Source organism: Actinomadura sp. NEAU-AAG7 (genome assembly GCF_018603865.1).
In the GTDB taxonomy this organism is placed as follows: domain Bacteria; phylum Actinomycetota; class Actinomycetes; order Streptosporangiales; family Streptosporangiaceae; genus Spirillospora; species Spirillospora litoris.
This window is the reverse complement of record NZ_JAHFZY010000001.1, coordinates 1,592,656-1,649,464: the sequence shown is the minus strand read 5'-3', so window position 1 is coordinate 1,649,464 and position 56,809 is coordinate 1,592,656. Positions and strand designations below refer to the sequence as shown.

The window sequence follows — 56,809 nt, the reverse complement described above, 5'->3', positions numbered from 1 at the left end:
CCTTCAAGGCCAGTGCCTCACGTACCGCCGGATCGCCCTGCGTGGACAACGCCTGCCCCCTTGGGTTAGCGATTCATATCCCTGCCCTTTACGGTGACGTAATTATGACCCACGAACAAGGGTCGTACACGGAACCTGAAAGGTTTTGTTCCAAGGGTATGCCGATGGTATTGAGCGGGCGCTCAGCACGGAGACGATCAGCAGGACCACGCCAATTCGGCCTGCGTTCGGCGCCGGTCACACACTGTCACAGGCGAGCGTTCACACCCGTCACTCAGGACGACTCCGTGCACGGGACCCACCAATGGCGCAACGCGTGCAAGTCGGGCGGCGACAATACGAGGTATTGGCATGGACTTGAAGAGTCCCCTCACGCCCGCCGCCATTGCGATTGCGGACCCGCCCGTAGCGTGGGGCGCATGTGTACTGCGGTGTCCACGCCCGATCTCCAGGGGCGCCGATGGCCGAGGTGACCCGGTACGCCACCGGGGCGCCCTGCTGGGTCGACCTGGCCAGCCCCGACGTCCAGGCGTCCAAGGAGTTCTACCGCGGGCTGTTCGGATGGTCCTCCTACACGCTGGCCGTCGAGGCGTTCGGCGACTACGAGGTGTTCACGCTCGGCGGCGTCCAGGGGCCCGAGGTGGCGGCCATGCAGACGCTCCTCGACAGCACCGAGGAGCCGAGTTGGACGTGCTACTTCTCCTCCCGCGACGCCGAGGCGGCCGTGCGCGCCGTGGCCGCCGCGGGCGGGCAGGAGCAGGCCGAGCCCTACCAGGTCGCCCACCTCGGCCGCATCGCCCAGTTCGCCGACACGCGCGGCGCCGACTTCGGCGTCTGGGAGCCGTATGAGTTCCACGGCGCGGCCCTGTGGGACGAGCCGTCCGCGCTCTCGTGGGTGGAGCTGGTCACGCCCGACATCGTGGAGGCCGAGCGCTTCTACGGCGAGGTCTTCGGCTGGACGACCGTCGAGCGCCCCTACTACCGCTCCGGCTACTACGTCTGCCACGTCGACGAGCGGCCGGTCGCGGGCATGATCCCGATGGACGAGTTCTGGCCCGCCGACCACCCCACGCACTGGATGCCCTACTTCACCGTCGCCGACTGCGACGCCGCCGCCGAGCGCGCGGTCGAGCTGGGGGCGCGGCTGCGCGTCCCGCCGAGCGACGTCCCGACCGCGCGGTTCGCGGTGATGAACGACCCGGTCGGGGCGCGGCTCGCGATCGTGACCCCGGGGCGGGTGTTCTAGCGGACCTTCCCGCCCTGGACGACGTGCCGGACGTTGGCGGGGTCGGCGAGGACGGTGATGTCGGCCAGCGGGTCGCCGTCCAGCACGACCAGGTCGGCGAGCGCGCCGTCCCGCAGCGTGCCGATCTCGCCGGTCCTGCGCAGCAGCTCGGCGGCGGTGGAGGTCGCCGACCGGATGATCTCGATCGGCTCCTGGACCTTCGCGCGGATCCGGAACTCCTCGTTCTGGTAGCGGTGCGCGGGGCCGAGCAGGTCGGTGCCGAACGCGATCGCCACGCCGCCGCGCCGGGCCCGGTCGAGCGCCTCCATCCCGGCCTCCAGCACGCCCGCGGCCTTGCGGCGGCTGACCTCGGGCAGCCCGTAGGCGGCGCCCTCCCGCTCCATCGCCCAGTAGGTCGCGAGCGTCGGCACGAGGAACGCGCCGCGTTCGAGGAACAGCTCGACGCTGCGGTCGTCGATGTAGTTGCCGTGCTCGATGCTGCGGGCGCCGGCCTCCAGCGCCCGGTTCACCGCCCGCGCGGTGTAGGCGTGCGCGGCGACGTACCGGTTCGCCGCCTCCGCCTCCTCCACGATCGCGCGCAGCTCCTCCATCGAGTACTGGGTGGAGTCGATGCGGTCGGTGGGGGAGGCGATCCCCCCGGCGGCGTTCACCTTGATGTGGTCGGCGCCCTTGCGCAGCTCGTCGCGGGCGGCGACGCGCACGCCGTCCACCCCGTCGGCGACCCGGTCCGAGCCGAGGCAGCACTTCAGCTCGGCGGGGGTGTCATCGCCCCGCACGCGCATGTCGCCGTGCCCGCCGGTCTGGCTGAGCGCGTGCCCGCAGAACGCCAGCCGCGGCCCCCGGATCAGCCCCTCGGCCTGCGCGTCGGCGAGGCCGAAGTCGGCGCCCGAGACGTCCCGGACGGTGGTGAACCCGCGCTCCAGCATTCCCGCCATGATCCGCGCGGCGTGCGCGGCGGTGTAGGACGGCGGCCAGACCGCCAGCTCGGCCATGTCCGCCGTCGCGGCGGCGACATGGACGTGCGCGTCGATCAGGCCGGGCAGCACCACCGCGCCGCCGGCCTCCAGCGTCTCGGCCTCGGCCGGGGCCCGCAGGCCCGGTCCGCTCTCTACGATCCGGCCGTCCACCGACAGCAGGTCGCCTTCCCGGTACTCCCCCGACTCCACGTCGAGCAGGAGAGCGTTCCGCACCACCAGACTCGCCACCATGCACCTCCGCCTCGACCGTACCGACCTTCACGATCACTGGGAAGGACGGGCGGCCGGGGCTCAGCGGTAGAAGGCGCGGACGGTGAGGCCGATGTACTCCCCGTGGTCCCAGGTGTCCCAGCGCTCGCGGGCGTCCGCGCCGACCGCCTCGACCGCCTCCTCGACGGGGACGCCGCCCGCGCGCAGCCGCGCCGCCTCGCCCCGGACGTGGTCGAGGTAGTCGCGCACGTCCTTGATGACCTCCGTGCCGCCCACCTCGCCGTGGCCGGGGACGACGACCTCGGGGCCGAGGGCGAGGAGGTCGTCGAGCACGCCGATCCACCGGCCCGGCTCGACGTCGGTGTCGTGCGGCGGGAAGAACGGCGCGATCGGGAACATGCGGGTCTCCAGCAGGTCGCCGCCGAACAGCGTCCCGCCGTCCACGAGGACGACCTGGTCGCCGACGGTGTGCGCCGGGCCGACCTCGCGCAGCAGGACGCTCCGCCCGCCGAGGTCGATCTCCGCCTCGCCGGCGTGGACCACGTCGGGGTCGACGAGCCGCACGCCTTCGAGCTCGGCGGCGACGGCCGGGCCGAGCCCTCGGAACATCTCGACATGTCCGGCGCCCTTGCGGTGCAGCTCGTCCCGCTGGGCGCGGTTGTAGACGATCGTCGCCTCGCCCTTGAACGCCTGCGCGCCGAACCCGTGCTCGGGGTGGAAGTGGGTGAGGGTCAGGTAGAGCGGCCGATCTCCCGCCAGCCGCCTCGCCCGCTCCAGGACGTAGGCGCCGTTGCGGGGCCCGATGCCGGTGTCGACGACCAGCGCGGCGTCATCGCCGAGGACGACGCCCACGTTGGGGACGATCGGCACCCGGCGATCCGCGATCACGAACACCCCGGGCGCGACCTCGGCCGGCTCCCCCCGGACGAGGGGCGGCGCGGACCGCTCGGGCAGCGTCGGCGAGGGGCACATGGCGGACTCCAATCTGAGCACTGTTCAGATAACGTCTCCGAGCGTAGCGCATATCTGAACGGTGTTAAGATCGTCGCCATGGCCAGGGCCCGCTACCACCACGGCGACCTCAGGGGCGCGCTGCTCGACGCCGCCGAGGCGCTCGTCCGCGAGCGCGGGCCCGACGGCTGGTCACTGCGCGAGGCGTCGGCCCGGGTCGGCGTCAGCCCCAGCGCCGCCTACCACCACTTCGACTCGCGCGGCGCGCTCGTCGGCGCGCTCTCCGGGCGCGTCCTCGCCCGGCTCGGGGAACGCCTCGCGCTCGACGCGGACGCCGCGTCGGCCGACCCGCTGGAACGCCTCATCGCCTACGGCCGGGGCTATGTCGCCTGGGCCGTGGACGACCCGGCCGTCGCGCGCCTGGCGTTCGGCGCCGGTGGCGCGGTCGGCCCGGTCTCGCCGCACCCGCACGACGCGCTCACCGTCGAACTCGACCGGCTGCTGGCCGGCGGCGGTCTCGCGCCCTCGGCGCGGCCCGGGGCCGAGTTCCTCTTCTGGGCCGCCGTCCACGGGCTCGCCACGCTGCTCATGGACGGCCTCGTCCGGCTGGACGGTCCCCGGGCGGTCGAGACCGAGGCCGAACGGCTCGTGCGGGCCGTCCTCGCCGGGCTGGCCCATGAGGCGCCGCCGCCGCGGGACGGGTGGCCGGCCGCCCGCTCCGCCCACTCCGACCGGGTCGCGGCAACCGGCCCGGCAACTCCGGAAAACCCGGAAAATTCACCCCGTAAAAGCTGGCGGAATCGCGCCGCGGATGCAGAATGACACTGAGGACAAATGGCATTCACGGGCGGCGGCCTGGACCGTCCGATGACCTGATGCGGCCAAGTAGCGAGAAAATTACGCTGCGTAATTGAAATGGCCGATCCGGTGACCTAGGTTTCACCGCATGGGCATCCCCACCGAACCGATCGGCAGCATTCCCCGTCCCGCCGAGCTGCTGGCCGCCGTCCAGGCGCACGCCGAGGGCGGTCTCAGCGACGCCGAACTCGGCGAGGCCGGCGGCCGTGCCGTCGCCGACACGATCCAGCGCCTTGAGGAGGCCGGCTCCCCGGTCGTCACCGACGGCGAGCAGACCAAGCCGAGCTTCCTCACCTACCCGATCGCGGGCCTGAGCGGGCTCGACCCCGACGGCGCCGTGATCCCGTTCGCCGACGGCCACACCCGGCAGCTCCCCCGGCTGGCGGCGGGACCGTTCCGCTACGCGGCGCGGGCCGAGACCTACCTGCGCGCCGCCCGGGAGCACGCGAGCGTCCCGGTCAAGCAGGCGGTCATCGCGCCGTCCGCGCTGAGCCTGCTCTACCCCGCCGACGGCATCGACGGGTACCCGGCCAAGGACTTCCTCGACGACCTCGCCTCCGAGGCCGAGGCCGACATCCGGGCCTGCCTGGACGCGGGCGCGCACGCCGTCCAGCTCGACTTCACCGAGGGGCGGCTCTCGCTGAAGCTCGACCCGAGCGGCGGCCTGCTGGACGACTTCGTCGCGCTGAACAACCGGGTGCTGGAGCGGTTCGGCGACGAGGAGCGCGCCCGCATCGGCGTGCACACCTGCCCGGGCGGCGACCAGGACTCCACGCACAGCCTCGACGTCGACTACGCCGGGCTGCTGCCGAAGCTGTTCCAGCTCAAAGCCGGCAACTTCTACGTCCAGCTCGCCAGCGAGGCCGACCCCGAGCGGGTGCTGGCGGTCATCGCCGAGCACCTGCCCGCCGGCGCGCGGGTCTTCGTCGGCGTGACCGACCCGATCGACCCGCGCGTGGAGACCGCCGAGGAGGTGCGCGACCGCGTCCTGGCCGCCGCCCGCCACCTGCCGGCCGACCGCCTCGGCACCTGCGACGACTGCGGGTTCTCGCCCTTCGCCGACGACACCTCCACCTCCCGCGAGATCGCGTTCGCCAAGGTCCGCGCGCGGGTCGAGGGCACCGCGCTCGCGTCCGAGCGGCTCGGCGTCTGACGGGTGGGCGTCGCGGGCCCGGCCGGGCCCGCGACGCCCACAGAGGTCAGCCCCGGAGGCGTTCGGCGAGCCAGCCCGACATCGCGCGGACGCCGACCCCGATCGCCCGCAGGTCCGGGTCGAAGCCGCCGAAGTGCGGGTAGCAGGTCGTGATGTCCGCACCCGGCCGCCGGACGCCGAGGAAGGTGAACGTGCCGGGCATGCGGTCGAGGAACAGCGCGAAGTCCTCGCCGTTGAAGGGGAACGCGGCGTGCAGCTCGGTGGTGGCGCCGGGGCCGAACGTGCCGCGCAGGTGCCGGTTCAGCGCGAGCGCGTCCTTCTCCGGGCAGACCATCGCCGGGAACGGGTCGGCGGAGAAGTCGACGCGCGCGCCCTCGTAGGCCGCGGCGACCCGGCCGATCTGCTCCCTGACCTCCACATACCGTTCCTCGGGCCAGCAGCGGTAGGCCACCTCCACCGTGCCCCGGCCCGCCGCGTCCGGCTCGCCGGTCCTCGCGTTGGTCAGGATGAACCGCGCCAGCGGGCCGTCCGGGGTCTCCAGTTCGCGGACGACCCGCTCGTAGTCGGCGTGCGTCTCCGGGAACGCCACCGTGCCGAGCCCGTTGATCTCGGCGGCGAGGCGCCGCGCCCGCTCCGCCGCGTCCGGCCCCGGCACCGCGATGGTGGGACGGTCGAGCCCCGGCAGCCCCACCCCCGGCGTGACCGCCAGCCGGCCGACCGGGAACGGGCCGCAGTGCAGCGCGTGGATCTCCTCGGGGCGGGTCCACTCCAGCACCCCGGCGTCGATCATCGCGCGGGCGCCCATCAGCGCCTCCTCGCCGGGCTGGAAGAAGAACACGAGCCGGCCGCCGAGCCGGTCCCGCAGGCGCGCGAGGACCTGCGCCACGCCGACGCCGATCGCGGTGTGCAGATCGTGCCCGCAGCAGTGCGCGACCTCCGCTCCGCCCTCGATCTGGTCGCCGGGAGGCACCGCGTCCATGTCGGCGCGGTAGGCGACGGTGCGGCCGGGGAGCGCGCCGTCCAGCACGCCGACGACGCCGGTCCCGCCCACGCCGCGCCGCACCGAGAGCCCGGCCGCGCGGAGCCGGGCCGCCACCAGCGCGGCGGTGCGCCGCTCCTCGCCCGCGGCCTCCGGGTGCCGGTGGATGTCGTCGCGCAACGCGATCAGGCCGCGGTCGAGACGCGCCGCGACCGCGTCGATCCGCCCCTGCTCGATCGCGTTCGGCCGGGATGCGCCTCCCGCGTCGGCGTGGGCGGGCAGCACGGAGCCGAACGCGGCCCCGACCCCCGCGGCGGTGGCGCCGCCGAGCAGGGTCCGACGGGTCAGAACGGGCTTCTTGGACTGTGACACCTTTCCCCCAGGGATAGTGGAGCGAATCGGTGGGCCGCCATACGAAACGCTAGGAGCCGCCGCGCCGGGCGGTCTCCCCTCCAGAGCGCCATCCGCCGCCTCGCCCAAAGGTCTCAATGGTGATCAGACCCGAGGCTTTAGACTGGACATACAACGTGTGATCTCACGTCCACCGCGTTCATGGCGAACCGCTCGATTTCGGCGCGCGGTCGGTGGCAGAGTTAAGGTCGTCCCTGGTCGAACGCCTCCGCAGAGGATGAATCCGTATGAGCCCCCATCTGGAATTCGAACTGAGACTCGACGGAGTCGACGATCACCATGACGCGGAGCGACTGCGCCGCGGGCTGCGGGACGCGCTGCAGGACACCCCGGACGCCGGCGTCGTCAAGATCCACGAGGTGAACGTCGCGACGCCGCCCCCCGGGCGGCGGGCCTCGACGACGGAGATCTTCGGCCTGGTCGTGGAATCGGTCGCCACGATCGCCACCGTGGTCCAGATCGTGCAGATCTGGCTCCAGCGGACCCCCCGCCAAACCGAGACGCCGCCCTCGATCACGCTCACGATCGACGGGAACTCCGTCACCGTGACCAGCCCGCCGACCCCCGCCGAGACCCAGATCATCGAGCGGTTCATCGACCGGCACGGCAATGCGGGGGGCCATGACGGCGGCTGAACCGGTGACCATGCTGCGCGTCATGGTCAGCCGGAACGACGACAAGACCCGCTACTCCTACGATCTGCGCACCGCCGGCAGCGGGGTCGGCGGCGCGCTGGAGTACGAGAACTCGGTCGAGATCCCCCAGGCGCTCGTCGAGGCCGTCTGCACCGACATCAACAACGTGCTGCGGTCGGCGCTGGACAGGGCGACGAACGACGACCCGGCGCCGGGCGGCCGCGTGGACCACCGCGCGAAGCTCACCGAGCACGGGCAACTGCTGTACCAGCTGCTGTTCCGTTCGGCGCAGGGCGACGGCGAGCCCGAGATCGCGACCCGCATACGCCTCTCGCAGGGCCCGCTGCTCGTGCGGACCGACGAGTCGGTGGTCCCCTGGGACCTGCTCCACGACGGGACGGACTTCCTCGGCCTCACCCAGGACCTCGGGCAGGGCTCGATCGTGCGGAAGCTCCCGGTCAGCGGCCGGGAGGTGGGCCGCATCGAGCGCGCGCTGATCGTCGGCGACCCGCTCGGGGACCAGCCCATGGCGCGGTCGGAGGCCGAGCACGTCGCCAAGTGGCTGACCGAGCGCGGGACGGAGTGCACGCTGCTGCTGGGCGCGCGGGCCACGCTGGTCAGCGTGGTCAAGCAGCTCAGGGCGACCTCCTTCGACCTGCTGCACTACTGCGGGCACGTCTCGCTCACCAGCAAGCCCGCCGACAGCGGCCTGATGCTGCACGGCCGCGAGATCCTGAACGAGGCCGCGCTGCGGATCGCCACGATGGCGGGGGCGCCGCCCGTGGTGTTCGTCAACGGCTGCCAGTCGGCCCGTCCGATCGCGAACCTGTGCCTGTCGTTCCTGACGATGGGCGCGAAGGTGGTCGTGGGCACCAGGGCCGAGGTCTCCGAGCGCAGCGCCAAACTCTTCGCCGAGGAGTTCTACCAGCGGCTGCTGGAGGACCAGACGGCCGGCTCGGCGGTGCGCAGGGCACGCCACGCGCTGCTGAACGAGGCCGACGCCGGGTGGGCCTCCTTCCTCCTCTACAGCAACCCCGGGGTGCACATCACCGGCGGAGCGCCCCCGGCGGCCCCCGCGCCGCCGGCGGAGGAGGAAGGGCAGACGAGCTATTCCGACGCGGCGATCGAGCTGCTGCGCCGCGCCTACGTCGTCGCGGAGTCCAGCGGCCTGGTCACCTCCGTCGAACTGCTCTTCGCCCTCATCACCGAGACCGAGCTCCAGGCCACGATGGTGCGCGGGGTGGGCGCCGAACGGCTGGCCATGCTCTCCGCGATCCTGCACATGTTCGTCGGGACGCGGGACGAGGCCGGGGAGCGGCGCTCGGAGGAGATCGAGCTGTCCGACACCGTCCACGGCGTCCTGCTCCAGGCCGAGGAGGACGCGGCGGCCCAGGGCCGCACGGTCATCAGCCCGCGCGACATCGCGCTCGCGTTCGCGGGCACCGACGGCGGTACCTCGGCGGAGATCCCCGAGGCCGTCGGCGTCACCGTGCAGCAGCTGTTCTGCCCCGACGCGGCCGTCGCCCCCGCGGCCGAGCCCGAAGCCTCCGCGACGGACACGACGACGCAGCCGGAGACGGCGACCGACACCGCCACCGGCACCGCCACCGACACGGGGACCGCGGCCGACACCCTGACCGGAGCCGTCACCCCCGCCGACACCGACACGAAGGTCGTGCCGGCGGCGAACGCGGCGGCCGTCAGGTCCTCACCCGGCGGCCTCACCGGCAGGCTCGACGCGGACGGCAGGCTGCCCCCCGACCTCCTCGCGGACGGCACGGCCAGGGCCGTCACCGCGGCCCTGATCCTGGCGGCGGGCAAGCGGAGGGTCGTCGAGTCGCACACCTTCCTCCAGGGGTTCGCCGCGGCGGGCAGCACGGTGCTGCGCCGGGCGCTGGAGGCGCAGGGCGGCGCGGCCGAGGACGCGCTCCACGTCCTCTACGCGCCGGGCATCAGGCCCGGCAAGTTCACCCAGCGCTCCTTCGGCGCGCTCGCGACGGCCTGGGACGGCGGCGCGGGCGCGCCGATCGGCGAGGCGGCGGTCCTGAGCGCCCTGCTGTCGGACTCCCGGTCCGCCGCCCACATCTTCCTCGACCGGCTCGGCGTGGACACCGGCCGCCTGCTCAGGGACCTTCGGACGATCGAGCGGGAGCCTCCGCCGGAGGAGCCGGTGCCGGAGCCCCGCTCGGCGGAGGATCAGGAAGCGGCGCAGGAGGATCAGGGGCCGCCGCCCGGGTGAGGCCGAGGCCCGCGAGCCGGTCGCCCGGCCTGCGGCGCAGCACCTCCTCCCAGGCGTCCCGGGCCTCGCCGGCGTGCCCGAGCGCCTGGCAGGCGAGCGCGAACGCGTTGCGCGCCTCGATGTCGGACGGGCACCAGTGCACCACCGCCGCGAAGTAGCCGTGGGCCTCCGCGAGCCGGTTCTCCCGCGCCGCCGCGAGGCCGCGGTTGAACAGGTGCGCGGAGTAGCCCGAGAGCAGGGCGTAGCTCCGGACCGGCGCCCCGCACCTGCCGCATTCGGCCGCGTCGTGGTCGTTCTCCGCCCCGCACCGGGGGAACGGGCATTTCACCGTCACCGCGTTCATCGGCGCTCCTAGAAGTCCTCGAAGAGCTTGCCGTCGGCCTCGCCGGGCGCCGACTGGAGCAGGTTGTTGATCCGCTCCAGCTCGTCGCGCGTCCGCACGGCCCGCTGGATGACGGACTGGGGGTCGCGGGCGGCCCGGCCGCCGAGCTCCTTCAGGTCCCGCCGGATGCCCTCGACGGTGGCGCGCAGGTCGTCCCGCCCGGCGAGCACGGTGTTGCGGTGGACGGTCTCGGCCTCCTCCTCCGCGATCTGCACGATCAGCGACGCCCGCTCCTCCGGCGACATCTCGGTGCCCGCCGGCTTGTTCTGCCGGTAGCGGTCGAGGAGGTAGGACCGGTAGGCCTCCAGCTGCCGGAAGACCTCGCTGTAGGCGGCCTGGTCGCTCTCCCGGTACGCCTTCTCGCCCCGGACCCGCTGGGCCTCGATCGAACGGCTCATCTCCTGCGCGTCGTGGACCTTGTCGGCGCCCGCGAGGTAGGAGTTGATCTCGTCGCAGTCACTGACGATCTTGTCGAAGTCGCCCTTCAGCGGCTGGAGCGGCGCACTGGCCACCTGGATGCCGGCGAGGATCTCCTCCATCTGCTCGAACTCGTGCACCGCGCCCTTCTCGTCGCCGGTCTCCTGCGACCGCCTGTAGGCCTTGAGCGCCATGTCGAACTGGATGGAGACGGTGGCGCGGCGCCCGGCGGGCAGGAAGGACGCGGCGTCCTGGAACCCCTGCTCCAGGCCGGTGACCTCGTCGGGGCTCGGCATCGCGCGCTCCGCCGGGGCCTGCACGTCGAACTCGAACGGCTGGTCGCCGATCGTGCCCTGGGCGGTGAGGTAGGAGTGGCGGTCCATCTGCACCTCAAGGTGGATTCGGGTGCCGCGCGGCGTCGAGGAGTCCACCGGGACCCGGATCACCTGGATGTTCTTGCTCCGCTGGTAGATGGGGAGCAGCAGCGTCTCGGTGTCGCCGGGGTGGGAGAAGTCGAACTCCGCGCTCGTCGGCAGTTCCTGGAGCTCGGGGATCAGCGTCTTGCGGCGCTTCTGGCCCGCCTGGTTGACCTCCAGCAGGATGGCCTTGGGGCAGACGGCGGTGTTGCTCACGCCGGGCAGCCGGCGCGCCTCCTCGCTCTGGGTGATCGGACGCCCGACCGCCGCCACGAGCCGGTCGTCGCGGTCGAACACCTCGAACCCGAGCATGGTCTCCACGCCCTGCCGGAGGGCGACGCCCTTGAAGGCGAAGCTGCCGCGCGGTCCGATGTCGGAGTCGTCCTCGACGCCGTCGGGGGTCTGGAGCTTGACGTAGCCGCCGGTGAGGTCGTGCTCGCCGGTGAGCGACTCGACCGTCCCGCCGACGTGCGTGGTCTCCCGCGCGCTGGCCGAGGTGCCGCGGAAGGAGACCCGGACGGTGCGCTCGGAGTCGTAGACCGACAGCCCGCCGGTCACCGCCGCGCGGATCGCGGCGCCCATCGCCACGACGGTGTCGACCTGCTCGTAGACGGGCTCGTCGCACTTGGCTCCCGCGCACAGCTCGGTGGCCACCATCTCCCGGACGAGCGGGATGTGCGTGGAGCCGCCCGCGAGGATGATCTCGTCCACGTCCGACAGTGAGATGCCCGCCTTCTCCTGGGCGCGTTCGAGGGCCTCGTGGCAGTAGGCGAGCGTCCGCTCGACGTGCGGGCGGACGACCGCGTCCAGCTCGGACCGCTCGATGACCGCCTCGATCAGCACGGGGTCGCCCGCCTTGTCGAGGATCCGCCCGTTCTCGCGCCAGGCGTAGTCGGGCTCGCTGGACAGCCCGACCTTCACGCCCTCGGCGAGCCGCTTGATGTCGTCGAACAGCAGCCGGTCGTCGGCGTCGCCGTGCGGGTCGAGGTCGAGCGCCGCGCCCTCGGCGCAGAGCATCTCCAGCAGGTGGCGGGTGAAGTCGGCGTCGATGTCGTCCCCGCCCAGCCGGTTGTTGCCGCTGATGCCGAGCACCTCGTAGACCCCGGCCGTGCACCGCACGACGCTGACGTCGAACGTCCCGCCGCCGAGGTCGTAGACCATGAAGGTCCCGTCGCGGCGGCCGGTGCGCCAGCAGTGGTGGGACGCGGCGGCCGTCGGCTCGTGCAGCAGCTCCAGGCATTCCAGGCCCGCCATCTCGGCGGCCCGGCGGGTCGCGTCGATCTGCGGCTGGTCGAAGTAGGCGGGCACGGTGACGATGGCGCGGTCGACCTGCCAGGTCGTGTCGGAGGTCTCGAAGCGCGCGACGTCCTCCTCGATCTGGCGCTTCATCTCCGCGAGGATCGCCGCCGACACCGCCTCGGGCGTGATCGGCGCCCCCGCGAGCCGCACGCTGCCCGGCTGCCCCATGCTCCGCTTGATCGAGGTGATCGGCTCGGGGCGGCGGCCCACCTGGTTGCGCGCCCGGCGGCCGACGACCAGCTCGGCGTCGGGGCCCGAGCGCCAGACGCAGCTCGGCGTCGTGCGGAACTTGGTGACCGGATCGCGGTGGATGACGATGTCGGTGTCGGTCGGATCCATGATGGCGACGGCGCTGTTGGTGGTGCCGAGGTCGATGCCGACCGCCTTGCTCACGACCTGTGTCATCGCGTGCCTTCCCCATCCTCGTCGTGGTCGCCGGTTGCGTCCCGCTCTTCTTCTTCGGGCTCGGGCGCCCCCATCAGCACCAGCCCGGGGCGGACCACCGCCCCCTCGCGCAGCACGACCGGCTCGATCGTCCGCGCCACGACCTCGGCCGTGTACTCGGCGCCGTACTTCCAGCCCTTCACCTCGACCCGGTCCTCCACCTCGGCGAGCGGGCGGTCGGTGGGGTCCTCGTAGGTGACGCCGCCCCGGCGCAGCAGGTCGAGCGCCTCGTCCTTCAGCAGCCGGAACTCCTGGTGGACGCGGCCGAGCCCGGCCTCGGCGAGCGCGTCCCGGTGGCGGTTCAGCGCCACGTCCCACCGGGCGAGCAGGGCCACCTGGTCGTAGGCCATGTCGAGCGCCTGGTCGAGCGCGGCCTGGGACCGGCCCCGCTCGGCGCTGAGCGCGGACCGGTGGAGTTGCAGCGCCGCGCCCATCTCGGCGGCGGGCGAGACGAGCGCCGGGTCCGGAGGGGCCGGGCGCTCCTCGAAGGCGTCCCATCCGTAGGGCAGGTCCTCGGGCACCGGCCCGGCCTCATCCGAAGAGGACATCGGACACCTCCAGCGGGGGCTCGTCGAGCCGGGGCCGGACGGGCACGTGCCGGACGGCCTCGTCGACGTCCACCTCGGGCGGGGTGAGCATCCAGTCCAGGACCACGTCGATGATCTGCGGGATGTCGAACACCTCGGGCGAGGGCCGGCCCGCGGCGCGCAGCGCCGCGGGGTCCACCGGGCTCGCGCGGTGCCGGCGCTCGAACCGGGCCCACCGGTCGTCGTCGTAGTCGGTCCCGGGGACTTCGAGGATCGCGTGGACCCTGCGGGCGGCCTCGTCGTGGATCAGCTCGCCCACGGCCCAGCGGTAGACGTCGCGCTCCTCGTCGCTCGTGGCGAGGTCGGCCATCTCCTGGCCGCGTTCGACGATGAGTTCCCGGTCGGCGTCGACGGGCAGCCCGAGCGCGTGGAAGGGGTTGCGCCCCGTCTGGTTGCTCATTTCTCCAGCCCTCCCTCTCCTATCGCGAACGGATTCTTTCGAGCCAGGTGGTGGCCTCGCTGTTGGCCGGGCTCCATTCCAGCGCGGCGGTCAGCTCGCGTTCCTGACCGGGCCCCGGATCCAGCGCGGCGGCGCGGAAGAGGTGGTGCTCCGCGAGGGCCTGATTCTCGATCTTCAGTGAGTCTCCCTTTTCACAGATGGCGGCGAGTTCGTCCGCGCAGGAACGGGCCTGGTCGACGACCGTCTTGACCTTCGGGCGCCCGCCGTCGACCAGCATGAAATCGCACCACGAGTTGTACCAGCCGAGGCATGTGCGCAATGCCTGTTTGAACGGGACCCCGAGGCTCAGGAACGGCCCCAGGTGCTCGATTCCCGCCGCGTAGTCGGCGGGCAGCCCCTCCGGAAGCCGGGTCAGCCGCTCGGGTTCGGTGGTGATCCGTTCGGCGGTCTGGACGACGTCGGCGCACCACGCGTCGAGGAGTCCGGCGGCGACGGCGGCGATCTCGTCCGCGCGTTCGCGGTCCACCGCGTAGTCGTAGGGGACGCTCTGCCGCTGGAGCAGCCCCTCGACCGCCTCGCCGCCGGACCGGCAGGCGGCGAGGCAGTTCAGGTGCGTGCGGGCGACCGCGTGCTCGCCCGCCGCCAGGGCGCGGGCGCCCTGGCGGGCGTGGATCTCCAGCAGTTCGGTCGCGAGCTGTGAACGGACGCGCGACTCGTCGTCCACGTCGCCTTGGCGCTCCCAGAACGCCGGGCTGGCCAGCAGCAGGAACCAGAGGGCGGTGGCCGCCTCCAGCTCCGCCTCCGCCGGGCCGGGGCCGGCGAGCCGCCGGAACGCCCTTTCCCGGTAGGCGACCGCGAGCGAATGGTAGACGTCGATGTCGGGGCCGCCCACCTCCAGATGCCGGGCCCATTGCCGGGCCGCCTCGGCGTCGGTCTCCCGGAGCAGGGCCGCCCGCAGGTCGCCGTTCTGCTCAATGGCGGCTTCGAGCCTGCGGTAACGGCCGGTGCGTTTCATCGCCTCCGGCGGCTCCAGCGATTCCAGGGCGATCAGCCGGTCCGTGCACGCCTCCAGTTCCAGGGCGTCGGCGAGCGCGAACAGTTCGTCGGCGGACGGCTTGGATCTCACGCGGGCGTCCCTTCTGGAATGGGGCCGGACGACAGCACCTGACCGGCCTGCCGGAGAAGTCCCGCCGCGTCGAGAGGGGAGCCGTTCTGGCGGGCGCGCTGGGCGCGGTGGCAGAGGAGGCGGGCGAATTCCTCGCGCAGCGGCGCGGGCGGATCGGGCTCGGCGGAAAGGGCCCGCCGCCACAGCCGGTCGGCGGCGTCCAGGGCGCCGGTCGCCGTGGCGCAGCGGGCGAGCACGACCGGGTCGAACCGCACCCCCGGCGTCTCGGCCAGCCGCTCCACGAACTCGGCCAGCGGCGAGGACCCCCGCCGCGCGCCGCCTTTCGGGGCGCCCTTCGCCGCGCACAGCATGGGCAGGACGCGGTCGATGTCGACCAGCCGGGAGACCGCCTCCGCGCCGGGGGACGACAGCAGCGCGGCGACCTGCTCCAGGCAGCGGTCCGGCTCGTCCACCGACAGGCTCGCCGCCCGCGCGAGGTGGACGGCCATCCGCGCCCGCGCGGACAGCTCGTCCAGGGGCGGCTCGGCCGCGGCGTCCGCGACGGGGGTCCCCTCGACCGCGCCCGCGAGGACCACGCAGATCCAGGCGTCGGCGGCGTCGCCGCCACCGGCCTCGCGCAGCAGCCGCGCCGCCTCCGCCGGGTCGCCGCCGTGCAGGGCGCGGGCCGCCTGGACGATCGCGACCGCGACGCTGCCCGGGGCCGCCGGGAGGGACGGCGCGGACTCGTCGGACTCCCGCTGGGCGTGCCCGAGGACCGCGCGGTCGTGCAGCGCGACGACCTCGGCGAGGTCGTCGCGGCCCCGGGCCCGCGCCGCGAGGCGGCCGAGCAGCTCGACCAGCGCCCCGGTGCGGGCGCGGTCGCGGCCGCGGTGGCAGGCCAGCGCCAGGGCCCGCGCGAGGTCGAGGTAGGGCTCGGGGCCGAGCCGCTCGTCGCGGTCGAGCAGGATCACCAGGTATTCGAGCAGCCCGAGGTCGGCCCCGGCGGGGTCCCGCGTGGCGGCGGCTATCCCGAGGATCCACACCGCCCACGGGTGGGCCTGCATGGACGGCTGCGGGGTGGGGGCCTCCCGGCCGCCGGTCCCGGCGAAGGCCGCCGCGGCGCCGCCGAGCAGCCGCACGATCTCGCTGGTCGCGGCGGGAACCGTGGCGACGGCCTCCGCCAGCTCGGACGCGGCCTCCGCCGCGATCCGGCGCGCCTCGGCGGCGTCGCCGGCGGCGTGGCGGGCGAGGGCGGCGCGCATCCGGAGCTGCCCGAGCATGAAGCCCGCCTGGTGCTGCCCGCGGTCCTTCAGCTCGCGCAGGAGCTCCGACGCCTCGGCGTCCCGGCCGTCGCGCGCCATGGCCCAGGCCGCCAGCGACGCCGCCTTCACGCCCGCGCGCGGGGCGCCGTCGCCGAGCAGCTCCAGCGCCGTCCCGGGACGGTTCAGCCCGGCGTCCCAGGCGGCGAGGACGAGCGCGGCCCGGCCGTAGCCGTAGGTCCGCGCGGCCTGGTCGAGCAGCTCGCGGCCCTGGTCGGGCTCGGTCGCGCGGAGGGCCAGCCCCGACCACAGCAGCCGCTCCTGGCCGGGGAGCCGGACGAACAGCGGCAGGGCGACGAGCTGGGCGAGCCGGTCGTCCTTGCGGCCGACATGGCGGGCCATGACCGTCCGGAAGGCTTCGAGCCGCTCGGGCAGCACGCCCTCGTCGGGGTTCCACGGCGGTTCCTCATCGGGCTCCGGCTCCGCGCGGGCGCCCCCGCCGCGCGCCATCCCGGCGCGGACCCCGGCGAGGGCGGTGAAGGGCGGCGGCGCGTCCCGCACCACGCCGGCGATCTCCTCGGCGCGGTCGCTCTCCGGGTCGGCGTCGAGGCAGAGGCAGGCGACCGCCCACTCCAGGGGCTGGCCGCGCACCCGGTCGAAGCACCGCGCGACGCCCTCCCGGTCGCCGGTGAGCAGGCACGCCCAGGCCGCGTGGTAGATCCACTCCGCGCGGACCGGGTCGGCGGCGACCAGCGGCATGAGCAGCGACGCGGCGCTCCGCTGGTCGCCCTCCAGCAGGAACATGCGCCCGGCCGCGTAGCCGAGCCAGGGCCCGGTCAGCCTGCCGATCACGAAGTCGCGCAGCGCGGCGGCCCCGACCGGGGGCGCCTCCTCGCTCGCCGGGTCGTCCAGCCAGGTCAGCGTCCACAGCAGGACGGCGATCTCCCTGGCCCACCGGGACGAGGTGGCCGCCGCGTGCCCGCCGAGCGCCTCGGCCGCCGCCCGGTCGCCGGCCCGCAGGTAGGCGGCGGTCAGCATGGTCCGGAACGCCTCGTCGTTGCGCCCGGCGTCCCGCGCCCTGGTCAGATGGGTGATCGCGGTGTCGGGCCGGTCCAGGACGATCAGGTGGGCGAGGCCGAGCGCGGCGTCGAGGCCGGGCGCCTCGATCCGCCGGTTGGACAGGTCCAGCGCCAGCTCGGCCGCCTGCTCCATCCGCCGCTCGCCGGACTCCAGGTCGACCCGCAGCACCGACGCGACGACGTCGATGATCTCCCGCATGAACGTGGGCGCGCGGGTCAGCGCGTCCACGTAGATCGACAGCTCGGTCTCCGGCGCCTCGGTCTCGCCGGGCAGCGCGCTGCGGCGCGCCAGCGCGGTCGCGACCTCCTGCTTGGCCGGGTCCTGCGGGTCGAGGATCGGGTAGACCCGCATCAGGAACCCGCGCGCGGCGACGTACTCCTGCCGCGCGTCGCGGGCGGCGAGCACCGGACGCCACACGCCGCTCGGCTCGTGCCGCTCGGCGGAGGCCCGCACGACCTGGAAGACGACCCGCTCCAGCTCGTGGAAGTCGGCCTCGACGAGCAGCGGCAGGAGTGCGGGCCGCACGGTCGTCCCGACGAGTTCGGCCAGCACCGCCTCGTCGACGTCCGCGAGCGCGCCCGACACCTCGGCGCGCACCTCGCGCAGCGCCGCCAGCGCGCCCGCCGGGTCGTGGTCGGCGGAGGCGTTGTGCACCGCCCTGCGCAGCCGCCGGGTCCCGAGGGCACGTCCGAGCACCTCAGCGCCCCCCGTTCAGCTCGGCGTCGCGGCGCCGCCGGAAGCGCGCGGCCTGGAAGCCGTTGCCGTCGAGTTCGTAGGCGCGGGCCGTCCGCGCGGCGAGGTCGGCGCGCTCGCGGCGGCTGCGCAGCGCCGCCGGATGCCGCTCGACGACCTCCCACGCGTCCAGGCACGACCTGACGGCGGCCCCGCCCTCCCCCGAGGCGAGCTGCGCGTCGGCCTGCTCCAGCAGCCGGGCCACCCGCTGGGCGGGCGTGCTGGCGCGCGGGGCGGCGGGACGCTCGGCCCCGTCCAGCGCCCGCAGCAGTTCGCCCGCCGAGGCGAACCGGCGCCTCGGGTCGGGGTCGAGGCAGCGCAGCACGAGGTCGTCCAGGGACGGGCCGACCGTGTAGTTCAGCGCCGACGGCGGGGGCACCACGCAGGTGAGCCGCGCCTCCTGGAGCCAGTCGCCGTGCAGCGCGACCGGGACGCGGTCCGGCGGGTGGAGGTGCCCGTAGGGGTGCTTGCCGGTGAGCCCCTCGTAGAGGATGATCCCGACCGCGTACAGGTCGGACGCGGGGACGCTCTCCCCCTTCAGCGTCTCCGGCGCCATGTAGTGGAGCGCTCCCGCCGCGCCGGGCGCGTGGCCGCGCTCGATCAGCCGGGCGGCCAGCCCGAAGTCGACGACGCGCGCCCGGCCGGTGAGCCCGTCGACCAGGACGTTGTCGGGCTTCAGGTCGCGGTGCAGCAGCGCCGGTACGAGCCCGTGCAGCCCTCGCAGCGCGAGGCAGATCTGGCGTCCCCACCGGATGAGCGACGCGGCGGGCACGCCGGCGCCGAACGCGGCGAACTCCTCCCCGAGCGTCCGCCCCCGGACGTGCTCCATGACGAGGAACCCCCGGCGGCCCGCCTCCAGCGCGACCCCGGCGTCATAGACCGCGACCAGGTGGTCGCGCGCCTGCGCGTCCGTCATCTCCTCCAGCGCGCCCGCCAGCAGCAGCGCGTCGGCGAACTGGTCGCGGGCGATCTCCTCGGTCAGCCCGCCCCGGCGCGACAGCTTCACCGCGACCTGCCGGACGGGCACGCCGAGCAGCCGCTGCTGCGCCCGGAACACGGCCCCGAACGCGCCGCCGCCGATGAACTCGCGCAGCTCGTAGCGTCCGTCGATCACCCGGCCGAGCAGGCCCTTCAGCTCGCGGTCATCGGCCTCGCCGCCGGTCATGCGGGGGCTCCGCCGAAGGCGACGCCGACGGGCGGGACGGCGCCCGGCCGGAACGCCAGCTCGATCCGCGCGCCCTTCTCGAACTCCGCCTGCCGCCGCTCGATGGTCCGGGTGATCTCGTCCTCCACCAGCCGGGAGATCGTCTTGGCGACGATCCGGCCGCCCTCGGTGCCCCCGGAGCGCTCGTTGGCCTCGTGGCTGCGGTCGGCGACGTGCTCGACGAGCGCGTCCGGCACCACGAGCTCCTTGCCGCGCCGCCCCCAGTACGCGCGCTGCTCGTCGAACAGCTTCCGGGCGATCCCGGTCATGGCGGCGCGGTCCAGCGGGCGGAACACGACGATCTGCCGCAGCCGGCCGAGGAACTCCGGCGCGAACACCGCCTGGCGCGTCCGGTCGCGGACGTTCAGCAGGTCGCGGCGGACGGCCTCGGTGATCTCCTCCTGCGAGCGCCCCTGCGCGCTCAGCCGCGCGATCGTCTCGTGCCCGGCGTTGGAGGTGATGATGAAGATGGCGCGGTCGCCGAACGCCTTGACGCCGCGCTGGTCGATGATCCAGCCCTCGTCGAACAGGTTGAGGAACGGCCGCCACACCTCGGGGTGCGCCTTCTCCCCCTCGTCCAGCAGGAACACGCAGTACGGGTCGGAGTTGAGGTCGTTGATGAGCCGGCCGCCCTGGTCGTGGCCGTGGTAGCCGGGCGGCGCGCCGATGATGCCCGAGATGCTGTGCGGCTCGGCGTAGTTCTCCATCGGATAGGTGTGCAGCCGCTTGGACGCGGAGTAGAACCGCGCGACCGCCTTCGCCAGCTCGGTCTTGCCGACGCCGGTGAGGCCCGCGAACAGCATCACCGAGGCGGGCCGCCCGCCGACGCCGGTCAGCCCCAGCTTGATCCGGCGCAGCTCGCTCGCGACGACCCGCACCGCCTCCTCCTGCCCGACGACGACCTCGCCGAGCGAGCGCTCGAAGTCGATCCGCGCGCCGCCGGTGCCCGAGATCTGCTCGGCGGGCACCCCGGAGATCTCCGCGACGACGGCGACGATGTCGGCGGTGTCCACCCGCGCGTCCGCGCTCCCCGCCTGGGTGCGGCGGTAGTGGAGGTCGTCGCAGGCGCGGCGCAGGACGCGGATCGCCTTGGACGGCTGCCGCTCGTTGAGGATGAAGTCGGCGGACAGCGCGACGGCGTCGGCGACCGCGCGCCCGTCCACCTCGACGCCGAACTCGGCCGCGAGCCCGCGCGCCGCGCTGGCGGCCATGTCCTGCGCCTCGGCCTGGCCGGGCTCGTCCATGTCGACCCGGGAGACCAGCTCCCGCAGCGTGCGGTCGGAGCCGATCAGGTCGTCGAACTCGTGCGCCGACATCACGCCGACGAGGTGGAGGCGCCCCTGCTTCAGGGCGCTGCGGAGCGTCAGCCGGTGGTCGGTGCCGGCCTTCCCGCGGATCAGCGAGCCGAGCCCGTCGGCGCAGACGATCACGTCGGTGCGCCCGGCGATGTGGTCGATGATCTGCGTCAGCGCCTCCCCGCTGTCGGCCGGGGCGAGGTCGCCGCAGTCGACGTGCACGAAGCGCTTGCGCGCGAGGAAGGGGATCTCGCCCTCGGCGGCGCGCCGGGCCAGCTCCCGCAGCAGCGTCGTCGTCCCCACGCCGGGCAGGCCGGTGATGACGACGTGCGGCGCGGTGACGCGGTGCAGGGCCTTGCTCAGCAGCTCCACGTACCCGTCGAGGTGCAGGGCGGGCGTGATGCCCTCGGTGCGGGCGAGCCAGGTCAGGTCCTGCGAGGGCGCCGCGCCGGCGGGCAGCCGGAACGCGTTCTCGCGGGACGCGGCGCCGCCGGCCTCCCGCAGCTCCTCGTCGAGGTGGGCGCGCAGCTGGTCGAGGCTCAGCTTCAGCGGCGGTGCCTGGAACACCGACACGAGCCGGGCGGGCGGGTCGGCCAGCAGGGCGTCGAGCAGGTGGGGGGTGTCGATGCGCTCCGAATCCCAGACGGCCGCGCTGCGCTGCGCGCGCCCCAGCAGGTCGAGCAGCGGCGGCCCGAACGACTCGCGGGTCGGCGCGAGCGGGGGCGCGCCGCGTTTGCGCTGCGCGATGCGGAAGGCGTCGGCGAGCGACGAGGCGACCTTCGCCAGGCCGAGCTGCGGCGGCACCTGCAACCGCATGAGGTGCTCGGCCGGGCCCTCGGTCTCGGCGAGCAGGGCGAGCAGCAGGTGCGGCGGCAGCACGCGGTCGTAGCCGAGGTCGGCGGCCTGCTCCCCGGACTGCTCCAGCGCCGCCCACGCCGCCTCGGTGAACTCCTCGGAGCGGACCCGGCCGGACGCCTCGTCCAGCAGCGGCGGGAGCGGCTCGACCGCGACGCGGACCTGCTCGAAGAGGGCGGCGGCGGCCCGCTCGGCGTCCAGGAACGTCAGGTACAGGCGGTCGTCGGCGTCGAGGTGGGCCAGGACGCACGCGACGAACAACTCCAGCCCGAGCCGCTTCGCGTGGTCGCCCGCCGGCGGGAAGGACGCCAGCCGTTCCACGAAGGCGTCGAGCGCGACGAGGGCCTCGGCGGAGAAATCCTCGCGGTGACCGCCGAAACCGCCACCGCCGGCGGAGCCGGGATTGTATGCCTGAATGCTTTCTTGCAGGTCACGAAGGTAGGCGCCGTCCTGCAAGGCGCGGGCGAGCATCGAACGCAGGCCCTGGTCGGCGGCGTCGATCGCGGCGTGGAGCAGGTCGCCGGTGCGGACCCGCGCGCCCGCCCGGTCGGTGGCGGCGTAGAGCACATCGGCCACCCGTTGGTCGGCGAGGTCGGCCGGGGAGAGGACGCCGTCCACGAACAGCAATGATCACTCCAATGTGTTTGCCCGTTCCCCGGCCAATGGTGGCAAAAATCCCCCGCCTTCGGTGGTGATACCAGCCACGTCATGAAAAGGGTATGGACGATTGCACACACCGGACCAGACCCTACAGTCGAACGTCTTTCCGAACTGTGACGGGTGACGCGAACCCGGCCTTCCCGGCCCGGGTTCTCAGGGGTAGACGTACAGGGCGGCGAAGACGTCCAAGCCGGCCCAGTACAGCTTGCAGCGGTAGTCGGTCCAGCTTCCGTGGGCGAGGCCGTAGTCGCCGTCCCTGAAGCAGAGTTCGCAGGTGAAGTAGGTGTCGGCGATCTTGCGGAAGCCCTGCGGCACGTTCGTCAGGATCGAGCACCGGGGCAGTTGCGGGTCCGGGCGGGCCGCGTCGGCGAAGGCGGGCGGGGATGACAGGACGGCGAGGGAGGCCAGGGCGACGGCGGCCGTCGGGCCGAGCCTCCTGAAGGCGTGGGAGCGCATGGCGTTTCCAGTTCTGGACGGGCCGCCGGGGTACTCCGCGTGCCTCCGGCGAACGGCCGGACGGGGACGGCCCCGAGTGTGCGCGCCCGGCTCCGCGCCGTACAGCCGGGTGGCCGGAGACGGTCGCGGGGAGCGATCCAGGCGCCGGTGGGCGGCGTCCGGGGCTTCTGCTACAGATGTAGCAGGTCGGCTAGGGTCGGGGGTGACCGACGACGACCGGAGGAACCAATGCCTTTCTGGGACAAGCTGCGCGAGTCCACACAGACCATGCAGACGCAGCTCCTCAGCAAGAAGAACGAACTGAAGAGCGGGGCGTTCCGGGACGCGAGCATGGCGATGTGCGCGCTCGTGGCGGCGGCGGACGGGAGCGTCGACCCGTCCGAGCGGCAGCGGACCGCCTCGCTCATCGCCTCCAACGAGGTGCTCCAGAACTTCCCCGCCGACGACCTGCAGCGGCGCTTCAACGACTACGTCGCCAAGCTGACGGCCGACTTCGCCTTCGGGAAGGTCGGGGTCCTCCAGGACATCGGCAAGACCAAGAAGAAGCCCGCCGAGGCGCGCGCCGTCATCCAGATCGGCATCATCATCGGCGGCGCGGACGGCCACTTCGACGAGAGCGAGAAGGCCGTGGTCCGCGAGGCGTGCTTCGCGGTCGGCCTGGACCCGGCCGAGTTCGAACTCTGAACCGGCCCGTCAGCGGAGCGCGAGCAGCGCCAGCAGGCCGGACGCGACGGCGTGGTCGAGTTGGAGCGTCGCGGCGGTCAGCGTGCTGGTGACGACGCCGTTGCCCATGAACAGCAGCGGTCCGGTGACGGAATTCTTGGCGGGCGGCGCGTCGAGCAGCGCCTCGACGCGCTCGATGACGCCCGACTCGGCGAACGCGGCGGCGGGGCCGGGGCCGGGAGCGGCGGCGGGGCCGGGAGCGGCGGCGGGGCCGGGAGCGGCGGGCGGATGGGCGAGGGCGACCTTGGCGATCGTGCGGGCGACGAACGCGCGGTCGCCGACGGCCTCGGCGGCGTCCTCGTCCGCCCAGCGCTCCACGGCCAGGCGCAGCCGCCGGTCCAGCGGGCGCAGCGCGGGCAGGAGCGCGCGGGCCAGCGCGCCGGAGGCCAGGTAGCGGTGGTGGCGGTGCCGCAGGTGCGAGGTCTCGTGCTGGAACACCACGTGCAGCTCGTCGGAGGCCAGCCGCCGCAGCAGCCCGCGCGACAGCAGCACTCCCCCGTGCCGGCCGGGGACCGCGACCGCGATCGGCACCTCGGTCTCCAGCGGCGCCCGCGCCCGCGACCTCGCCGCGCGCAGCTCGCGGGCCCAGCGCAGGGCGGCCCGTCCGGCGACGAGCAGCCCGGCGGCCGTCAGCAGCGCCGCCGGGAGGCCCACCACGTCGGGCACCGGGCGGTCGTCGCCGAACAGCGCCCACTCGGGGACGTGCGCGGCGGCGGACGGTGTCAGCGTCGCCCCGTAGTTGATCGCCACGAACACCCCGGTGCCGAGCGCGGCGACCGCCGTCATCGCGCCGGTCGTGGCCAGCAGCCGCGCCGACCACGACGGGTGCAGCGGCACCGGCACCCGGCCGAGCACGGCGCTCAGCGCCAGCATGACGGCGAGCGGCAGGAAGGTGAACCAGCTCACCCCCGCTCACCCCGCCCCTCGGTGACGGCGCCCTCTTCGATGGCGGCGCCTTCGAGGAACGCGCGCAGCTGGCGCGCCTCCTCGTCGCTGAGCGTGCTCACGAACCGGCTCAGCACGGTCCCGGGATCGCTCGCCAGCCGCAGGTGCTCGCGCATGCGGCCCGCCACCAGCTCGGACTCGTCGATGGCGAGCCGGTAGCGGTAGTGCCGCCCGGCCCGGGTCCGGGTGACGAGCCGCTTCTCGTGCAGCCGGTGCAGGATCGTGTTGACCGTGGTGTAGGCGGGCTCGCCGTCGAGGCGCTCGACCAGCTCCGCCGTCCGTGCCGAGCCGCCGAGCCCGGCCAGCGCCGCGAGGACCTCCGCCTCCAGTTGCCCGAGCGGTCTGCGCGGCACCGGCCTCACCCCTTCGCGGCGGACGTCGATTCCCCATAGACGGTAGCCGCCTCGGGGGTCCTCACCGTCCGCACGCGTCCGACCGCGCGCGGGGACTTCGCATTCCGCGTGAGTCGCCGCCCGCCGCTTGTGACAGTTCCTAATCCATTCGGCATTGATCATTGTCCATTGTCCTCAGCCGGTCACCACGCTTGTTGAGGCGGGCGCCGAAAGTGCGAATTGGAGGCGGCGCCGGCGAAGGCCCGACGCCGAAGGGAGATTGGACAGATGCGCATCAAGGCGATCGCCGCGACCCTGACCCTGTTCGGCGCGGCCCTCACCCCCGCGCTGTCGGCGGGCCCCGCCTCGGCCACCTCCACGACCTGCCTGGACGAGCGGACCGGCAAGGACATGACGGCGACCGTCCCCGCCGGGGCCGGCGCCGACAACATCTGGGTCGTGAACGGCAACGTCGTCTCCGCGCAGGCCGGGGACGACCGGATCTTCCTCGACCAGGTCACCGACGGCCCGTTCCCCTCGGACGCGGTGACCTGCGGGGACAACGGCGACGACTGGATCGGCTCCTACCTCGCCCAGCCGTCCGGCTCGATCGCGGCGCGCGGCGGGACGGGCGCCGACACCCTGCTCGGCGGCACCGCGGGCGACTTCCTGAACGGCAACGCCGGGACCGACAACCTGATCGGCAACGACGGCGACGACCGGCTGAAGGGCGAGGACGGCAACGACAACCTCTGGGGCGGCGACGGGAACGACTTCATCGACGGCGGCGCCGGAAACGACATCATCGACGGCGGCCCCGGAGTCGACACCTGCGTCGGCGGCGACGGATCCGCCTACACGGTCAACTGCGAAATCGTTTACTGATTCCTCCCGGCTCGAACAACGATTACGCGCCCGCTGAAACGCGCCCGGCCGGTCGCCTGGAGACGGCCGGGCGCCCGCGATTCGCGATCGGAGGCGCACGGGGGGCGTACGGGAGCGCCGCCGACCATCCGGCGCGCGGACGCATCCGGTCGCGGGTGCCGCCACGAAGTCCAGGTGATGAGTACCTCGATCCTGCTGTTCACCCGCGACCTGCGCGTCCGCGACAACCCGGCGCTGGCCGCCGCGTGCCGGGCGGACCGGGTCGTCCCGCTGTTCGTCCTCGACGACGCGATCCTCACCGTGCCGAACCGCGTCCGGTTCCTGCTGGAGAGCCTCGCCGACCTGCGCGCGTCGCTCCGGGCGGCGGGCGGCGACCTGCTCGTCCGGCGCGGCGATCCGGCCGCCGAGGTCGCGCGGCTCTCCCGCGAGGCCGGCGCGGACGCGCTGCACCTCGCCGACGAGCGGTCCGCCTACGGGACCCGGCGGCTCGCCGCGCTGCGGGAACTGGACCTCGCGGTGACGGCGCACCCGGGCGTGACGGTCGTCCCGCCGGGCGCGCTGACCCCGGCGAACGGCGACCACTACCGGGTGTTCACCCCGTACTGGCGCGTGTGGGACGCGGCGCGCCGCCGCCCGGAGGCACCCGAGCCGAAAGCGGTCCGGCTCCCGGACGGCCTGGACGCCGGGCCGCTCCCCACGGGCGCCGAGCTGGTGTCCGGCCCGCGCTCCCCCGATCCGGCGCCGGGCGGCGAGCGCGCGGGACGGGCGCGGATGAGGGCGTGGCTGCGTGAAACGGCCGACGAGTACGACCGGATCCACGACGACCTGGCCGCCGACCGCACCTCGCGGCTCAGCGCCTACCTGAAGTTCGGCTGCGTCTCCCCGCTGGAGCTGGAGCGGGCGTCCCGGGGCGGCGGACGGGAGGGCTTCCGGCGCCAGCTCGCCTGGCGCGACTTCCACCACCAGGTCGCGGCCGCCTTCCCCGGGCTCGCGCGGCGCGACTACCGGCCGCGCCGGGGCTCCTGGAACCGCGACGAGGACGCCCTGGCCGCCTGGCGCGAGGGCACGACGGGCATCCCGATCGTGGACGCGGGCATGCGCCAGCTCCGCCGCGAGGGCTTCATGCACAACCGCGCGCGCCTGGTCACGGCGTCGTTCCTCACCCGGAACCTGAACATCGACTGGCGCGAGGGCCTGCGCCACTTCGACGCCTGGCTGACCGACGGCGACGTCGCCGACAACGCCGGGAACTGGCAGTGGGTCGCCGGAACGGGGAACAACACGCGTCCGGGCCAGGTGATGAACCCGCTCCGGCAGGCCGCCCGGTTCGACCGCGGCGGCGACTACGTCCGCCGCTACCTGCCCGAGCTCGCGGAGCTGGACGCCCGGCACGTCCACCACCCCTGGACCCTGCCCGACGACCGCAGAAGCGCGCTCGACTATCCCCCGCCCATCTCGGGGTACAGGACGCCCGGGGAGGACGGATGAGCGAGACGGAGAGCAAGCTGTGCCTGGTCACGGGGGCCACCGGCTACATCGGCGGCAGGCTCGTGCCCGAGCTGCTGGACGCCGGCCACCGGGTGCGCTGCATGGCGCGCTCGGCCGGACGGCTGCGCGACCACCCCTGGGCGGACCGGGTGGAGGTCGTGGAGGCCGACGCCACCGACCCCGACTCGACCGCGCGGGCCCTGGACGGGGCGGACGTCGCCTACTACCTGATCCACGCGATCGGCGGCGCGGGCGGCTTCGCCGAGAACGACCGCCGCGCCGCGAGGACGTTCGCCGACGCGTCCCGCCGGGCGGGCATCGGACGGCTGGTCTACCTCGGCGGCATGGCCCCGGGCGAGGGCGGCCGCGACCTGTCGCCGCACCTCAGGTCGCGCGCCGAGGTCGGCGAGATCCTGCTCGACAGCGGCGTGCCGACGGCGTGGCTGCGCGCCGCCGTCATCATCGGTTCGGGCTCGGCGTCGTTCGAGATGCTGCGCTACCTCACCGAGCGGCTGCCGGTGATGGTCACCCCGAAATGGGTGCACACCCGCATCCAGCCGATCGCGATCCGGGACGTCCTGCGCTACCTCGTGGCCGCCGCGGACCTGCCCGCCGAGGTGAGCCGGGGCTTCGACATCGGCGGCCCGGACGTGCTGACCTACCTTGACATGATGCGCCGCTACGCCGCCGTCGCCGGGCTCAGGCCGCGCGTGATCGTGCCGGTCCCGCTGCTCAGCCCGTGGCTGTCAAGCCTGTGGGTGGGCACGATCACGCCCGTGCCCGGCGGGCTCGCGCGCCCGCTGGTGGAGTCGCTGCGCAACGAGGTGGTGTGCGCGGACGACGACATCGACCGGTACGTCCCACCGCCGCCGGGCGGCGCGACCGGCTTCGAGCGGTCGGTGGAGCTGGCGCTGCGCCGCGTCCGGGAGGCCGACGTCGCGACGCGCTGGTCGTCGGCGAGCGTCCCGGGCGCGCCCAGCGACCCGCTGCCCACCGACCCCGACTGGGCGGGCGGCAGCCTCTACACCGACGAGCGGACCTGCCGCGCCGCCGCCCCCGCGCAGCGCCTGTGGGACGTGGTCGAGGGCATCGGCGGCGAGCGGGGCTGGTACTCCTTCCCGCTGGCCTGGCGCGTCCGGGGCCTGCTGGACCGGCTGGTCGGCGGCGTCGGCCTGCGGCGCGGGCGCCGGGACCCGCGCCGGCTGCGGGTCGGGGAGACCGTCGACTTCTGGCGGGTGGAGGCGATCGAGCCCGGACGGCTGCTGCGGCTGCGCGCCGAGATGCGGGTGCCGGGCCTGGCCTGGCTGGAGCTGCGCGTCGAGGACGAGGGCGGCCGCGCGCGGCTCGCCCAGCGGGCGCTGTTCCACCCGCGCGGCCTCGCCGGGCACGCCTACTGGTGGGCGTTCCGGCCGTTCCACGACCGGATCTTCGGCGGGATGTGCCGGGGCATCGCCCGCGCCGCCGAACCGTCCGGCGGGGACGTCACGGCAGGTCCGCGATGATCTCGGCGACCCTCGACGGCATGGACAGGAACGGCGAGTGGGACGAGTCGAGCGCCACGACGCCCGTCGGGTTCTCCGGGTAGGCGGCGTCGGCCTCGGCGATGAACCTGTGCTGGCACGGCGGGCAGAGCGCCCGGTCCCGCGCGCAGGTGACGTAGGTGCGGGGCACCGACCCCCAGGCGTCGCGGGTCAACTCGATGCCCGTCGCGCCGAGCGCCGTGGACGAGTCGGGCGTCATCAGCCCGATCGCGGCCTCGGCCTCGGCCTCGCCGATGTCGTCGAAGAACGCCCGCCTGAGCATGCGGCGGTAGTCGGGGTCGGCCGAGGCGAGGTCGAGCCGGAGCGCCCCGATCACGTTCGGGTCGCCCTGGAGCGAGGGCGCGACGAGCGTCTCGGCGTTCTCGGGCAGGACGGAGTAGTCGTTCGCCGGGACGCCCGAGGCGGGCATGAAGGCGGCCAGGTACACCGCGTGCGCCACGAGTTCGGGGGCCCGCTGCGCCGCCCAGGTCAGCGCCGGGCCGCCCATGCTGTGCGCGACGACCGTGACCGGGCGTCCGTCGCCGAGCCGCCGGATCTGCGAGACCAGCAGGTCGCCCGCCTGCTCGACGCCGACGTCCGCGACCGGCGACCTCTCGACGGGCAGCGCCGCCGGGTCGAACGGGCGCCTGCTGAGGCAGGCGGGCCACCGGGCGCGGAGGCCGTGCCCCGCCATGTCGACCGCCAGCACCGCGCGCCCGGTGCCCGCCACGTGCCCGGCGACCTCGCTCCAGCACCAGGAACCGAACCAGAAACCGTGCAGGAGCAGCACCGGGGAGGAATTGCCGGTCATGGTCACTCCTCGTCGAAGGGGGGAGGGCAGCGACATCCGCGACAAGATCAACATACTACGCGGACCGCGTCTGTCCGGCGGGTGGGCACAAGCGGCGCGACAGGCCGCGCCGCGCGCCCGCTATTGCGGCCGAGTTCGCATTGATAAGTGCGCGTGCGACCACTTTCCGACACGTAATCCGACCGGCGTTCAGGCACAGCGGTAAGCTATTTGTGAACATCCTGGTATACTTTGGGATCGAGCGATCCGGCGGGGGCGTGCGTCCGGCTCTCGCGGTCGGCTCGACCCTTGGTATTTCCCAGCGATGCGGAGTGAACACCGATGGCGGAAGCGGATTCGGAGCGGCGGTCGAGGCGGCGCCAGATGTCCAAGGACGAGCGCCGCGCGGAGATCATCGCGACCGCCGCCGACCTCTTCGAGAAACTGGGTTACGCGGGCGCCTCGATGGACGACATCGCCGCCGCGGTCGGAATCGGAAAGCCCACTCTGTACCACTACTTCCGCAGCAAGTCGGAACTGCTGTGGTACATGCACGAGGAGCTTATCGACGGCCTGACCGCCGCGCACCGCGCACGTGTCGAGCGCGGCGCCGAGCCGGTCGAGCTGCTGCGCGGCGTCATCCACGACTTCCTGGAGAACATCGCGACCAGGCGCGGCCAGTGCCGGGTCTTCTTCGAGAACCACCGCGAGCTGCCCGACGCCGACCTCGCCGTCGCCACCGAGAAACGCACCCGCTACGAGGCCATGGTGGAGGAGGCCGTCCGCGGCGGAATCGCCGACGGAACGTTCCGCGACGTCGACACCAAGCTGTTCAGCCTCGCGATATTCGGGATGAGCAACTGGGCCTACCAGTGGTACCACTCCGACGGGAAGTTCTCGCACGAGGAGATCGCCGACGCTTTCTGGGACTACGCCTACCGCGGCCTGCGCCCCTAATCCATTGCGACCGCCGGCCCGGCCTGCCCGGCCGGCCGATTGCGGGGCCGGGCCGGGCACACCGGGCGGCGTGATCAAATGCTGGTGACCGTGCCCGCCTCATCGGCTTCGGCGGGCCGCGCGGCGGCCGTCTCCTCGACATCGATCCGGTAGGTTTCCGGCAGCAGCAGTACCGACACGACGGTGATGAGGCAGACGCCCGCCATGTAGGCGGCGATGGCGAGCCATGAATCCGTCCACGCGTACAGGGACGTCGCGATCAGCGGCGCCAGCGCCCCGCCGACCACCGAGGCGACCTGGATGCTCAGCGACATCGCCGAATAGCGCGTCTCGGTCGGGAACGTCTCGGCGAAGAAGGCGCCCTGCGGCGCGTACATGGTGGTGTGCAGCAGGCCGAGCCCGACGACGAACGCGATCACGATGACGACCGGCGACTCTGTGTTGAGCAGCGGCCAGAACACGAACGCCCAGACCCCGACCAGCGCCGACCCGACCGTCAGCATCCCCCTGCGGCCGAAGCGGTCCGACAGCGCGCCCGCGACCGGCAGCATGACGAGTTGGACCGCCGCCCCGCACAGCACGCCCAGCAGCATCCGGCTCTTCGGCATGTCGAGGATGTCGTCGTTGGTGCCGTAGGCGACGGCGAAGGTCATGAACAGGTAGTAGGTCACGTTGATACCGATGTAGGCGCCGCCGATGAGGACGATCCGCCTCGGGTAGCGGCGCAGCGCCTCCAGGACGGGCGAGCGCGCGGCCCGCGCGGCGCGTCCCTCCGGCACGACCACCGGCACAGGCTCTGGTACGGGCTCCGGCTTGGGCTTGACGAAGGGCCCGGCCTCCTCCCCGCTCTCCGCCGCCGCGGCGCGCTGGAGGCGCTTGAACGCCTTGGTCTCCTCGATCCGGAGCTGGATGTAGATCGTCAGGCCGAGCAGCGCCACGCTCGCGAGGAACGGCAGCCGCCACCCCCAGGCGTCGAAGGAGTCGGAGTCGGTGATCCCGTCGGCGATCAGGAACGCGAAGTTGCCGACCAGGATGCCCGCGGGCCCGCCCGCGAGCGCGAAGCTGGAGTAGAAGCCGCGGCGGCGCGGCGGCGCGCTCTCCATCGCCAGCAGGATCACCCCGCCGGTCTGGCCGCCGAGCGCGATCCCCTGGACGAGCCGCAGCAGCACCAGCAGCAGCGGCGCCCCCGGCCCGATCGCGTCGTAGGTGGGCAGCACGCCGATGAGCGTGGTGCCGAGGCCCATCGTCAGCAGCACCATGACGAGGGAGCGCTTGCGTCCGTGCACGTCGCCGAGATGACCGAAGATCACCGCGCCCACCGGCCGGGCGATGAACCCGATCGCGAACGTGGAGAACGACAGCAGCGCCCCGGCGAGCGGGCTCTGACCGGGAAAGAACAGGTCCGGGAAGACCAGCGCGGCGGCGGTCCCGTAAATGAAGAAGTCGTAGTTCTCGATGCTCGACGCGGCCAGCGCCGCGGCGGCGATCTTCAGCGTGCTCTTTTTGGATGCGTCCTGCGGGGGTTTCTTTCCAGGGACCATCCGCGTTTCCTTTCAGCGACGTGGCGGACCGCCTCGCGACGGTCTCGCGCCCACCTGCCATACGCGCGGAAAGCGTGATCACCCGGAATTCCAGCGATCCGGGCGGCGCGTTTCGCGTGTCGGCCTACGTATGCGCTGAGTCCCCCGGGCAGCGCTGGGAGGGCCGCCGGTGCCGCAGGGGCGCCGGGCGGCCGGCGACTGTGCCCACGACGACGGCTTCCGGTCGCCCACGACGGCGGCTGTGGTGCGGCCACCGGTTCCGGATCCGCGGTGGTCGCCCGCCTTTTGAGCGGTGGCGCCACCGCGCCTCCGAGTTGACGACCGACCGGTCGGTCGTATGAATACGATTGCAGCCGGGACAGGGGGTGTCAACCCTTGAGCTGGCGTTTTCTCCGGGCTGCCGCGTTGCCGCTCCGCGCCGCGTCCACCTAAGATCGAAGTCGCCCGGACACGGAAATCGGCGATGCCATCCCCGGCGATTCGCCTGGCGTCTCGCCGGAAAGTCAGCAGGACGACGACAAGTCTCGGAGAACCCATGAAGTTCGGCATCTACACGCTTTTGACGGCCGCGAGCATCCGGCCCGAGGTATTGGCCCGCGCGGCGGAGGAACGCGGCTTCGACTCCCTGTTCATCGCCGAGCACTCGCATATTCCCGTCCGCCGCGAGACGCTCTGGCAGGGGCGCGCCGAACTGCCGGACGCCTACTACCGCACGCTCGCGCCCTTCCCCGCGCTCGCGGCGGCGTCGGCGGTGACCTCCACGCTGCTGCTCGGCACCGCCGTCGCGCTGCTCGCCCAGCGCGACCCGATCCACACGGCCAAGGAGGTCGCGACCCTCGACGTCCTGTCCGGCGGGCGGGTGATCCTCGGGGTCGGCTCCGGCTGGAACCGCGAGGAGATGCGCAACCACGGCACCGACCCGCGCACCCGGGGCGCGCTGCTGAACGAGCGGCTCGCCGCGATCAAGGCGATGTGGACGCAGGACGAGGCGGAGTTCCACGGCGAGCACGTCGACTTCGACCCGATCCACCTGTGGCCGAAGCCGGAGCGCCGCCCGCACCCGCCGATCTACGTCGGCGGGGAGAGCGACGCCGCGCTGGACCGGATCGCCCGGTTCGGGGACGGCTGGCTCCCGCGCGCCGCGACCACGCCCGAGGAGATCCGCCGGTTCTCCGCGCGGCTGGCCGAGCGGGGCCGTCCGGACGTCCCGATCACGCTGGCCGGGCTTGGGCCCGACGCCGAGGCGGTCGCGGGGCTCGCCGAGGCGGGCGTGGAGCGGATCGCGTTCGAGCATCCGACCACGTCCGAGAGCGAGTCGCTGCGCGCCCTCGACGAGTTGGCCGCGTTCGCCGACAGGCTGCGCTGACCGCGGCACCGCCCGCCCTCAGGACGCCGGGGCGGGCGCCGCGGCGCGGGCGGCGGGCGGGTCCGCCATCGGGTGCACCCGCTCCACCGCCCGCGCCACCGCGAGCACCAGCGCGTCCGCGTGCCGGGGGCCGACGATCTGGAGGCCGATCGGCAGCCCCCCGGACGTGCGGGCGACCGGCACGGTGATCGCGGGCTGGTGGGTCATGTTGAACGGGTAGGTGAACGGCGTCCAGCGCGGCCAGTCGCTCAGCCCGCTGCCCGGCGGGACGTCGTGCCCGGCCTCGAACGCGGGGATCGGGACGGTCGGGGTGATCAGCACGTCGTGGCGGGTGTGGAACTCGCCCATGCGGACGCCGAGCGCCACCCGCTCCACCTCCGCCGCCAGGTAGTCGGCGGCCGAGCAGGTGAGCCCGCGCTCGATCACGGCGCGCAGGCCGGGGTCGACGCCGGCGCCGTCGCCGAGGACGTCGCGCCACTTCGCCGCCCCGGCGCACCACAGGATGTCGAACGCGTCGTAGGGGTCGGGGAAGCCCGGGTCGGCCTGCTCGACGCGGACCCCGGCGTCCTGGAGGGCCCGCGCGGCGGACGCGACGGCGGCGGCGACCTCGGGGTCGACCCGCGCGTAGCCGAGGTCCGGGGAGAAGGCGGCGGTGACGCCGGCGACGTCGCGGCCGAGCGTGTCGGTGTAGGGGGTCGCGAGGGGGCCGAGCGCGAACGGGTCGCGGGGGTCGGGGCCCGCGAGCACGTCCAGCAGGAGCGCGGCGTCCTCGACGGTGCGCGCCATCGGCCCGGCGTGCGCGAGGACCGCGAGCGCGCTCAGCGGGTACTGCGGGACGCGGCCGTGGGTGGGTTTCAGGCCGACGACGCCGCAGAAGGACGCCGGGATGCGGACCGAGCCGCCGCCGTCGGTGCCGACCGACAGCGCGCCCATGCCGGACGCGACCGCCGCCGCGCTGCCGCCGCTGGAGCCGCCCGTGGTGCGGGTCGTGTCCCAGGGGTTGCGGGTCACGCCGGTCAGCGGGTTGTCGCAGACGCCCTTCCACCCCATCTCGGGCGTGGTGGTCTTGCCGAGCAGGACCGGCCCGGCCTCGCGCAGCCGGGCGGCGGCGGGGCTGTCGACGTCCCAGGGCTGGTCCGGGTCGACGCACCGCGAGCCGCGCAGCGTCGGCCAGCCGCGGGTGAGGAACAGGTCCTTGATCGACATCGGCACGCCGTCGATCGGGCTCGCCGGGGCGCCGGCCCGCCAGCGCCGCTCGGCGGCGCGGGCGCCGGCCAGCGCGCTCTCGGCGTCCACGAGGGCGTAGGCGTTGCAGTCGCCGTCGTGCCGCCGGATCGCCTCCAGCGCCTCGGTCGTCGCCTCCACCGGGGAGATCGTCCCGGCGGCGTAGGCGGCCACCAGCTCCGCCGCCGTCAGGCTGTGGTATCGGTCGCCGGCCATCGGTCCTCCTGAGAATTCGGGCTGAAAATTCCACACTCCGCCAAAAGGGCAGGAGAAAACGTCGATGCGCATTCTCGACAGGACGCCCGTCGATTGATCGGCGCTCAGAGGGGGGTGGAGGACAATGGCGGTCCGGGCGGCGGAAACCGCCGGATCTGCCTGGAGATGAGCTGCGGAGGGCGAGGTGTCGACGCAGGTGGGCGCGGTGTATCAGCGCTCGGCCGTGGCCCGACCGACCGGTCGGATGACTTGAAGCTACCTCGCCATAGCAGGGCCGTCAACCCTCCGCGACCAGGGATTGACATTGCGCCTCGGCGCGTAGTTCCATCCAAATTAGGCGGTCGCCGAGAAAGCGTCGGGCGGCGCGTCCCGAGCAGGCGATGAACTCCCAGAAGCCGAGCCCTCGAAACGGCAGGAGCGATTGTTGTCCATTGATGCGAGGATTCCGATCGGCGAGGTGCCGCCCCCCGGCACCCGTCCGGGACGCATGTTCGCGCAGGTCGTCCGGCAGGGCCGGTTCGGCGACCCGCTGACCGCCTTCGAGATCGAGGAGGTTCCGGTGCCCGAGCCGGGGCCCGGCGAGGTGCTGGTCGCGGTGATGGCGGCGGGCATCAACTTCAACAACGTGTGGGCGGCGCGCGGCACGCCGATCGACGTGATCGCCGACCGGCGGCGCAAGGGCGAGCCGTGGGACTTCCACATCGGCGGCAGCGACGCGTCCGGCATCGTCCACGCGGTGGGCGAGGGCGTGGAGTCGGTCTCGCCGGGCGACCGCATCGTCGTCCACCCCGGCCACTGGGACCCGGACGACGCGTGGGTGAAGGACGGCGACGACCCCATGCTCGCCCCGAGCGCCAAGATCTGGGGGTACAACACCAACTTCGGGTCGTTCGCGCAGTTCTGCCTGGCCCAGGAGCACCAGATCCTGCCCAAGGCACCGCATCTGACCTGGGCGGAGGCCGCCGCGCCGACGCTGGTCGGAACGACCGCCTACCGCATGCTGTTCGGCTGGGACGGGCACCGCCTGCGCCCCGGCGACCTCGTCCTCGTGTGGGGCGGCTCGGGCGGGCTCGGCACCCAGGCGATCCAGCTCGCGGTCGCGCACGGCGCGGACGCGGTCGCCGTGGTCTCCGACGACCGGCGCGGCGAGTACGCGACCCGCCTCGGCGCGATCGGCTACCTGAACCGGGGCGGTTTCTCGCACTGGGGCGTGCCGCCCCACTGGGACGACGCGCCGGGCTACGGCGCGTGGATGAAGGAGGCGCGCCGGTTCCGGCAGGCGCTCTCGGAGATCGCCGGACGGCGCAGCCCGCGCATCGTGTTCGAGCACCCGGGCGAGGCGACGATCCCCACCAGCGTGTTCCTGTGCGCGCCGGGCGGCATGGTCGTCATCTGCGCCGGGACGTCCGGGTACTCGGCGACCGTCGACCTCCGCTACCAGTGGGTCATGCAGAAGCGGCTCCAGGGCTCGCACGGGACCAACGACGACCAGGCCCGCGCCTACAACGACCTGGTCAGGGAGGGGCGGATCGACCCGTCGCTGGGGGAGGTCGTCCCCTTCCACGAGATCGGGCGCGCCCACCACGACATGGCGAACGGCATCGAGGTGTTCGGCAACCGGGTCGCGCTGGTCGGCGCCCCTGACGAGCACGCCGGCGTGACGGGCCGATGAGCGTTGACAGCGATCCGCGGCCGTGTAAAAGTCGAAACCGACCGACTAGTCGGTCGATAGCGGGAGGGTGACGACGAATGGACTTCAGCATCCCGGCCGAGCTCAGCATGTTCGTCGACTCCGTGCGGCGCTTCCGCGAGCGGGAGCTGATGCCGCTGGAGCAGAGGTTCCTGACCGAGGGGAGGTTCACCCCGCAGGAGCGCCGCGACCTCCAGGAACGTGCCAGATCCCAGGGGCTCTGGGCGCTGGACGTGCCGGAGGAGTACGGCGGCCAGGGCATGGGCACGCTCGCGACCTGCCTGGTCGTCGAGGAGCTGTACAAGCACCCGGGGATGTTCGAGTTCGGCGGCAGCCCCGAGCCCGTCCTCTACCAGGCGGACGAGGAGCAGAAGAAGCGCTACCTCCATCCGGTCATCGAAGGCGAGCGCCGCAGCTGCTACGCCTTCACCGAGCCGGGCACGGGCTCGGACTTCGCCCGGATCACCACGACGGCGGTGCGCGACGGCGGCGACTGGGTCATCAACGGGACGAAGATCTTCATCTCCGAGGTCGACCGCGCCGACTTCTGCATCCTGTTCGCCAGCACCGATCCCGAGGCGGGGTCGCGCGGCATCACCTGCTTTTTGGTCGACATGGGCACGCCGGGCTTCGAGGTGTCGCGTCCGATCCCGACGATGGGCGACGACTGGGAGCCCTACGAGCTGTCGTTCACCGACTGCGTCGTCCCCGACTCGGCGCGGCTCGGCCCGGTCGGCGGGGGCTGGGCGCTCGCCTCCGAGCAGCTCACGCACGGCCGACTCAAGATCGCCGCGTTCCAGCTCGGCATCGCCCAGCGCTGCCTCGACATGGCCGTCGAGTGGGCCAAGGAGCGGGTGACCTGGGGCAAGCCGATCGCGACCCGGCAGGGCGTCCAGTGGATGCTGGCCGACAGCGCGGTGGAGCTGGAGGCGGCGCGGTACCTGGTGTACCGGGCCGCGTGGATGGCGGACGAGGGGCACACGATCCGCAACGAGGCGTTCATCGCCAAGCTGTACGCGACCGAGATGGCCCAGCGCGTCACCGACCGCTGCCTCCAGGTGTTCGGCGGCCTCGGCTACAGCAAGGAGCTGCCGATCCAGAGCTTCTTCCGGCAGGTGCGGGTGTGGCGGATCGGGCACGGGTCCTCCGAGATCCACCGCTGGATGATCGCGCGCAACCTGCTCGGCCTGTCCTCGCGGGACTGAGCGGGGGAGCCGGCATGGATCTGATCGGGAACCGCACCCTCGCCGACCTGCTCACCGAGCGGGACGCGCGGCACTCCGGCCGCGCCTGCCTGGTCGTGGAGGACCGCGCGGGCACCGTCACCGAGTACACCTACGCGGAGGTGCTGGACGCCGTCCGCCGCGCGGCGGGCGGGTTCGCGGCCCTCGGCGTCGGACGCGGCGACGCGGTCGTCCTGCACCTGCGCAACAGCGCCGAGTTCGTGTTCGCCTGGTTCGGGCTGGCCTGGCTCGGCGCCGTCATGGTGCCCTCCAACACCGCCAACTCCCCCGCCGAGCTGACCTACCTGATCGAGCACTCCGAGGCCGTCGGCGTGCTCACCGAACCCGGCCACGTCCCGCTCTTCGCGGAGGCGCCCCGGGTCGCGCACCGGATCGTCGCGCGCGGCGGCGCGGACGGTTTCACGCCGTTCGCCGACCTGCTGGCCGCGCCGCCCGCCCCGCCGTCCAAGGGCGTCGGGTCCGAGGACGTGGTGGAGATGCTGTTCACCTCGGGCACCACCGCGCGCCCCAAGGCCGTCATGATCACGCACGCGAACTGCCTGTGGGGCGGGGAGCGGGTGTCGCGCGGCGCCGCGCTGGACGAGCGCGACCGGCTGCTGACCGCGCTGCCGCTGTTCCACATCAACGCGCAGGAGATCACGCTGCTGGCGGCGCTGACCGTCGGCGGCACGGCCGTCCTGCTGGAGGACTACCACGCCAGCGGCTTCTGGCCGGCCGTGCGGCGGCACCGGGCGACGGCGGTGAGCCTGGTCGCGATGCAGGCGCGGACGCTGCTCGCGCAGCCGCCGACCGGGCGCGACGCCGAGCACGGGATCCGCCGCTGCGTCTACGCGATCAACGTTACCGAGGAGGAGAAGGACGCCTTCGAGCGCCGGTTCGGGGTGGAGCTGATCAACGGGTACGGGCTGTCGGAGGGCGGGACCGTCGTCACGATGTCGCCGGTGTTCGGCGACCGCAGATGGCCCTCGATCGGGCTGCCCAACTTCGACCGCCGGATCCGGATCGTGGACGAGGACGGGCGCGACGTCCCGGCGGGCGTGGTCGGCGAGATCCTCGTCTCCGGGGTCCCGGGCCGGACGCTGATGAAGGGCTACTTCAAGGACCCGGACGCCACGGCGGCGGCCGTCCGGGACGGGTGGCTGCACACCGGCGACAACGGCTACCTCGACGAGCAGGGCTACGTGTACTTCTTCGACCGCCGCAAGGACGTCATCAAGCGAGCCGGGGAGAACGTGTCGGCGAGCGAGGTGGAGTTCGCGCTGCTGGCCCATCCCGCGATCACCGAGGCGGCGGTCGTCGCCGGGCGCGACCCGGTGCGCGACGAGGAGGTGGTCGCGTTCGTCGTCGCGGCGGCGGGCGAGGCACCGGGGCCGGAGGAGATCGCCGCGCACTGCCGCACGCGCCTGGCGGCCTTCAAGGTGCCCACCCGGATCCATGTCGTCCCCGAACTCCCGAAGACGTCCATCGGCAAGATCGAGAAGAAGCTGCTGCGGCTGCGGCTCGCCGGGCTTCCAGGGGGAGATGAGCGATGAGCACCCTCGACGAGGTGTACCGGCGCGTCCGGGCCCAGGTCGGGACGTCCCGCCACGACGACCTCGGGCGCGTGTCCGCCCGCGACTTCCAGCGGTTCGCGGTCGCGGCGGGCGAGACCGACCCGGTGTACTTCGACGACGCGTCCGCGCGGGCCGCCGGGCTGCCGGGCGCGGTCGCGCCGCCGCTGTTCCCGACCAGCGTGCTCGGCTGGGACGCGGGCCCGCCGCAGGACGCGCTGCGTCCCGACGGCACGACCGACGACGAGATGGCCGAACTCCCCCTCGCCGGCCTGCGGATGATGGGCGCCGGGCAGGACATCGACTTCCACGCGCCGGTCCGCGACGGCACGCACATCGTGCGGGAGACCTCGATCGAGGACGTGGCGCTCAAGGAGGGCCGCTCGGGCCCGTTCCTGGTCGTCACGCTGCTGCGCGCCTACCGCGACGCGTCGGGCGCGCCGCTCGCGACCTCCCGGGAGAACCTCATCGCGCGTCCGGAGGCGGAGCTGTGACGACGCGCTTCTTCGAGGACGTGGCACCCGGCACGAAGCTGGACCCCCTCACGATGCGGCCCGGCCGGATCCAGCTCTTCCGGTTCAGCGCGGCGACCTGGAACGCCCACCGGATCCACTACGACACCGAGTACGCGGCGCGCGAGGGGTATCCGGACGTCCTCGTCCAGTCCCATCTGCACGGCTGCTTCCTCGTGCGGACGGCGCTCGCCTGGGCCGGGCCGGGCGCGCGGCTGCGCCGGTTCGGGTGGCGCAACCGGCGCATCGCCGTCCCCGGCGACACGCTGACCTGCACAGGCGTGGTGACCGCGTGCCAGGTGGAGGCGTCGGGCGGCGGGATCGTCGAGTGCGAGTTGGAGGAGCGCAACGCCGACGGGGTGCTGTGCGCGCCGGGCACCGCCGTCCTGGAACTCCCGAGACGACCCGGAAAGGACCGCCCATGAACGCGGCAACGGCTCTCCGCCTCTACCGGACGATGGCGCGGATCCGGCAGTTCGAGATCGGCGCGTCCCGGCTGATGGCGGCCGGGAGGCTGCCCGGAACGCTGCACGTGTCGATCGGGCAGGAGGCGGTCGCGGCGGGCGTCTGCGACGTCCTGCGCGGGGACGACCACATCACGACCACGCACCGGGGGCACGGGCACTGCCTCGCCAAGGGCGGCGAGCCGGTGTCGATGCTGGCCGAGCTGCTCGGCCGCGCCAGCGGGTACTGCGGCGGGCGGTCGGGCTCGATGCACATCGCCGACCCGGCGGCCGGGATCCTCGGCGCGAACGCGATCGTCGGCGCGGGCATCCCGATCGCGCTCGGCGGCGCCTTCGCGGCGGCGCGCAAGGGGCGCGGCGGCGTCGCGGTCGCGTTCTTCGGCGAGGGCGCGGTCGCGCAGGGCGTGTTCCACGAGTCGCTGAACCTCGCGGCACTGTGGCGGCTGCCGCTGGTGCTCGTCTGCGAGAACAACCTGTACGCGGAGCTGACGCCGGTGTCGGTGCACCTGGCGGCCGAGCGTGTCGCCGACCACGCCGCGCCCTACGGCGTCCCGGGCACGCGGGTGGACGGCAACGACGTGCTGGCCGTCCGGAGCGCGGCGCGGGAGGCGGTGGAGCGGGCGCGCGCGGGCGGCGGCCCCGCCCTGCTGGAGTGCATGACCTACCGCTGGCACGGCCACTTCGAGGGCGACCCGCAGCAGTACCGCGAGGACGCCGAGGTCGCGGAGTGGAAGGCGGCCGACCCGCTGAAACGGCTCGCGGAGGCGCTGCCGGACGCGGCGTCCGAGCTCGCGGCGATCGACGCCGAGGCGAAGCGCGAGATCGCCGACGCGGTCCGCGCGGCGGAGGCGGAGCCGCTCGCCGCGCCCGCGTCGGTGTCCGCCCACGTCTACAGCGGAGGTGCCGCCCGATGAGCACGACGAAGTACTGGCGGGCGGTGAACGCGGCCCTGCACGAGGAGCTCGAACGGGACGACTCCGTCCACGTCTTCGGCGAGGACGTCGGCGTGCCCGGCGGCCCGTTCGCGGCGACGCGCGGCCTGCGGGACAGGTTCGGCGAGTGGCGGGTGCGCGACACCCCGATCAGCGAGGCCGCGTTCACCGGCATGGCGGTGGGCGCGGCGATGGCGGGGCTGCGCCCGGTCGCGGAGATCATGTACTTCGACTTCATGACGCTGGCGATGGACCAGCTCGTCAACCAGGCCGCCAAGATGTCCTACATGTCCGACGGCGCGTTCTCGGTGCCGCTGACGATCCGGACGCTGTGCGGCGGCCACCGCGGGTCGGGCCCGCAGCACTCGCAGAGCCTGGAGGGCTGGCTCGCGGCCGTCCCCGGGCTGAAGGTCGTCTGGGGCGGCACGCCCGCCGACGCGAAGGGCCTGCTCAAGGCCGCGATCCGGGACGACGACCCGGTCATCGTCATCGAGAGCCTCGGGCTGTGGACGCGGCGCGGCGAGGTTCCCGACGATCCCGACCACCTGGTGCCGATCGGCGCCGGGCTCGTCCGCCGCCCGGGGACCGACGTGACGCTCGTGTGCTGGGGCGACACCGTCGCGGTCGCGGTCGAGGCCGCCGAGGCCCTCGCCGACCGCGGCGTGGACGCCGAGGTGCTCGACCTGCGGACGCTGAGCCCGCTCGACGAGCCGCTGATCCTGGAGTCGCTGCGCCGGACGGGACGGCTCGTCGTCGTCCAGGACGCGCAGGGCCCGTGCAGCGTCGGCTCGGAGGTGATCCGGCTCGCCGCCACCGACGGGTTCGCGTCGCTGCGCGCCCCGGCCGCGCAGGTGATGCCGCCGTTCGCGCCGGTGCCGTTCGCGCCCGACCTGGAGCGCGCCTACTACCCCGGGGCCGAGGACGTCGTGTCGGCGGCCCTGAAGACGATATGACGGAAGGGACCGGGGCATGACGGACATCGTGGTGCCGAAATGGGGCGCGACCATGGACGAGGCGACGATCGTCCAGTGGCTGAAGAGCGTCGGCGACCGCGTCGCCGAGGACGAGCCCATCGCCGAGATGGAGACCGACAAGGCGCAGGCCGAGATCGTCAGCCCGGTCGGCGGGACGATCGTGGAGCTGCTCGTGGAGAAGGACGCCGACGTCGTCGTGGGCCAGGTCATCGCCCGCGTCGCGGCGGAGGGCGAGGCGCCCCGATGACGCTCGCCGAACGCGTCGCCGACTTCACCGCGAACCTGAAGCCGTCCTCGATCCCGCCCGACCTCGTCGAGAAGGCGAAGGTGACGGTCCTGCACGACCTCGGCGTCGGCCTCGCCGGGCACCGCCTCGCCGCGACCGCGTACGCGTACGCGAAGGAGGAGGGCGGCTGCGGCGCCGGCGCGCGCGGCGCGCGGCTGCTGGTGGACGGCACGCCGGTGACGGCGGAGGCGTTCGCGCTCGCGACCGGCGCGCTCGTCCACGCGCGGACGCAGGACGACACGCAGGTCGCGGTGTCCACGCACCTCGGCGCGACGACGCTGCCCGCGCTGCTCGCGCTCGCCGACCGCGCCGGGCTGCACGGCGCCGACCTGCTGACCGCGCTGGTCGCCGGGTACGAGGCCGCGTCCGTCATCGCGGAGGGCGGCGCCGACGTCTCGACCGCGCGGGGGTTCCGCGCGAGCAGCGTCTACGGGCCGTTCGCGGCGGCGGCCGGGTCGGCGCGGCTGCTGGGCCTGACCGCCGGGCGGACCGTCTCCGCCCTCGGCCTCGCCGCCGCGTTCGGCGGCGGGACGAACCAGACGTGGGTCGCGGGCACGCAGGAGTGGCGCTACCAGGTCGGCGCGGCGAGCCGCAACGGCATGGTCGCGGCGCTGCTGGCCGCGCGGGGCGTCACCGGCGCGCCGGACGCGCTCGACGGCGCCGCCGGGCACCTGCGCGCCTTCACCGGCACCGTCCCCGCCCCCGCCGACCTGCGGCTCGGCGAGGACTGGCGGCTCCGGCGCGTCACCTACAAGCCGTATCCGGTCTGCGCGATCAACCAGATCCCGGTCACGCTGCTGACCGGCCTCGCCCGCCGCCACGGCATCGGAGCCGACGACGTCGTGGCGGCCGTCGTCGAACTCCCCTCCGACGACGCCGCCTATCCGGGCGTCGACGCGCACGGCCCGTTCCGCGACGTCGGCGGGACGCTGATGAGCCTGCCCTACTGCCTCGCGGTCGCGCTGCGCGAGGGCGGCATCGAGCTGGACGACCTGTACGGGTGGGACGACCCCGCGCTGATGGACCTGGTCCGCCGCGTCCGGGTCGTCCCGGCGGACCTGCCGCGCGGCGCCTGCCGGATCACCGTCCAGACCCGGGAGGACGGGACGCGCGTCGCGGAGCACGCCCCGGACCCCTCCACGTTCGACTGGGACCGCCACGAGACCGCCGACCGGCTGCGCGCGATGGCCGCCGAGACACCGCTGACCGCCGACCGGCTGGAGCGGTTCGTCGAGGTCGTCCTCGACCTCGACCGGCGGCCGGTGCGCGAGCTGGTCGACGCGACGATCACCGAACCGAAGGAGTGACCCCCTGATGCGAGCCACCCTCATCTACGGCCGCGGCGACGTCCGGGTCGAGGAGGTGCCCGACCCGGTGCTGCGGGAGCCGACCGACGCGATCGTGCGGGTGACGCGCGCCTGCGTCTGCGGCAGCGACCTGCACCGCTACCGCGGCATGGACCCCGTGGACGAGGGGCTGCGCATCGGCCACGAGTTCATGGGCGTGGTCGAGGAGACCGGCGCCGACGTGGGCTCGGTGCGGCGCGGCGACGTCGTCCTCGTCCCGTTCCTGTGGTGCGACAACTCGTGCGACTTCTGCCGGGACGGCCTGCACGGCTCCTGCCGCAACGGCGGCCGCTGGGCCGTCGGCGGGCTGGACGGCGGCCAGGGCGAGGCCGCGCGCGTCCCGCAGGCCGACGGCACGCTGGTCAAGCTGCCGGTCGGCGCCGACGACCCGGTGATCCCCTCGGTGATGGCGCTGTCGGACGTGCTGCCCACCGGCCACCACGCCGCCGTCACCGCCGGGGTCGGCAAGGGCTCCACGGTCGCCGTCATCGGCGACGGCGCGGTCGGGCTGTGCGCGGTGCTGTCGGCCGCGCGGCTCGGCGCCGAGCGGATCGTCCTGCTCGGCCGCCACCGGGCCCGCACCGACCTCGGCCGCCGGTTCGGCGCGACCGACGTCGTCCCCGGCCGCGGCGCCGAGGCGGTCGCCGCGATGCGCGAGGCCACCGGCGGCGACGGCATCCCCCACGTGCTCGAATGCGTCGGCAACACCGAGGCGTTCGAGACGGCGCTCGGCGGCGTCCGCGACGGCGGCACGATCAGCCGGGTCGGCGTCCCGCAGTACGCGCAGGCGCGCATGGACTTCGACGTCTTCATGCGCAACCTCACCATCACCGGCGGCGTCGCGCCGGCGCGCCGCTACGTCCCCGAGCTGCTGGCCGAGGTGCTCGACGGCACGATCACGCCGGGTGAGGTGTTCGACCTCTCGGTGAGCCTGGACGACATCGCGGACGGCTTCCGCGCGATGAACGACCGCGAGGCGCTGAAGGTCCTCGTCCGCCCCTGACTCGACACTGACTTCCGCCTTGACGCACGACCCCCGCAGGGCCCTGCCGCCACCGCGTGCAGGGCCCTGACGTGCACCTTCACCCTAGATCCTGATTTTGCTGGAGTTTGCCAACCATTGGCGATATGAGTAACTTGTCCCACTCGGACGCCCTCCAGGCGATCCATCACCAGTGTCCCTAGATGGGGTCATTGGTGTGACCTGAGCCGATTCTTTGCGCTCGGGCCACCACATCAGCGCCGCTGCGTCGCAGCAGCGGCGACGCCGAGTCCGCCGTCGCGCGGAGCCGGGGACCCAACCTCGCATCGGGGTGAATCGGCCTGTCACCAGGCCGTAGGGCGACTTCCAGCCCGAACCCGTCAGCTAACCCGGTAGGCGTCTGGAAGCCAAGGAGTTCCCCCCTGTGAAAGGCAAGCACGGCAGCAACTGGACCGTCCGCAACCTCAACCCCCGGGTCGCCGGAGCCGTGGCCGGAGTCGCCGCCCTCGGCGTGATCGGCGGCATCGTGCAGGTCACGACGGGCTCGTCGGGTTCCGACCCGGCCGACTCGGTGGCCGCGATCCAGACCGTCCCGCAGGCGCCGAACCAGACGGACCGGTCCCCGGCGGGCACCCCCGAGGCGCGCGAGCGCAAGGCCGGCAAGCGCGAGGCCGACAAGCGCGAACGCGACACCCGCGACCGCGCCTCGCGCGAGCGGCGCACGGAGAAGAAGACCCCGGAGCCAGTGGCCGGCCCCCGCTCGGAGGTCATCGAACGGGCCAAGACCTGGAACCCGGGCACCTCCGACCGCGTCTCCTACAGCCAGACCGACTACCACAACGGCTACCGCACCGACTGCTCGGGCTTCGTCTCGATGGCGCTCGGCCTGCCCAAGCCCGGCGAGAACACCGTCGGCCTGACCTCCTCGCGCCTCACCGAGCGCATCTCGATGTCGGAACTGAAGAAGGGCGACCTCGTCATGGACGCGCTGGGCACCAACACGACCCGGCACGTCGTCATCTTCGAGAAGTGGGCGAACAGCGACCACACCGCCTACTGGGCCTACGAGCAGCGCGGCCGCTACGGCACCGACCACCGGACCCGCGACTACGGCCTCTCGTCCGGCAGCGAGTACAAGGCGTACCGCCCGACCAACCTCTGAGCGCACGGCAAGGGCCCGGCCCGGGGCGTCCCCGGGCCGGGCTCTTGGCCGTCCCGGAGGTCAGGTGTCGGCGAGGATGCGGGCCACGGTGGCGCTCAGCGCGCGGACGCCCCGCGTGCTCGTCGGGTCGATGCCGGTCAGCTCCCGGGCCCGGCGCAGCCGGTAGTCGAGGGTGCGGGGGTGGACGTACAGGTGCGCCGCCGTCAGCAGCCGGTTCATGTCGTGGCGGTAGTAGGCGTCGAGCGTGGAGACCAGGTCGGGCCCCTGGAAGAGCCGGTCGGCGATGCCGCGCAGCCAGTGGTCGACCTCGGGGACCCGCGCGGCGCCCAGCTCGACGAAGACGTCCGCGAGCGTGGTGACCTTGCGCGGGACGGCCTCGACCGGCGCCGCCCCGCTGATCCGCCGCGCCAGCGGCAGCGCGCCGGGCAGCGCGCCCGCGTCCGCGACCGTGGCGCCGACGGCGCAGCGCCGCCCGGCGATCTCGGCGACGGCGGCGGACATGGCGAGGGCGCGCTCCCATTCCCGCTCGGAGACCTCGGTCAGTTCGGGGGGCTCCGCCGGCTCGGGGGGCTCGGCCGGTTCGGGGGGCTCGGCGGGCTCGGCGGGCTCGTCCGGTTCGCGCTCGGAGGGGCCGGACGTCGCCTCGCACGGGAGCGGGAGCAGCGCGACGAACTCGCGGGGGTCCTGCCAGCGCATCGGCACCCGGTCCGTGTCGACCAGGACGCCGATGATCTCGGCGCGGGCGGGGGGCGGGAGCGGCGGGTCCTGGTCGGCGATCCGGACGACGGTCAGCAGGTAGCGGTCCGGGACGGGCAGGCCGAGGCGCCGCGCCAGCTCGGCCGCCGACGGGTCCCCGGCCAGCAGCGCCGCCGCGAGCTGCTGGACGCGCTCGACGAGGGGCACGACGTTCCGCTGCCCGTCCAGGAAGCCGCGCGTGTAGGCGTTCTGCGCGGCGGTCCCCTGCGGGCCGACCCAGCCGAGGAGCCGCATGAGGTCGTCCAGGCCGGAGGGGTCCGCCGCCTCGTGGATCTCCCGCACCGTCAGCGTCGAGTGCAGCCCGAGCACGGACCGGTGGGCGTGCAGGGAGATCCCCGCCCGGCCGCGCTCGTGCCCGACCGAGGCGATGACCGCGAGGTCGGCGCCCGTGAACGGCCGGTCGTGCGCCGACAGCTCCACGGTGCGGCGCCGCAGCAGCACCGCGAACTCCAGCAGGTCGGTGTGCTCGCGGTCGCCCGAGGCCAGCGCCTTGTACTCGGGCAGCTCCCGCGCGTAGAGCTCCACCGCCCGGCGCGCGTTGGCGTCCACCCGTCTCGTCAGCGTCGCAAAGAGATCGCCCATCCTGTCCCCTTTCGTCCCGCGTGATTCGCACGAGAGGGGACGGCGGATGATCAACCCAGCGGCCGGAACCGGCCGCGAGCGTGACGGTCCGCCAGCGATCGGATGCCGATAGTTCTGTTAGGGTCCGACCGCAATACCCGTCCCCCGCCCCTTGGAGCTGACCCGTGGCGAAGAAGATCGCGATCGTGCTGGCCTTCGGCGGGCTGATGCTGGGCGCCACCGCGTGCGACGACGACGGCGGCGACGGTAAGGGGGACGCGAAGGCCGGGCCGTCCACGCCGTCGGCCGCCGCCACCCCGGGCGCGACCGCACCGGGCGCCGCCGCGCCCACGAGCCCCAGCGCGGCGAGCCCCACCGCGGCGAGCCCGACCCCCTCGACGCCGGCGGCCGCGCCCGCCAGGCCGAGGCTCCCCACGAGCAAGACGATCGTGATGATCGACCCTGACGGCAAGCGCTACACCTACACGGAGATGGCCCAGTTGGCGGCGGGCATGCGCGCGACCATGAAGACCGCGCCGTCGAACTTCTGCGCCAAGTCCTATCAAGAGGGCGTCAAGGGCGGCGGCAGGTTCCCGGCCGGACGCGGCGCGTGGATGTCCGCGTGCGAGGAGGGCTGGCGCCTCGGCGCCAAGCCCCGCTGGCCCACCCCGCGCTGACCCACCCCGCACTGGCCCAACCCGCACTGACCCACCCCGCGCTCACCCTGACCTACCTCGGACCGGGGGCCCGTTCCAGGGGGATATGGGCGCTTTCACCGGGGTCGCCGTTCTAGGCTGTCCGCCGTGACCTCTGGGCAGATGGTGATCGACGGGCGCTTCGAGCTGCGGGAACGGCTCGGCAGCGGCGGGATGGGCACGGTCTGGCGCGCGCTCGACCTCGCGCTGGAACGCGAGGTCGCCCTCAAGGAGGTGCGGCTCGCCGAGACCGACATGTCCGCCCTCGACCCGAAGCTCGCGCGGATGCTGCGCGAGCGGGTGATGCGCGAGGCCCGCGCCCTCGCCCGGGTCGACCACCCGAACGTGGTGACCATCCACCACATCGTGGACTCCTCCGAGATGCCGCACCCGTGGCTGGTGATGGAGCTCGTCCGGGGGAAGTCCCTCCAGGACCGGCTGGAGGAGGGGCCGCTGTCGCCCGCCGAGGGGGCGGCCGTCGGGCGCGGCGTCCTCGCCGCGTTGCGCGCCGCCCACGAGGCCGGGATCTGCCACCGCGACGTCAAGCCCGGCAACGTCCTCCTGCGGATGGACGGAACGCCCGTCCTCACCGACTTCGGCATCGCGGTGCTGGACGAGGCGTCCCGCGTCACCGCGACCGGCGGGCTCGTGGGCTCACCGGAGTACATCGCGCCGGAGCGGCTGCACGGCACGGAGGGCGACCCGGCGTCGGACCTGTGGTCGCTCGGCATGCTCCTCTACGTCGCCGTGGAGGGGCGCAACCCGGTGCGGCGCCCGACCCCGGCCGCGACGCTGGCCGCAGTCATGACCGCGCAGATCCCCCCGGCCCACCGCGCGGGGCCGCTGGCGCCCGTCCTCCAGGCGCTGCTGGTGCGCGACCCGGCCGCCCGTCCGACGCCCGACCAGCTCGACCGCATGCTCGCCCACGCGGCCGGATCGTCCGCCACCTCCTTTCCGGACTCGACGCCCGCCCCCTTTCCGGCCCCGCCGCCGCCACCCGGCACCGACCCCGGCTCCTCCGGTTCGTTCCCCGGCACCTTCCCGCCGCCGATGCGGATCACCGGCCCGGCCGCGCCGCCGCCTCCGCGCCGGCGGGCGCGGACGGCCGCGACGGCCGTCATCATCCTCGCGATCGGCGTGGTCGCGGCGGTCCTCACCACGATCGCCATCGCGGTCCCCCGCATGATGGACGCCCTCGACAGGGCGGCCGCCGGCAGTCCCGGCACCACCCATACGGACGACACGCGCAAGAGCACCGGGAACGCGAGCGGGACCAAGAAGGGCGACGCGGCACCGAAGACGCTGCTGACGCCCGCCGCCGTCCGCGATGTGATCAAGAAGTTCGAGCAGGCGTCGGGCAGCAAGCGGTTCGCGGAGTTCACGGTGTACGAGGAGCGCGCGTCCGCCGACGCCCCCGTCGCCGGGCGCCGCGCCGCCTTCGACAACTACACCTACGAGAAGGGCGCGGACGCGGCGATCCGCAGCCGCCCGAGCGTCGCCATCACGACCGGCGACGCCAAGGTGGACCTCGACATCTTCAACTGGGACGCGCTGCCGGCCCTGCTCAACCGGGCCGCGCGGACGCTCAAGGTGCCGAAGCCGACCAACCGGTACGTCATCGTCAGCGCCGCGTGGACCTTCAACGGCGACAAGCCCACCATGATGATCCACTTCACCGACGAGTACGACGGCGGGTACCTCGCGGTCAACACCCAGGGCAAGGTCATCAGCACGCACCCGGCCGACTCCTAGCGCGTCCGGCGCAGCCAGCGCAGGATGTCGGGGACGCCGCGCCTGAGCGACCCCATGTGCCGCGACTCCGGCCCGTAGTCCACGACCTGCGGCCTCGCGCCGTGCGCGCGGAGGGCGCGCGCGCACGAGAGCGTGTTGGCGTAGGCGACCTGCTCGTCGCCGGACCCGGCGAACAGCCGGACCGGGACGTCCGGCCGCCAGTCGCACGTCCCGTCCGAGGACCGGATCGCCTTCAGCAGCGTGCCGGACGGGTGCGCCAGCCGCTTCCGGTACGCGGGCGTGAGCAGCTGCTCGGGCGTGTCGGGGAGCTTCGGCAGGATCTCGGTGGCCTCGTTCTTCGACCCGTCGAACAGCCCCTCCACGATCGAGTCGTAGGGGGCGTTGAACACCTCCGACGGCGACCGGTACAGGCCGAACCCGTGCTTCCACGCCACCGTGACGTAGGAGAGGTAGAACACCGACGCCTTCGGCGCGAGCGTGGTCGTGGGCGACAGCGACGCGGGAAGCTGCGCGCGGCGCAGGTCGAACGGCCCGCTGACCGAGGCGATCGGGCCGAGCCGCAGGGAGGGGTCGGCGCCGCGGCCGAGCTCGCGGCCGAGCGCCATGGCCGCCACCCCGCCCTGGGAGAACCCGGTCACGGCGACGCGCGGCTGGAACCGGACGCCGTGGGAGCCCGCCACCGTCCGCGCGGCGCGCAGCATGTCGAGCGACGCCGACGCCTCGGACGCGGAGTGCATGTACGGGTGCGGGCCGGGCCCGAGCCCCAGCCCGAGGTAGTCGGGGGCGACGCCCGCGTACCCGGCGGCGGCGTAGTAGACGGCGGCGACCCGGCCCTGGCCGTCCTCGGCGGTCGCGCCCGCGTCCTTCCTGCTCGCGAGCGTCCCGTGGGCGAAGCTGACCGCCCGCACCGCCGTGCCCGGGGCCGTCGCGGGCAGCGCCACGATGCCGCTCGCGGTCGTGGGCCGCCCGGTGGGCGTGATCGTCCGGTAGACGACGCTGTAGGCGTCCACGCCGTTGCGCGGGCGCGGCGACGCGAAGGCGTCGTCGATGTCCTTCAGGTAGGCGCCGGTCTGGGCGCCGGTCATGTGGGCCACGCGGGTCGCCGACACGACCGTCCCGCGTCCCGGCGCGGCCGCGTCCCCGGACACGTGGCGGGCCGGGGCGAAGCCGGAGTCGTCCAGGGCGAAAGCGGCGGCGGGGACGGCGGTCAGGACGACCGCGCCGCCGGCGAGCGCGACCCCGGCCCGGCGGGACCGGAGGCGAACGATGGAGTTCTTCATGGCCAACGACGCTAGGGCGGGCGGTACCACCGCCCAATGCGCCTAGACCCCTGACGTAGGTGTACTTGGGTTCACCCCCCTCCGGATGGGGAGTGCGCCTGTGGGGGCGAGATCCGTCATGTCCCCTCTTGACCATTGGTTCCGTCCGAAATAGTTTCAGCGGAAAATAAGGGGGTTCTCCATGGCCACGACATACGAGCTCGGCGACTTCGTCCTCCAGGGCGGCGCGACCCTGCGCGGAGCGCAGCTCACCTACGAGACCTACGGCACGCTGGCGGCCGACAAAGGCAACGCGATCGTCTACCCGACCTGGTACTCCGGGCGGCACCAGGACAACGAGTGGCTGATCGGCGAGGGCATGGCGCTGGACCCGTCCCGCTACTTCATCATCGTCCCGAACATGCTCGGCAACGGGCTGTCCAGCTCGCCGAGCAACACGCCGCCGCCCTACGACCAGAGCCGGTTCCCGAACGTCACGATGTACGACAACGTCGAGGCCCAGTACCGGCTCGTCACCGAGCACTTCGGCATCGAGCGGCTGCCGCTGGTGACCGGCTGGTCGATGGGCGCCGGGCAGACCTACCAGTGGGGCGTCAGCCACCCCGAGATGGTCGAGCGCATCGCGCCCTTCTGCGGCTCGTCCCGCACCAGCTACCACAACAAGGTGTTCCTCGAAGGGGTGAAGGCCGCCCTCACCGCCGACGCCGCGTTCGCGGAGGGCTGGTACACCTCGCCGCCCACGCGCGGCCTGCGCGCCGCCGCCCGCGTCTACGCGGGATGGGGGTTCTCCCAGGCGTTCTACTGGGACCGCCTCTACGAGACCCTCGGCTACAGCTCGCTGGAGGACTTCCTCGTCGGCTTCTGGGAGGGCTTCTTCCTGGACGACCGCGACCCCAACAACCTGCTCACGATGCTGTGGACGTGGCAGAACGCCGACGTCGGCCTGACACCGGGCTTCAACGGCGACACCAAGGCGGCCCTCGCGTCCATCAAGGCGCGGGCGCTGGTCATGCCGGGCGAGAAGGACCTGTACTTCCCGCCCGAGGACGAGGCGTGGGCCGTCCAGCACATCCCGAACGCGGAACTGCGCGTGATCCCCGGTGTGTGGGGGCATTTCTCGGGCCACGGCAGCAACCCGGTGGACACCGCCTTCATCGACGCGGCCCTCACCGAGCACCTGGCGCGCTGACCTGCGCGACCCCACCGGTCACTCGTCACGCACCGTGACCACCGGGAACTGACGTCCCTGTTGTGGCCGTCAACATCGCCTGTAAATGGCGTTTCAGCACGTTTTCCCTGCAAGACAGGCTGTTGCACCCATCAACAGTGGGTTATGTTACTGCCCTGACCCTGCCGCCCGGGGGGACTCGCGGGGTCGTCCCATCAAGGATCTTGGAGGTCTTGAGTGACGACCAACGACAGCGCCGAACGCACGGGTGGCGTTCCAGGCATCGGACGCCGCGGCCTGCTGGGCGGGGTGACGGCGCTCGCCGCCGGAGGGGCGGCGCTCGCCGTCGGCTCCGGCACCGCGAGCGCCGCCCTCGGGGGGCCCATTCCCGGGCCGGCGTCGCCGCTGCGCATCATCCCCGTCCCCCCGCAGGTCCAGGCCAAGGAAGGCTACGTGCAGGTGCCCGGCGCGCGCCTGTACTACTGGGACACCGGAGGCCACGGCACGCCGGTGATCTTCCTGCACCCCGGCACCGGCAGCGCGGAGAGCTGGCCCTACCAGCAGCCCTACTTCGCCAAGGCGGGCTACCGGGTCATCGCCTACTCGCGGCGCGGCTACTTCAAGTCCGACGCGGGGCCGAAGGAGGACACCGGGACCGGCGCGGGCGACCTGCACGCCCTCATCGAGCAGCTCGGCATCAAGAAGTTCCACGCGGTCGGCGTCGCGGCGGGCGGCGGCATCGCGCTCGACTACGCGCTGACCCACCCCGAGCGGCTGCTCAGCCTCGTGCTGAGCGGCAGCCTGACCGGCATCACCGACCAGGCCTACAAGGACATGCTCAGCAGGCTGCGTCCCGAGGGCTTCTACGACATGCCGGCCGACTTCATCGAGCTGGGGCCGTCCTACCGGGCGCTCAACCCGGCCGGTGTGAAGGAGTGGGTCGAGATCCACGACCGCGCCGTCCACACCGAGGTCTCCCAGGCCAACATCAACAAGCCGTCCTGGGCCGACGTCGAGCGGATCCGCGTCCCCACGCTGCTGCTGTGGGGCGACGGTGACCTGTACAGCCCGCCGAGCGTCCAGCGGGTCATGGCGAGCCACATCCGCGGCGTCGAGACCGTCGTCGCCAACGAGAGCGGCCACATGCCGCAGTGGGAGCGTTCGGACGTCTTCAACCCGACGCTGAACAAGTTCCTGCGCAAGCACTCGCGCTAGCGGGATTCCGGCCCCGGAACGGTCCAACCGTTCCGGGGCCACTCCGTCTCACAGCTGCGGGACGACCTCGGCGGCGAGCCGCTCCGTCTGCTCCACGTCGTCGTAGAGCGGGGTGAGCAGGATCAGCTCGGCGCCCGCGTCCCGCACCTCGCGCAACCCCTCCGCGCACGCGCCGGCGTCGCCGAAGACGGCGACCGGCTCCAGACCGCCCCGCCCGTAGAGGCGCTCCAGGGACGCGGCGGACCGCTCCCGGACGGTCGGCGCGTCATCGCCCACGGCGATGTAGACGCGCTTGGCGATGGAGAACGTCTCCGGGTCGCGCCCTTCCTCGTCGAGGGCCTCGCGGACGATCCCGACCTGCTCCGCGAACTGCGCGGTCGTCGACGAACCGGCGCCGAAGAACCCGTCACCCCGCCGGACCGCGCGCCGCAGCGCCGCCGGGGCGCGGGCGCCGAACCACAGCGGCGGGTGCGGACGCTGGTAGGGCTTCGGCTCCATGGCCGCGTCGCTGAGCTGCCAGAACCGTCCGTCGAGCGTGACGCTGGGCTCGGTCCAGAGCGCCTGCATCACATCCAGCCCCTCGGTGAACCGGGCGACCAGGCCGTTCTCGGGGTCGACACCGAACGCCGCCATCCCCGGCCCCCGGTTGCCGATGCCGACGCCGACGTCCAGCCGTCCGCCGCTGAGCTGGTCCAGCGTGCTCAGGCTCTTGGCCAGGTGGACGGGGCTGTGCGTGCTCGTCACGAACACCGCGCAGCCGAGCCGGATCCGCTCGGTGCACGCGGCGGCGTAGGTGAGGATCTCGACCGGGCTCGACCGGGCCGCCGAACCGAGGACCTGCTCCTGCGTCCAGGCGCCGTCGAACCCGAGTTCCTCCACGCGCCGCATATGGGCGCGGAACGCGGCGGGGTCGAACGCGCGGTCGTTGAGATCCTGGGGAATGGAGATCGCGAAGCGCATCTTTCCGACACTAACCCAACCCCTGACCTCGCCCTCCGCCCGGGTCGCCCCTGCGGAAGGTGTCCACATATGGGCAGCGATGTGACGAGCAGGACCCGCCGCAACCGGCGCGATTACGATGGAAATTCCTATCGAAAGCCCTTCCCGCACGCGTTTTCAGGGGGTCCCATGGCCGTGGTGGTCGACGAGAGCAGTGACGGACGAGGCGTCATCCAGATCGAGGTCGAGGACGCTCCCGCCGCCGACCACACCGACCTGTATGACGGGATGGAGACGCGCGGCGCCGGCGAGCGGGTACTGCGCGTCAGCCGCCCGCTGTTCCAGGAGGCCGTCACCCTCGTCCGCAACTGCGCCGACGAGGTCGCGACCCAGTTCGAGGCGATGCCCGAGGCCGCCCGTCCGCACGAGGTCGAGCTCCAGATGGCCGTGAAGGTGGACGGCAAGGTCGGCGCCAAGATCGTCGAGCTCACGTCCGGCTGCCAACTCCAGGTCACCCTCCGCTGGCAGCCCCCGCGCCCGTGACCAGCGAGCCCACGGTCCCGATCCTGCCCTACAGCTATCTCGTAGGACAGGACGCGCTACGCATGTGCCTGGAGCTGTCCTACATCGAACCGGGGATCGGCGGCCTGCTGATCACCGGCGAGCGCGGGACGGCGAAGTCGACGGCCGTCCGCGCGTTCAGCCGGATGGTGTTCGGCAGGCTGCCCGTCACGCTGCCCATCAACGCCACCGACGACCGGGTGCTCGGCGGTTGGCGGATCGACGCCCTGATGGCGGGCGAGACTCGGGAGCAAACCGGCCTGCTGGAGGCGGCCAACGAGACTGGCCTGCTCTATGTGGACGAGGTCAACCTCCTTGATGACCACCTGGTCAACCTCATCCTGGACGTGGCCTCCACGGGCGTGCTCAACGTCCAGCGGGAGGGACTCGACCGGCCGGAGATCCCGGTGCGGTTCTCACTGGTCGGCACGATGAATCCAGAGGAAGGCGGGCTGCGGCCGCAACTCCTCGACCGGTTCGGGCTGCTGGTGCCGGTCACGACGGAGACCTCGCCGGTCACCCGGCGGCGCGTGGTGGAGACCGTGCTGCGGTTCCAGGAGGAGAAGTCCAGGCCCGACTCCCCCTGGCTGGAGCAGGCAGGGGAGTTCGACCGACAGCGGCGCCGCGAACTCGAACGGGCGCGGTGGCTGGCCCGTGCGCGCGAAATACCCGGCCACATCATCCAGTTGTCAGCGACGATCGCGGCGGAGTTCGGTGTCGCCGGGCATCGGGGTGACATCGTGACGGCACTTGCCGCGCGCGCCCACGCCGCTCTGCGCAGGAGAGACAAGGCGATCGTGGCCGACGTGCGCGCCGTCGCGCCCTACGCGCTGGCGCACCGGCTCCCCGAGGCGGCGTTCGGCGAGGCCGTCGAGTGGACCGAGGACCACCAGAAGCGGCTGGACGAAATCACGGCGGGATAGCCGTGACCGACTCCGTCCTCGACCGCGTGACGACGGCGCTGGCCTGCGCCGCCCTCGATCCCGACCTGCGCGGCGTGCTGCTGTTCGACCTGCGCCCGGACCTTGCGGCGCCCCTCGGGAAGCACCTCGCGCACGCACTGGGAAGCGAACGCACGACGCACCTGGGCTCGGGCGCGCGCGAGGACACCCTATGGAGCCGTCCGACGCCCCGCGCGGGCTCCGGGATCACCATCTCCCCCGGTCCGCTCGTCGACCCGCCGGACGGCCCGCCCCCGGTGGTCGTCGTCGGCGACCTGGCGCGGCTCGGGCTGGCCGAGCGCCGCGCCGCGATCACATTGCTGGACGGCGACGTCGCCCACCTGGAACGCGACGGCCTCAGCCTCATCTGGACGCCGCGAAGCCGCTGGCTCGCCGGATGCGCCCGCGCCGACGTCGGACGCGTGTCCCCGCACCTGCTCGACCGGTTCCCGATCCGGATCGACGCGTCCGAGCTGACAGCGGAGACATTGGAGGCGGCGGGCCCGCGCCTCGCCCAGCCGTCCGGGCCGCCCGCGGAGGTCCCCTCGGACGTGATCGGCGACGTCATGGCGCTCACCGGACGGTCGTCCCCCGGCATGCGCAGGGAACTCGCGCTGCTCAGGCTCGCTCGCGCGCTCGCGACCCTCGCCGGACGGCCGACCACGACGATGGGCGACGTCGACGCCGCCGCGTCGCTTATTGGCCTGTCCGCCGGTCTCGACCACCTGTCGGACGCCGACCAGCCTCCACCGGAACGGCCGGGCGATGTGCTCGGCCCGCCCGCCGCCGACGCCGAGCCCGTCACCCGCGAGGTCAACGAACCCGACGGCCCAGAGCCGACCGGTCCCGGCACGTTCGCCCTCGCAGCACCCTTCACCCCCTACCCCGAGGACGAGGCGGAGGTCGGGCGGGAGCCGGGGACGCTGCGTCCGAGCCCATCCCACAAGGCGCTGCCCGCTCTGAACGGCGGCCGGCCGATCGGCGTCCGTCCCGCCGACCGCGTGGACGACATCGCGGTCGTCGCGACGTTCCTCGAAGCGGCCCGCCACCAGACCCGACGCTGCCCTCGGCACTTCACGGCGGGCCACGCGACGCACGTCCGGGCCGCAGACCTGCGCTCCTACCGGCGCGGCGGACGGCCGAACAAGCTGCTGGCGCTCGTCCTCGACCACACATGCCACGACCGGTGGGACTGGACGCGCCCCCTCGCACCCTATCTCCAGTGGGCCTACTCCGGGCGGGCGGCGGTCTGCGTGGTGGAGGTCGGCGCGCAGGACACCGCATGCGAGGCCCGGGCCCAGCGCTTCGTCGCCGCCGGTCTGCTCGACCCGCGCGTCCTCCAGGCACTCGACCGCCCCCGCGGACGCTGCACACCGCTCGCGCACGGGCTCGACCTGGTCGCCTCACTACTGCGCGACCGCCTGCATCGCGGCCGCCTCCCGTCCGAGGACGTGCTGCTCGTCGTCGTCACCGACGGGCGCGGCAACGTCCCGCTGGCCGCCAGCCGCCTCGGCGCCCTCCCGGAGTTCGCGGGCGGCGAGGGCTTCCAGGACAGCCTGCAC

Annotated in this window: 50 protein-coding genes and 1 riboswitch (2 of these 51 running past the window's edge); of the genes, 29 read left to right on the top strand and 21 right to left on the bottom strand. The window is 73.5% G+C overall.

The window, feature by feature from the left end; genetic code table 11:
• A protein-coding gene (locus KLI87_RS07500) for a three-helix bundle dimerization domain-containing protein (protein ID WP_374225430.1) crosses the window boundary here: on the bottom strand, positions 1-7 show its start. The gene continues 191 nt to the left of window position 1, outside the view; 7 of the gene's 198 nt are visible here — the first part of the coding sequence; its start codon is at positions 5-7; the stop codon falls past the left edge of the window.
• 453 nt (positions 8-460) lie between these two features.
• Here KLI87_RS07500 and KLI87_RS07495 point away from each other — a divergent pair, with 453 nt between their 5' ends.
• Positions 461-1,246: a VOC family protein gene (locus KLI87_RS07495; protein ID WP_156214189.1), complete on the top strand. Its 786-nt coding sequence runs from the start codon at positions 461-463 to the stop codon at positions 1,244-1,246.
• Here KLI87_RS07495 and KLI87_RS07490 read toward each other — a convergent pair.
• Positions 1,243-2,454 carry an amidohydrolase family protein gene (locus KLI87_RS07490; protein ID WP_214616331.1) on the bottom strand — a complete coding sequence of 404 codons (1,212 nt, stop codon included), beginning with the start codon at positions 2,452-2,454 and terminating at the stop codon, positions 1,243-1,245. The two genes, KLI87_RS07495 and KLI87_RS07490, sit on opposite strands and share 4 nt — an antisense overlap.
• Before the next feature lie 60 nt (positions 2,455-2,514).
• Positions 2,515-3,417 (bottom strand): MBL fold metallo-hydrolase, encoded by a 903-nt coding sequence (locus KLI87_RS07485; protein ID WP_214616330.1) that lies wholly within the window; start codon positions 3,415-3,417, stop codon positions 2,515-2,517.
• Between the two features lie 66 nt (positions 3,418-3,483).
• Between KLI87_RS07485 and KLI87_RS07480 the strand changes: the two genes are divergently transcribed.
• Positions 3,484-4,206 (top strand): TetR/AcrR family transcriptional regulator, encoded by a 723-nt coding sequence (locus KLI87_RS07480; RefSeq protein WP_214616329.1) that lies wholly within the window; start codon positions 3,484-3,486, stop codon positions 4,204-4,206.
• A gap of 124 nt (positions 4,207-4,330) precedes the next feature.
• Positions 4,331-5,395, top strand: a complete 1,065-nt coding sequence (locus KLI87_RS07475; RefSeq protein WP_214616328.1) for a cobalamin-independent methionine synthase II family protein — start codon at positions 4,331-4,333, stop codon at positions 5,393-5,395.
• A 46-nt stretch (positions 5,396-5,441) separates the two neighbouring features.
• Here the strand turns inward: KLI87_RS07475 and KLI87_RS07470 are convergent, their stop codons facing one another.
• The gene (locus KLI87_RS07470) at positions 5,442-6,746 is read right to left on the bottom strand and encodes a M20 family metallopeptidase (protein ID WP_214616327.1); all 1,305 of its coding nucleotides are present in this window, start codon (positions 6,744-6,746) and stop codon (positions 5,442-5,444) included.
• Between the two features lie 266 nt (positions 6,747-7,012).
• Between KLI87_RS07470 and KLI87_RS07465 the strand changes: the two genes are divergently transcribed.
• Both KLI87_RS07465 and KLI87_RS07460 read left to right on the top strand, forming a co-directional pair.
• Positions 7,013-7,420 (top strand): hypothetical protein, encoded by a 408-nt coding sequence (locus tag KLI87_RS07465; protein WP_156214193.1) that lies wholly within the window; start codon positions 7,013-7,015, stop codon positions 7,418-7,420.
• Positions 7,407-9,659 (top strand): CHAT domain-containing protein, encoded by a 2,253-nt coding sequence (locus KLI87_RS07460; protein WP_214616326.1) that lies wholly within the window; start codon positions 7,407-7,409, stop codon positions 9,657-9,659. The genes KLI87_RS07465 and KLI87_RS07460 overlap by 14 nt, the downstream gene beginning before the upstream one ends.
• On the opposite strand, the gene KLI87_RS07455 is transcribed toward KLI87_RS07460, so the two are convergent.
• From KLI87_RS07455 to KLI87_RS07415, 9 genes are all read right to left on the bottom strand, one after another.
• Positions 9,544-10,002 carry a hypothetical protein gene (locus tag KLI87_RS07455; RefSeq protein WP_156214195.1) on the bottom strand — a complete coding sequence of 153 codons (459 nt, stop codon included), beginning with the start codon at positions 10,000-10,002 and terminating at the stop codon, positions 9,544-9,546. The genes KLI87_RS07460 and KLI87_RS07455 overlap by 116 nt on opposite strands.
• Before the next feature lie 8 nt (positions 10,003-10,010).
• Positions 10,011-12,578: an Hsp70 family protein gene (locus KLI87_RS07450; RefSeq protein ID WP_214616325.1), complete on the bottom strand. Its 2,568-nt coding sequence runs from the start codon at positions 12,576-12,578 to the stop codon at positions 10,011-10,013.
• Positions 12,575-13,165, bottom strand: a complete 591-nt coding sequence (locus KLI87_RS07445; RefSeq protein ID WP_156214197.1) for a hypothetical protein — start codon at positions 13,163-13,165, stop codon at positions 12,575-12,577. The genes KLI87_RS07450 and KLI87_RS07445 overlap by 4 nt, the downstream gene beginning before the upstream one ends.
• Complete coding sequence (locus KLI87_RS07440) at positions 13,149-13,604, bottom strand: hypothetical protein (RefSeq protein ID WP_156214198.1); 456 nt, start codon at positions 13,602-13,604, stop codon at positions 13,149-13,151. Before KLI87_RS07440 ends, KLI87_RS07445 begins: the two co-directional genes overlap by 17 nt.
• Positions 13,605-13,623: 19 nt before the next feature.
• Positions 13,624-14,730: a hypothetical protein gene (locus tag KLI87_RS07435; RefSeq protein WP_214616324.1), complete on the bottom strand. Its 1,107-nt coding sequence runs from the start codon at positions 14,728-14,730 to the stop codon at positions 13,624-13,626.
• Complete coding sequence (locus KLI87_RS07430) at positions 14,727-17,744, bottom strand: hypothetical protein (protein WP_214616323.1); 3,018 nt, start codon at positions 17,742-17,744, stop codon at positions 14,727-14,729. Before KLI87_RS07430 ends, KLI87_RS07435 begins: the two co-directional genes overlap by 4 nt.
• 1 nt (position 17,745) lies before the next feature.
• The gene (locus tag KLI87_RS07425) at positions 17,746-18,945 is read right to left on the bottom strand and encodes a serine/threonine-protein kinase (RefSeq protein ID WP_214616322.1); all 1,200 of its coding nucleotides are present in this window, start codon (positions 18,943-18,945) and stop codon (positions 17,746-17,748) included.
• Positions 18,942-21,752, bottom strand: a complete 2,811-nt coding sequence (locus KLI87_RS07420; RefSeq protein ID WP_308165917.1) for an AAA family ATPase — start codon at positions 21,750-21,752, stop codon at positions 18,942-18,944. The genes KLI87_RS07425 and KLI87_RS07420 overlap by 4 nt, the downstream gene beginning before the upstream one ends.
• Positions 21,753-21,947: 195 nt before the next feature.
• Complete coding sequence (locus KLI87_RS07415; protein ID WP_214616320.1) at positions 21,948-22,250, bottom strand: hypothetical protein; 303 nt, start codon at positions 22,248-22,250, stop codon at positions 21,948-21,950.
• A gap of 228 nt (positions 22,251-22,478) precedes the next feature.
• Here KLI87_RS07415 and KLI87_RS07410 point away from each other — a divergent pair, with 228 nt between their 5' ends.
• Complete coding sequence (locus KLI87_RS07410; protein WP_214616319.1) at positions 22,479-22,934, top strand: tellurite resistance TerB family protein; 456 nt, start codon at positions 22,479-22,481, stop codon at positions 22,932-22,934.
• A gap of 9 nt (positions 22,935-22,943) precedes the next feature.
• Here KLI87_RS07410 and KLI87_RS07405 read toward each other — a convergent pair whose 3' ends face one another.
• Both KLI87_RS07405 and KLI87_RS07400 read right to left on the bottom strand, forming a co-directional pair.
• Positions 22,944-23,879: a M48 family metalloprotease gene (locus KLI87_RS07405; RefSeq protein ID WP_214616318.1), complete on the bottom strand. Its 936-nt coding sequence runs from the start codon at positions 23,877-23,879 to the stop codon at positions 22,944-22,946.
• Positions 23,876-24,271: a BlaI/MecI/CopY family transcriptional regulator gene (locus KLI87_RS07400; protein ID WP_214616317.1), complete on the bottom strand. Its 396-nt coding sequence runs from the start codon at positions 24,269-24,271 to the stop codon at positions 23,876-23,878. The genes KLI87_RS07405 and KLI87_RS07400 overlap by 4 nt, the downstream gene beginning before the upstream one ends.
• 267 nt (positions 24,272-24,538) lie before the next feature.
• Here KLI87_RS07400 and KLI87_RS07395 point away from each other — a divergent pair, with 267 nt between their 5' ends.
• From KLI87_RS07395 to KLI87_RS07385, 3 genes are all read left to right on the top strand, one after another.
• A complete protein-coding gene (locus KLI87_RS07395) occupies positions 24,539-25,135 on the top strand; it encodes a calcium-binding protein (protein WP_214616316.1) in 597 nt (198 codons plus the stop codon).
• Between the two features lie 177 nt (positions 25,136-25,312).
• Positions 25,313-26,623, top strand: a complete 1,311-nt coding sequence (locus KLI87_RS07390; protein ID WP_214616315.1) for a deoxyribodipyrimidine photo-lyase — start codon at positions 25,313-25,315, stop codon at positions 26,621-26,623.
• Positions 26,620-28,125, top strand: coding sequence for an SDR family oxidoreductase (locus KLI87_RS07385; RefSeq protein ID WP_156214207.1), 1,506 nt, complete (start codon positions 26,620-26,622; stop codon positions 28,123-28,125). Before KLI87_RS07390 ends, KLI87_RS07385 begins: the two co-directional genes overlap by 4 nt.
• Here KLI87_RS07385 and KLI87_RS07380 read toward each other — a convergent pair.
• A complete protein-coding gene (locus KLI87_RS07380) occupies positions 28,106-28,954 on the bottom strand; it encodes an alpha/beta fold hydrolase (RefSeq protein ID WP_214616314.1) in 849 nt (282 codons plus the stop codon). The two genes, KLI87_RS07385 and KLI87_RS07380, sit on opposite strands and share 20 nt — an antisense overlap.
• A 321-nt stretch (positions 28,955-29,275) precedes the next feature.
• Between KLI87_RS07380 and KLI87_RS07375 the strand changes: the two genes are divergently transcribed.
• Positions 29,276-29,890 carry a TetR/AcrR family transcriptional regulator gene (locus tag KLI87_RS07375; RefSeq protein ID WP_156214209.1) on the top strand — a complete coding sequence of 205 codons (615 nt, stop codon included), beginning with the start codon at positions 29,276-29,278 and terminating at the stop codon, positions 29,888-29,890.
• 74 nt (positions 29,891-29,964) lie between these two features.
• On the opposite strand, the gene KLI87_RS07370 is transcribed toward KLI87_RS07375, so the two are convergent.
• A complete protein-coding gene (locus tag KLI87_RS07370; RefSeq protein WP_214616313.1) occupies positions 29,965-31,431 on the bottom strand; it encodes an MFS transporter in 1,467 nt (488 codons plus the stop codon).
• Positions 31,432-31,966: 535 nt separating this feature from the next.
• Here KLI87_RS07370 and KLI87_RS07365 point away from each other — a divergent pair.
• Positions 31,967-32,797 (top strand): LLM class F420-dependent oxidoreductase, encoded by an 831-nt coding sequence (locus KLI87_RS07365; protein WP_156214211.1) that lies wholly within the window; start codon positions 31,967-31,969, stop codon positions 32,795-32,797.
• Positions 32,798-32,815: 18 nt separating this feature from the next.
• On the opposite strand, the gene KLI87_RS07360 is transcribed toward KLI87_RS07365, so the two are convergent.
• Complete coding sequence (locus tag KLI87_RS07360) at positions 32,816-34,237, bottom strand: amidase (protein WP_214616312.1); 1,422 nt, start codon at positions 34,235-34,237, stop codon at positions 32,816-32,818.
• Positions 34,238-34,661: 424 nt separating this feature from the next.
• On the opposite strand from KLI87_RS07360, the gene ccrA reads away from it, so the two are divergent.
• The 11 genes from ccrA (at position 34,662) to KLI87_RS07305 (ending at position 45,379) form a co-directional block, all read left to right on the top strand.
• A complete protein-coding gene (ccrA, locus tag KLI87_RS07355) occupies positions 34,662-35,909 on the top strand; it encodes a crotonyl-CoA carboxylase/reductase (protein ID WP_214616311.1) in 1,248 nt (415 codons plus the stop codon).
• Between the two features lie 77 nt (positions 35,910-35,986).
• A complete protein-coding gene (locus KLI87_RS07350) occupies positions 35,987-37,132 on the top strand; it encodes an acyl-CoA dehydrogenase family protein (RefSeq protein ID WP_156214213.1) in 1,146 nt (381 codons plus the stop codon).
• Positions 37,133-37,146: 14 nt separating this feature from the next.
• A complete protein-coding gene (locus tag KLI87_RS07345; RefSeq protein ID WP_156214214.1) occupies positions 37,147-38,703 on the top strand; it encodes an AMP-binding protein in 1,557 nt (518 codons plus the stop codon).
• On the top strand, positions 38,700-39,215 hold the full coding sequence (locus KLI87_RS07340) for a MaoC family dehydratase N-terminal domain-containing protein (RefSeq protein WP_214616310.1): 516 nt from the start codon (positions 38,700-38,702) through the stop codon (positions 39,213-39,215). The genes KLI87_RS07345 and KLI87_RS07340 overlap by 4 nt, the downstream gene beginning before the upstream one ends.
• Positions 39,212-39,658, top strand: a complete 447-nt coding sequence (locus KLI87_RS07335) for a MaoC family dehydratase N-terminal domain-containing protein (protein ID WP_214616309.1) — start codon at positions 39,212-39,214, stop codon at positions 39,656-39,658. Before KLI87_RS07340 ends, KLI87_RS07335 begins: the two co-directional genes overlap by 4 nt.
• Complete coding sequence (locus KLI87_RS07330; RefSeq protein WP_173390592.1) at positions 39,655-40,611, top strand: thiamine pyrophosphate-dependent dehydrogenase E1 component subunit alpha; 957 nt, start codon at positions 39,655-39,657, stop codon at positions 40,609-40,611. The genes KLI87_RS07335 and KLI87_RS07330 overlap by 4 nt, the downstream gene beginning before the upstream one ends.
• A complete protein-coding gene (locus KLI87_RS07325) occupies positions 40,608-41,582 on the top strand; it encodes an alpha-ketoacid dehydrogenase subunit beta (RefSeq protein ID WP_173390593.1) in 975 nt (324 codons plus the stop codon). Before KLI87_RS07330 ends, KLI87_RS07325 begins: the two co-directional genes overlap by 4 nt.
• 16 nt (positions 41,583-41,598) lie before the next feature.
• Positions 41,599-41,850 carry a biotin/lipoyl-containing protein gene (locus tag KLI87_RS07320; protein WP_156214216.1) on the top strand — a complete coding sequence of 84 codons (252 nt, stop codon included), beginning with the start codon at positions 41,599-41,601 and terminating at the stop codon, positions 41,848-41,850.
• Positions 41,847-43,196: an MmgE/PrpD family protein gene (locus tag KLI87_RS07315; RefSeq protein ID WP_214616308.1), complete on the top strand. Its 1,350-nt coding sequence runs from the start codon at positions 41,847-41,849 to the stop codon at positions 43,194-43,196. The genes KLI87_RS07320 and KLI87_RS07315 overlap by 4 nt, the downstream gene beginning before the upstream one ends.
• 7 nt (positions 43,197-43,203) lie before the next feature.
• The gene (locus KLI87_RS07310) at positions 43,204-44,238 is read left to right on the top strand and encodes a zinc-binding dehydrogenase (RefSeq protein ID WP_156214218.1); all 1,035 of its coding nucleotides are present in this window, start codon (positions 43,204-43,206) and stop codon (positions 44,236-44,238) included.
• A gap of 252 nt (positions 44,239-44,490) precedes the next feature.
• Positions 44,491-44,631, top strand: a riboswitch (cyclic di-AMP (ydaO/yuaA leader).
• 10 nt (positions 44,632-44,641) lie between these two features.
• Positions 44,642-45,379, top strand: a complete 738-nt coding sequence (locus KLI87_RS07305) for a hypothetical protein (protein ID WP_214616307.1) — start codon at positions 44,642-44,644, stop codon at positions 45,377-45,379.
• Between the two features lie 60 nt (positions 45,380-45,439).
• Here KLI87_RS07305 and KLI87_RS07300 read toward each other — a convergent pair whose 3' ends face one another.
• Complete coding sequence (locus KLI87_RS07300) at positions 45,440-46,717, bottom strand: CdaR family transcriptional regulator (RefSeq protein WP_156214220.1); 1,278 nt, start codon at positions 46,715-46,717, stop codon at positions 45,440-45,442.
• 164 nt (positions 46,718-46,881) lie between these two features.
• Between KLI87_RS07300 and KLI87_RS07295 the strand changes: the two genes are divergently transcribed.
• Both KLI87_RS07295 and KLI87_RS07290 read left to right on the top strand, forming a co-directional pair.
• A complete protein-coding gene (locus KLI87_RS07295) occupies positions 46,882-47,373 on the top strand; it encodes a hypothetical protein (protein ID WP_214616306.1) in 492 nt (163 codons plus the stop codon).
• Between the two features lie 126 nt (positions 47,374-47,499).
• The gene (locus KLI87_RS07290; protein WP_308165885.1) at positions 47,500-49,143 is read left to right on the top strand and encodes a serine/threonine-protein kinase; all 1,644 of its coding nucleotides are present in this window, start codon (positions 47,500-47,502) and stop codon (positions 49,141-49,143) included.
• On the opposite strand, the gene KLI87_RS07285 is transcribed toward KLI87_RS07290, so the two are convergent.
• Entirely contained in the window at positions 49,140-50,423 is a 1,284-nt protein-coding gene (locus tag KLI87_RS07285; RefSeq protein ID WP_214616305.1) for a lipase family protein, read from the bottom strand. The two genes, KLI87_RS07290 and KLI87_RS07285, sit on opposite strands and share 4 nt — an antisense overlap.
• A gap of 181 nt (positions 50,424-50,604) precedes the next feature.
• On the opposite strand from KLI87_RS07285, the gene KLI87_RS07280 reads away from it, so the two are divergent.
• Together KLI87_RS07280 and KLI87_RS07275 are read left to right on the top strand one after the other, a co-directional pair.
• Complete coding sequence (locus KLI87_RS07280; protein WP_156214223.1) at positions 50,605-51,612, top strand: alpha/beta fold hydrolase; 1,008 nt, start codon at positions 50,605-50,607, stop codon at positions 51,610-51,612.
• 216 nt (positions 51,613-51,828) lie between these two features.
• The gene (locus KLI87_RS07275; protein ID WP_214616304.1) at positions 51,829-52,806 is read left to right on the top strand and encodes an alpha/beta fold hydrolase; all 978 of its coding nucleotides are present in this window, start codon (positions 51,829-51,831) and stop codon (positions 52,804-52,806) included.
• Between the two features lie 48 nt (positions 52,807-52,854).
• Here the strand turns inward: KLI87_RS07275 and KLI87_RS07270 are convergent, their stop codons facing one another.
• Complete coding sequence (locus tag KLI87_RS07270) at positions 52,855-53,766, bottom strand: LLM class flavin-dependent oxidoreductase (RefSeq protein WP_214616303.1); 912 nt, start codon at positions 53,764-53,766, stop codon at positions 52,855-52,857.
• Positions 53,767-53,934: 168 nt separating this feature from the next.
• Here KLI87_RS07270 and KLI87_RS07265 point away from each other — a divergent pair, with 168 nt between their 5' ends.
• The 3 genes in view from KLI87_RS07265 to KLI87_RS07255 are tightly spaced (at most 2 nt apart) and all read left to right on the top strand, a layout consistent with a single transcriptional unit that may run on beyond the window.
• Complete coding sequence (locus KLI87_RS07265; RefSeq protein ID WP_214616302.1) at positions 53,935-54,288, top strand: CU044_2847 family protein; 354 nt, start codon at positions 53,935-53,937, stop codon at positions 54,286-54,288.
• Entirely contained in the window at positions 54,285-55,229 is a 945-nt protein-coding gene (locus tag KLI87_RS07260; RefSeq protein ID WP_214616301.1) for an AAA family ATPase, read from the top strand. Before KLI87_RS07265 ends, KLI87_RS07260 begins: the two co-directional genes overlap by 4 nt.
• Positions 55,230-55,231: 2 nt before the next feature.
• Positions 55,232-56,809, top strand: partial view of a hypothetical protein gene (locus KLI87_RS07255; protein ID WP_214616300.1) — the 5' portion only. The gene runs 138 nt beyond the window's last position; only the first 1,578 of its 1,716 coding nucleotides appear in the window; the start codon lies at positions 55,232-55,234; its stop codon lies beyond the right edge, outside the window.

Coding starts and splice junctions, on each gene's coding strand:
- KLI87_RS07495 (WP_156214189.1), top strand. CDS start 461: ATGGCCGAGGTGACCCGGTACGCCACCGGGGCGCCCTGCTGGGTCGAC.
- KLI87_RS07490 (WP_214616331.1), bottom strand. CDS start 2,454: ATGGTGGCGAGTCTGGTGGTGCGGAACGCTCTCCTGCTCGACGTGGAG.
- KLI87_RS07480 (WP_214616329.1), top strand. CDS start 3,484: ATGGCCAGGGCCCGCTACCACCACGGCGACCTCAGGGGCGCGCTGCTC.
- KLI87_RS07475 (WP_214616328.1), top strand. CDS start 4,331: ATGGGCATCCCCACCGAACCGATCGGCAGCATTCCCCGTCCCGCCGAG.
- KLI87_RS07465 (WP_156214193.1), top strand. CDS start 7,013: ATGAGCCCCCATCTGGAATTCGAACTGAGACTCGACGGAGTCGACGAT.
- KLI87_RS07460 (WP_214616326.1), top strand. CDS start 7,407: ATGACGGCGGCTGAACCGGTGACCATGCTGCGCGTCATGGTCAGCCGG.
- KLI87_RS07455 (WP_156214195.1), bottom strand. CDS start 10,002: ATGAACGCGGTGACGGTGAAATGCCCGTTCCCCCGGTGCGGGGCGGAG.
- KLI87_RS07450 (WP_214616325.1), bottom strand. CDS start 12,578: ATGACACAGGTCGTGAGCAAGGCGGTCGGCATCGACCTCGGCACCACC.
- KLI87_RS07445 (WP_156214197.1), bottom strand. CDS start 13,165: ATGTCCTCTTCGGATGAGGCCGGGCCGGTGCCCGAGGACCTGCCCTAC.
- KLI87_RS07440 (WP_156214198.1), bottom strand. CDS start 13,604: ATGAGCAACCAGACGGGGCGCAACCCCTTCCACGCGCTCGGGCTGCCC.
- KLI87_RS07425 (WP_214616322.1), bottom strand. CDS start 18,945: ATGACCGGCGGCGAGGCCGATGACCGCGAGCTGAAGGGCCTGCTCGGC.
- KLI87_RS07415 (WP_214616320.1), bottom strand. CDS start 22,250: ATGCGCTCCCACGCCTTCAGGAGGCTCGGCCCGACGGCCGCCGTCGCC.
- KLI87_RS07410 (WP_214616319.1), top strand. CDS start 22,479: ATGCCTTTCTGGGACAAGCTGCGCGAGTCCACACAGACCATGCAGACG.
- KLI87_RS07395 (WP_214616316.1), top strand. CDS start 24,539: ATGCGCATCAAGGCGATCGCCGCGACCCTGACCCTGTTCGGCGCGGCC.
- KLI87_RS07390 (WP_214616315.1), top strand. CDS start 25,313: ATGAGTACCTCGATCCTGCTGTTCACCCGCGACCTGCGCGTCCGCGAC.
- KLI87_RS07385 (WP_156214207.1), top strand. CDS start 26,620: ATGAGCGAGACGGAGAGCAAGCTGTGCCTGGTCACGGGGGCCACCGGC.
- KLI87_RS07380 (WP_214616314.1), bottom strand. CDS start 28,954: ATGACCGGCAATTCCTCCCCGGTGCTGCTCCTGCACGGTTTCTGGTTC.
- KLI87_RS07375 (WP_156214209.1), top strand. CDS start 29,276: ATGGCGGAAGCGGATTCGGAGCGGCGGTCGAGGCGGCGCCAGATGTCC.
- KLI87_RS07370 (WP_214616313.1), bottom strand. CDS start 31,431: ATGGTCCCTGGAAAGAAACCCCCGCAGGACGCATCCAAAAAGAGCACG.
- KLI87_RS07365 (WP_156214211.1), top strand. CDS start 31,967: ATGAAGTTCGGCATCTACACGCTTTTGACGGCCGCGAGCATCCGGCCC.
- KLI87_RS07360 (WP_214616312.1), bottom strand. CDS start 34,237: ATGGCCGGCGACCGATACCACAGCCTGACGGCGGCGGAGCTGGTGGCC.
- KLI87_RS07350 (WP_156214213.1), top strand. CDS start 35,987: ATGGACTTCAGCATCCCGGCCGAGCTCAGCATGTTCGTCGACTCCGTG.
- KLI87_RS07345 (WP_156214214.1), top strand. CDS start 37,147: ATGGATCTGATCGGGAACCGCACCCTCGCCGACCTGCTCACCGAGCGG.
- KLI87_RS07340 (WP_214616310.1), top strand. CDS start 38,700: ATGAGCACCCTCGACGAGGTGTACCGGCGCGTCCGGGCCCAGGTCGGG.
- KLI87_RS07330 (WP_173390592.1), top strand. CDS start 39,655: ATGAACGCGGCAACGGCTCTCCGCCTCTACCGGACGATGGCGCGGATC.
- KLI87_RS07325 (WP_173390593.1), top strand. CDS start 40,608: ATGAGCACGACGAAGTACTGGCGGGCGGTGAACGCGGCCCTGCACGAG.
- KLI87_RS07320 (WP_156214216.1), top strand. CDS start 41,599: ATGACGGACATCGTGGTGCCGAAATGGGGCGCGACCATGGACGAGGCG.
- KLI87_RS07315 (WP_214616308.1), top strand. CDS start 41,847: ATGACGCTCGCCGAACGCGTCGCCGACTTCACCGCGAACCTGAAGCCG.
- KLI87_RS07310 (WP_156214218.1), top strand. CDS start 43,204: ATGCGAGCCACCCTCATCTACGGCCGCGGCGACGTCCGGGTCGAGGAG.
- KLI87_RS07300 (WP_156214220.1), bottom strand. CDS start 46,717: ATGGGCGATCTCTTTGCGACGCTGACGAGACGGGTGGACGCCAACGCG.
- KLI87_RS07285 (WP_214616305.1), bottom strand. CDS start 50,423: ATGAAGAACTCCATCGTTCGCCTCCGGTCCCGCCGGGCCGGGGTCGCG.
- KLI87_RS07280 (WP_156214223.1), top strand. CDS start 50,605: ATGGCCACGACATACGAGCTCGGCGACTTCGTCCTCCAGGGCGGCGCG.
- KLI87_RS07270 (WP_214616303.1), bottom strand. CDS start 53,766: ATGCGCTTCGCGATCTCCATTCCCCAGGATCTCAACGACCGCGCGTTC.
- KLI87_RS07265 (WP_214616302.1), top strand. CDS start 53,935: ATGGCCGTGGTGGTCGACGAGAGCAGTGACGGACGAGGCGTCATCCAG.